The 55584-nt window shown below is 72.4% G+C and carries 53 protein-coding genes and 2 pseudogenes (2 of these 55 only partly in view); 21 read left to right on the top strand and 34 right to left on the bottom strand.

Annotated features, from left to right (window positions below; genetic code table 11):
* A protein-coding gene (locus BIV25_RS33595) for a VOC family protein (RefSeq protein ID WP_071376270.1) crosses the window boundary here: on the top strand, positions 1-150 show its end. The gene continues 270 nt to the left of window position 1, outside the view; the window shows 150 of its 420 coding nt (coding positions 271-420); its start codon lies off the left edge, out of view; the stop codon is at positions 148-150.
* Positions 151-167: 17 nt separating this feature from the next.
* Here BIV25_RS33595 and BIV25_RS33590 read toward each other — a convergent pair whose 3' ends face one another.
* Both BIV25_RS33590 and BIV25_RS33585 read right to left on the bottom strand, forming a co-directional pair.
* A complete protein-coding gene (locus tag BIV25_RS33590) occupies positions 168-722 on the bottom strand; it encodes a DUF6328 family protein (protein WP_079177041.1) in 555 nt (184 codons plus the stop codon).
* Positions 723-777: 55 nt separating this feature from the next.
* Complete coding sequence (locus tag BIV25_RS33585) at positions 778-1761, bottom strand: aldo/keto reductase (RefSeq protein ID WP_071376269.1); 984 nt, start codon at positions 1759-1761, stop codon at positions 778-780.
* A gap of 148 nt (positions 1762-1909) precedes the next feature.
* Here BIV25_RS33585 and BIV25_RS33580 point away from each other — a divergent pair, with 148 nt between their 5' ends.
* A complete protein-coding gene (locus BIV25_RS33580) occupies positions 1910-3661 on the top strand; it encodes a cholesterol oxidase substrate-binding domain-containing protein (protein WP_371273094.1) in 1752 nt (583 codons plus the stop codon).
* Positions 3662-3763: 102 nt separating this feature from the next.
* Here the strand turns inward: BIV25_RS33580 and BIV25_RS33575 are convergent, their stop codons facing one another.
* From BIV25_RS33575 to BIV25_RS33560, 4 genes are all read right to left on the bottom strand, one after another.
* Entirely contained in the window at positions 3764-4360 is a 597-nt protein-coding gene (locus tag BIV25_RS33575; protein WP_071376268.1) for a TetR family transcriptional regulator, read from the bottom strand.
* Positions 4357-5853 carry an MFS transporter gene (locus BIV25_RS33570; protein ID WP_071376267.1) on the bottom strand — a complete coding sequence of 499 codons (1497 nt, stop codon included), beginning with the start codon at positions 5851-5853 and terminating at the stop codon, positions 4357-4359. The genes BIV25_RS33575 and BIV25_RS33570 overlap by 4 nt, the downstream gene beginning before the upstream one ends.
* 115 nt (positions 5854-5968) lie before the next feature.
* Entirely contained in the window at positions 5969-6790 is an 822-nt protein-coding gene (locus BIV25_RS33565) for a lipase family protein (RefSeq protein WP_177235502.1), read from the bottom strand.
* 77 nt (positions 6791-6867) lie between these two features.
* On the bottom strand, positions 6868-8064 hold the full coding sequence (locus BIV25_RS33560; RefSeq protein ID WP_071376266.1) for an FAD-dependent monooxygenase: 1197 nt from the start codon (positions 8062-8064) through the stop codon (positions 6868-6870).
* Between the two features lie 334 nt (positions 8065-8398).
* Between BIV25_RS33560 and BIV25_RS33555 the strand changes: the two genes are divergently transcribed.
* Both BIV25_RS33555 and BIV25_RS33550 read left to right on the top strand, forming a co-directional pair.
* Positions 8399-8788 (top strand): tyrosinase cofactor, encoded by a 390-nt coding sequence (locus BIV25_RS33555; protein ID WP_071376265.1) that lies wholly within the window; start codon positions 8399-8401, stop codon positions 8786-8788.
* Between the two features lie 36 nt (positions 8789-8824).
* Positions 8825-9646 (top strand): tyrosinase family protein, encoded by an 822-nt coding sequence (locus BIV25_RS33550; RefSeq protein WP_071376264.1) that lies wholly within the window; start codon positions 8825-8827, stop codon positions 9644-9646.
* 27 nt (positions 9647-9673) lie between these two features.
* On the opposite strand, the gene BIV25_RS33545 is transcribed toward BIV25_RS33550, so the two are convergent.
* Together BIV25_RS33545 and BIV25_RS33540 are read right to left on the bottom strand one after the other, a co-directional pair.
* A complete protein-coding gene (locus tag BIV25_RS33545; RefSeq protein WP_071376263.1) occupies positions 9674-10378 on the bottom strand; it encodes a ribonuclease H in 705 nt (234 codons plus the stop codon).
* A 39-nt stretch (positions 10379-10417) separates the two neighbouring features.
* A complete protein-coding gene (locus tag BIV25_RS33540; protein WP_071376262.1) occupies positions 10418-11212 on the bottom strand; it encodes a VOC family protein in 795 nt (264 codons plus the stop codon).
* Positions 11213-11604: 392 nt separating this feature from the next.
* On the opposite strand from BIV25_RS33540, the gene BIV25_RS33535 reads away from it, so the two are divergent.
* The 3 genes from BIV25_RS33535 to BIV25_RS33525 all read left to right on the top strand — a co-directional run bounded on the left by BIV25_RS33535 (position 11605) and on the right by BIV25_RS33525 (position 15054).
* The gene (locus BIV25_RS33535; RefSeq protein ID WP_071376261.1) at positions 11605-13041 is read left to right on the top strand and encodes a family 2B encapsulin nanocompartment shell protein; all 1437 of its coding nucleotides are present in this window, start codon (positions 11605-11607) and stop codon (positions 13039-13041) included.
* Positions 13042-13057: 16 nt separating this feature from the next.
* Entirely contained in the window at positions 13058-14110 is a 1053-nt protein-coding gene (locus tag BIV25_RS33530; protein ID WP_071376260.1) for a family 2 encapsulin nanocompartment cargo protein terpene cyclase, read from the top strand.
* Positions 14111-14178: 68 nt separating this feature from the next.
* A complete protein-coding gene (locus tag BIV25_RS33525) occupies positions 14179-15054 on the top strand; it encodes a geranyl diphosphate 2-C-methyltransferase (RefSeq protein WP_071376259.1) in 876 nt (291 codons plus the stop codon).
* A 71-nt stretch (positions 15055-15125) separates the two neighbouring features.
* Here the strand turns inward: BIV25_RS33525 and BIV25_RS33520 are convergent, their stop codons facing one another.
* The 4 genes from BIV25_RS33520 to BIV25_RS33505 form a co-directional block, all read right to left on the bottom strand.
* Positions 15126-15608, bottom strand: a complete 483-nt coding sequence (locus tag BIV25_RS33520; protein ID WP_071376276.1) for a VOC family protein — start codon at positions 15606-15608, stop codon at positions 15126-15128.
* A gap of 80 nt (positions 15609-15688) precedes the next feature.
* Positions 15689-16090 (bottom strand): helix-turn-helix domain-containing protein, encoded by a 402-nt coding sequence (locus tag BIV25_RS33515; RefSeq protein ID WP_071376258.1) that lies wholly within the window; start codon positions 16088-16090, stop codon positions 15689-15691.
* Between the two features lie 67 nt (positions 16091-16157).
* Positions 16158-16610, bottom strand: a complete 453-nt coding sequence (locus BIV25_RS33510) for an ATP-binding protein (RefSeq protein WP_071376257.1) — start codon at positions 16608-16610, stop codon at positions 16158-16160.
* Between the two features lie 115 nt (positions 16611-16725).
* Positions 16726-18009 (bottom strand): DUF6777 domain-containing protein, encoded by a 1284-nt coding sequence (locus BIV25_RS33505; protein WP_071376275.1) that lies wholly within the window; start codon positions 18007-18009, stop codon positions 16726-16728.
* A 138-nt stretch (positions 18010-18147) separates the two neighbouring features.
* Between BIV25_RS33505 and BIV25_RS33500 the strand changes: the two genes are divergently transcribed.
* Positions 18148-19425: a streptophobe family protein gene (locus BIV25_RS33500; RefSeq protein ID WP_071376274.1), complete on the top strand. Its 1278-nt coding sequence runs from the start codon at positions 18148-18150 to the stop codon at positions 19423-19425.
* 40 nt (positions 19426-19465) lie between these two features.
* Here the strand turns inward: BIV25_RS33500 and BIV25_RS33495 are convergent, their stop codons facing one another.
* From BIV25_RS33495 to BIV25_RS33480, 4 genes are all read right to left on the bottom strand, one after another.
* Positions 19466-20473, bottom strand: coding sequence for a serine/threonine-protein kinase (locus BIV25_RS33495; RefSeq protein WP_071376256.1), 1008 nt, complete (start codon positions 20471-20473; stop codon positions 19466-19468).
* Positions 20473-21024 carry a hypothetical protein gene (locus BIV25_RS33490; protein WP_071376255.1) on the bottom strand — a complete coding sequence of 184 codons (552 nt, stop codon included), beginning with the start codon at positions 21022-21024 and terminating at the stop codon, positions 20473-20475. Before BIV25_RS33490 ends, BIV25_RS33495 begins: the two co-directional genes overlap by 1 nt.
* Before the next feature lie 78 nt (positions 21025-21102).
* On the bottom strand, positions 21103-23442 hold the full coding sequence (locus BIV25_RS33485; RefSeq protein WP_071376254.1) for an FHA domain-containing protein: 2340 nt from the start codon (positions 23440-23442) through the stop codon (positions 21103-21105).
* Positions 23443-23522: 80 nt separating this feature from the next.
* The gene (locus BIV25_RS33480; protein WP_071376253.1) at positions 23523-23933 is read right to left on the bottom strand and encodes a hypothetical protein; all 411 of its coding nucleotides are present in this window, start codon (positions 23931-23933) and stop codon (positions 23523-23525) included.
* Between the two features lie 317 nt (positions 23934-24250).
* Here BIV25_RS33480 and BIV25_RS33475 point away from each other — a divergent pair, with 317 nt between their 5' ends.
* Complete coding sequence (locus BIV25_RS33475) at positions 24251-24631, top strand: nuclear transport factor 2 family protein (protein WP_071376252.1); 381 nt, start codon at positions 24251-24253, stop codon at positions 24629-24631.
* Between the two features lie 104 nt (positions 24632-24735).
* Entirely contained in the window at positions 24736-25197 is a 462-nt protein-coding gene (locus tag BIV25_RS33470) for a DUF5990 family protein (RefSeq protein ID WP_071376251.1), read from the top strand.
* A gap of 28 nt (positions 25198-25225) precedes the next feature.
* On the opposite strand, the gene mgrA is transcribed toward BIV25_RS33470, so the two are convergent.
* Positions 25226-26218: an L-glyceraldehyde 3-phosphate reductase gene (gene mgrA / locus BIV25_RS33465; protein ID WP_071376250.1), complete on the bottom strand. Its 993-nt coding sequence runs from the start codon at positions 26216-26218 to the stop codon at positions 25226-25228.
* 111 nt (positions 26219-26329) lie between these two features.
* On the opposite strand from mgrA, the gene BIV25_RS33460 reads away from it, so the two are divergent.
* The 3 genes from BIV25_RS33460 to BIV25_RS33450 all read left to right on the top strand — a co-directional run bounded on the left by BIV25_RS33460 (position 26330) and on the right by BIV25_RS33450 (position 29386).
* Positions 26330-27256 carry a LysR family transcriptional regulator gene (locus BIV25_RS33460; RefSeq protein WP_071376249.1) on the top strand — a complete coding sequence of 309 codons (927 nt, stop codon included), beginning with the start codon at positions 26330-26332 and terminating at the stop codon, positions 27254-27256.
* Between the two features lie 77 nt (positions 27257-27333).
* Positions 27334-28842 carry a carotenoid oxygenase family protein gene (locus BIV25_RS33455; RefSeq protein WP_071376248.1) on the top strand — a complete coding sequence of 503 codons (1509 nt, stop codon included), beginning with the start codon at positions 27334-27336 and terminating at the stop codon, positions 28840-28842.
* 28 nt (positions 28843-28870) lie between these two features.
* Positions 28871-29386 carry a DUF664 domain-containing protein gene (locus BIV25_RS33450; RefSeq protein WP_071376247.1) on the top strand — a complete coding sequence of 172 codons (516 nt, stop codon included), beginning with the start codon at positions 28871-28873 and terminating at the stop codon, positions 29384-29386.
* On the opposite strand, the gene BIV25_RS33445 is transcribed toward BIV25_RS33450, so the two are convergent.
* The 9 genes from BIV25_RS33445 to BIV25_RS54660 form a co-directional block, all read right to left on the bottom strand.
* Positions 29368-30447 carry an adenosine deaminase gene (locus BIV25_RS33445; RefSeq protein ID WP_071376246.1) on the bottom strand — a complete coding sequence of 360 codons (1080 nt, stop codon included), beginning with the start codon at positions 30445-30447 and terminating at the stop codon, positions 29368-29370. The genes BIV25_RS33450 and BIV25_RS33445 overlap by 19 nt on opposite strands.
* Before the next feature lie 35 nt (positions 30448-30482).
* Positions 30483-30875, bottom strand: coding sequence for a VOC family protein (locus BIV25_RS33440; protein ID WP_071376245.1), 393 nt, complete (start codon positions 30873-30875; stop codon positions 30483-30485).
* 145 nt (positions 30876-31020) lie between these two features.
* Positions 31021-31947 (bottom strand): M48 family metalloprotease, encoded by a 927-nt coding sequence (locus BIV25_RS33435; protein ID WP_071376244.1) that lies wholly within the window; start codon positions 31945-31947, stop codon positions 31021-31023.
* Positions 31944-32324, bottom strand: a complete 381-nt coding sequence (locus BIV25_RS33430) for a BlaI/MecI/CopY family transcriptional regulator (RefSeq protein ID WP_071376243.1) — start codon at positions 32322-32324, stop codon at positions 31944-31946. The genes BIV25_RS33435 and BIV25_RS33430 overlap by 4 nt, the downstream gene beginning before the upstream one ends.
* 180 nt (positions 32325-32504) lie before the next feature.
* A complete protein-coding gene (locus tag BIV25_RS33425) occupies positions 32505-33422 on the bottom strand; it encodes an aldo/keto reductase (protein ID WP_071376242.1) in 918 nt (305 codons plus the stop codon).
* A gap of 433 nt (positions 33423-33855) precedes the next feature.
* The gene (locus tag BIV25_RS33420) at positions 33856-35178 is read right to left on the bottom strand and encodes an aldehyde dehydrogenase family protein (RefSeq protein WP_071376241.1); all 1323 of its coding nucleotides are present in this window, start codon (positions 35176-35178) and stop codon (positions 33856-33858) included.
* A 392-nt stretch (positions 35179-35570) separates the two neighbouring features.
* Positions 35571-36713 (bottom strand): LLM class flavin-dependent oxidoreductase, encoded by a 1143-nt coding sequence (locus tag BIV25_RS33415; protein WP_071376240.1) that lies wholly within the window; start codon positions 36711-36713, stop codon positions 35571-35573.
* Positions 36714-36977: 264 nt separating this feature from the next.
* Positions 36978-37532 (bottom strand): NADPH-dependent FMN reductase, encoded by a 555-nt coding sequence (gene ssuE, locus BIV25_RS33410; RefSeq protein ID WP_071376239.1) that lies wholly within the window; start codon positions 37530-37532, stop codon positions 36978-36980.
* A 304-nt stretch (positions 37533-37836) separates the two neighbouring features.
* A complete protein-coding gene (locus BIV25_RS54660) occupies positions 37837-37914 on the bottom strand; it encodes a putative leader peptide (protein WP_351405193.1) in 78 nt (25 codons plus the stop codon).
* 425 nt (positions 37915-38339) lie between these two features.
* On the opposite strand from BIV25_RS54660, the pseudogene BIV25_RS33405 reads away from it, so the two are divergent.
* The 3 genes and pseudogenes from BIV25_RS33405 (at position 38340) to BIV25_RS33395 (ending at position 41190) form a co-directional block, all read left to right on the top strand.
* Positions 38340-39749 (top strand): annotated as a pseudogene (locus tag BIV25_RS33405) (FAD-binding domain-containing protein).
* A gap of 62 nt (positions 39750-39811) precedes the next feature.
* Complete coding sequence (locus tag BIV25_RS33400) at positions 39812-40246, top strand: SPW repeat protein (protein WP_071376238.1); 435 nt, start codon at positions 39812-39814, stop codon at positions 40244-40246.
* 305 nt (positions 40247-40551) lie between these two features.
* Positions 40552-41190, top strand: a complete 639-nt coding sequence (locus BIV25_RS33395) for a hypothetical protein (protein WP_071376237.1) — start codon at positions 40552-40554, stop codon at positions 41188-41190.
* Positions 41191-41201: 11 nt separating this feature from the next.
* Here BIV25_RS33395 and BIV25_RS33390 read toward each other — a convergent pair whose 3' ends face one another.
* Positions 41202-41714, bottom strand: a complete 513-nt coding sequence (locus BIV25_RS33390; protein ID WP_071376236.1) for a GNAT family N-acetyltransferase — start codon at positions 41712-41714, stop codon at positions 41202-41204.
* Positions 41715-41808: 94 nt separating this feature from the next.
* Entirely contained in the window at positions 41809-43257 is a 1449-nt protein-coding gene (locus BIV25_RS33385) for an APC family permease (protein ID WP_079177038.1), read from the bottom strand.
* Between the two features lie 138 nt (positions 43258-43395).
* On the opposite strand from BIV25_RS33385, the gene BIV25_RS33380 reads away from it, so the two are divergent.
* Together BIV25_RS33380 and BIV25_RS33375 are read left to right on the top strand one after the other, a co-directional pair.
* Positions 43396-44583 (top strand): ROK family transcriptional regulator, encoded by a 1188-nt coding sequence (locus BIV25_RS33380; RefSeq protein WP_071376235.1) that lies wholly within the window; start codon positions 43396-43398, stop codon positions 44581-44583.
* A 254-nt stretch (positions 44584-44837) separates the two neighbouring features.
* Entirely contained in the window at positions 44838-47558 is a 2721-nt protein-coding gene (locus tag BIV25_RS33375; protein ID WP_071376234.1) for an exo-beta-D-glucosaminidase, read from the top strand.
* 56 nt (positions 47559-47614) lie between these two features.
* Here the strand turns inward: BIV25_RS33375 and BIV25_RS33370 are convergent, their stop codons facing one another.
* Together BIV25_RS33370 and BIV25_RS33365 are read right to left on the bottom strand one after the other, a co-directional pair.
* Positions 47615-49081 (bottom strand): hydrolase, encoded by a 1467-nt coding sequence (locus BIV25_RS33370; RefSeq protein ID WP_071376233.1) that lies wholly within the window; start codon positions 49079-49081, stop codon positions 47615-47617.
* 187 nt (positions 49082-49268) lie between these two features.
* Positions 49269-50045, bottom strand: coding sequence for a GNAT family N-acetyltransferase (locus BIV25_RS33365; RefSeq protein WP_071376232.1), 777 nt, complete (start codon positions 50043-50045; stop codon positions 49269-49271).
* Between the two features lie 168 nt (positions 50046-50213).
* Here BIV25_RS33365 and BIV25_RS48025 point away from each other — a divergent pair.
* A pseudogene (locus BIV25_RS48025) lies at positions 50214-50692 on the top strand (nucleoside deaminase).
* Between the two features lie 12 nt (positions 50693-50704).
* On the opposite strand, the gene BIV25_RS33355 reads toward BIV25_RS48025, so the two are convergent.
* The 3 genes from BIV25_RS33355 to BIV25_RS33345 form a co-directional block, all read right to left on the bottom strand.
* Positions 50705-51559 carry a GNAT family N-acetyltransferase gene (locus BIV25_RS33355; RefSeq protein WP_071376230.1) on the bottom strand — a complete coding sequence of 285 codons (855 nt, stop codon included), beginning with the start codon at positions 51557-51559 and terminating at the stop codon, positions 50705-50707.
* Entirely contained in the window at positions 51556-52065 is a 510-nt protein-coding gene (locus tag BIV25_RS33350) for a hypothetical protein (RefSeq protein WP_256256515.1), read from the bottom strand. Before BIV25_RS33350 ends, BIV25_RS33355 begins: the two co-directional genes overlap by 4 nt.
* Before the next feature lie 75 nt (positions 52066-52140).
* A complete protein-coding gene (locus BIV25_RS33345; RefSeq protein ID WP_071376228.1) occupies positions 52141-52779 on the bottom strand; it encodes a chaplin in 639 nt (212 codons plus the stop codon).
* A gap of 308 nt (positions 52780-53087) precedes the next feature.
* Between BIV25_RS33345 and BIV25_RS33340 the strand changes: the two genes are divergently transcribed.
* Both BIV25_RS33340 and BIV25_RS33335 read left to right on the top strand, forming a co-directional pair.
* A complete protein-coding gene (locus tag BIV25_RS33340) occupies positions 53088-54722 on the top strand; it encodes an alpha/beta hydrolase (protein WP_071376227.1) in 1635 nt (544 codons plus the stop codon).
* Positions 54723-54746: 24 nt separating this feature from the next.
* Positions 54747-55175: a DUF4232 domain-containing protein gene (locus tag BIV25_RS33335; protein ID WP_256256512.1), complete on the top strand. Its 429-nt coding sequence runs from the start codon at positions 54747-54749 to the stop codon at positions 55173-55175.
* Here the strand turns inward: BIV25_RS33335 and asnB are convergent.
* A protein-coding gene (gene asnB / locus BIV25_RS33330) for an asparagine synthase (glutamine-hydrolyzing) (RefSeq protein WP_071376225.1) crosses the window boundary here: on the bottom strand, positions 55168-55584 show its final stretch. Its footprint extends 1425 nt past the window's final position; 417 of the gene's 1842 nt are visible here — the last part of the coding sequence; its start codon lies off the right edge, out of view; its stop codon occupies positions 55168-55170. The genes BIV25_RS33335 and asnB overlap by 8 nt on opposite strands.

Raw genomic sequence — 55584 nt, 5'->3', positions numbered from 1 at the left:
CTGGACGCGCTCGGCGTCCCGTACTACGCCGATCCGCACCACGGCGAGCCGGGCCGGATCAACCGGCTCTTCGGCGGTCGCGGAGCGTACTTCGCCGACCCGTCGGGCCACAACATGGAGATCATGACCCGGCCCTACGTCCGCCCGTAGCCCCTGCCCGGCCGCCGTCAGCCCCCTGTCCGGTCACCGTCGCCGCCGCGGCCTGCTTCCCGGCGCGGCGGCGCGGCCACGGCGTCCGGGTGGATCGTGTGGCGACGCCGGATCCACAGGGGCAGGGCGTACCAGCACACCAGGTACCAGGCGACGACGCCCGCGACCAGCCAGGTCACCTCGCTGCCGTGCGTGGCCACCCGCAGGATCAGCAGGAGCGCGGACGTCATCGTCGTGAGCAGCAGGAGCAGGCCGACGAAGGTCAGCCAGGAGGCGATCCGTACCGCCCGCGGCTTGACCCGGCGGCCGGAGACGAGGCGGTGCAGCGACACCGGTCCGATGAGGGCGCCGGTCGCGGAGGCGCCCAGGACGACGGTGACGACGTAGATGACCCGGTCGGCGTGGGCGAGGGTGGCGTAGCGCTGCTGGAAGACGACCGTCAGCAGGAAGCCGAAGAGGATCTGCACGCCCGTCTGGGCGACGCGGACCTCCTGGATGAGTTCACCCCACATCCGGTCGGCCCGCTCCTCCTCGGACTCGTCGCGCCCCGTGCGCCGCCCTTCCTCCGCCATGCGGTCCGTGTAACCGTCTCGCCGTTCGTTCAAACGACCGCCGTCCGGGCGGCTGCTACCAGCGTTGCTCGACCTGGTCCTTGATCCGGCGGTCGTACAGCTCGCGGATCGCGGTGCGGGTGTCCTCGGGCAGCGGCGGCAGCTTGGCCGCGGCCGCGTTGTCGCGGGCCTGCTCCGGACTGCGGGCGCCAGGGATGACCGTCGTCACGCCGTCCTGCTCGGCGATCCAGCGCAGGGCCAGCTGGGCCGGGGTGTATCCCTCGGGGGCGAGGGCGGCGAACTCGGCGGCGGCCTCGACACCGGTGGCGTAGTCGACGCCGGAGAAGGTCTCGCCCTGGTCGAAGGCCTCACCGTGCCGGTTGTAGGTGCGGTGGTCGTCGGCCGCGAACACCGTGTCCTTCGTGTACTTGCCGGACAGCAGGCCGGAGGCGAGCGGCACACGCGCGATGATGCCGGCACCGGCCGCGCGGGCGGCGGGGAGCACCTCGGACAGGGGCTTCATGCGGAACGGGTTGAGGATGATCTGCACGCTCGCCACGTGCGGCCGGGCGATCGCGGTCAGCGCCTCGGCGCAGGTCTCCACACTCACCCCGTACGCCGCGATGCGCTCCTCCTCGACGAGCGTGTCCAGGGCGTCGTAGACCGCGTCGGAGGAGTAGACGGGGGTCGGCGGGCAGTGCAGCTGGACCAGGTCGATGCGGTCGACGCCGAGGTTGCGGCGTGAACGGTCGTTCCAGGCACGGAAGTTGTCCAGGACGTAGTTCCCGGGGAGTTGCTCGGCCCGGCGGCCCATCTTGGTGGCGACCAGCACGTGCAGATCGGGACGGCTGCGCAGGAAGGAGGCGATGGTCTCCTCGCTGCGCCCGTCGCCGTACACGTCGGCGGTGTCGAAGAAGGTGACCCCTGCCTCGGCCGCCGCCTCCAGGACGGACAGGGCCTCCTTCTCGTCCACATGGCCCCAGTCGGCGCCCAGCTGCCAGGTGCCGAGACCGATCACCGAGGCCCACTGGCCCGACCTGCCGAATTCGCGTTCGTCCATGGCGTCAGTGTGTCATCCGGCACCGGTCCGCCCGGTACAAGCCGCTCCGGCAGACCTCCCGGGCGCGGGCTGCGCGCTCTTCACCCGCTCGGGTGATGTCGGCGGACGAAAGCGCGGTGGGGGTACAGCGCGCCCCTACCGTGAGCCCGTGATCGAACCCTCCACGAACACTCCGGACAACTCGCCTCCTGCGTACGGGAGTTCATGGCCCGTCAGCCGTCGCGGCCTGCTGCGCGGTGCGGCCGGTGCCGCCGCGTGGGCGGCCGCGCCGGTGCTGCTCGCGGCCGACCCGGCGGCGGCCGCGGCCGAACTTCCCGGGTTTCCGGCCGAGGTGAGGCTCTACCGCTCGGCGTACCGCAACTGGGTGGGCGAGATCACCGCCGACGGACTGTGGGCCTGCGCCCCGGCCGGTCCGGAGCAGGTACTCGCCGTGGCCGACTGGGCCTGGCGCCGCGGCCGGCGGGTCCGGGCACGGGGTTGCTCGCACGGCTGGTCGCCGTTGACGATCACCGAGGAGACGACGGCCCGCACCCCGACCCTGCTGGTCGACACCGCCTCGCGGCTGACCGGCCTGGCCCTGGAGTCCGGTTCGGCGGTCCGGGCCGGCGCGGGTGTGACCATGGAAGCCCTGCTCACCTTCCTGGAGGGCCACGGGCTGGGCCTCACCGCGACGCCCGCGCCCGGTGACCTGACCCTCGGCGGCGCCCTGGCGATCGGCGCGCACGGCACCGCCGTACCGGCCGACGGCGAGCACCCCGCGCCCGGCACGACGTACGGCTCGCTGAGCAATCGTGTGCTGGAGCTGACGGCGGTGGTGTGGGACGCGGACCGCGGGGCGTACGTGCTGCGCACGTTCCGCCGCGACGAGGCGGACTGCGCCGCGCTGCTCGCCCACCTCGGCCGGGCCTTCGTCACCGAGGTGGTGCTGCGGGCCGCACCGGATGCCAACCTGCGCTGTGTCAGCCGTACGGACGTCCCGGCCCGCGAGCTGTTCGCGGCGCCCGGTTCCGGCGGGCGCACCCTGGAGCGTTTCGTGCACCGCTCGGGCCGCGTCGAGGCGATCTGGTTCGCCTTCACCGAGTTCCCGTGGCTGAAGGAGTGGAGCGTCGCACCGGTGCGGCCGCCGGGCTCACGGCATGTCACCTCGCCGTACAACTACCCCTTCTCGGACAGCGTGCCCACGCCCGTGGCCGACCTGGTGGGGCGGCTGGTCGCGGGCGCGGGCTGGTCGCTGGCGCCGGAGGTGGGCAACGCGCAGCTCACGGTGGCCAGGCTCGGACTGGCGGCCACGGACTCGGCCGACCTGTGGGGGCCGTCGAAGAACACCCTGCTGTATGTGCGGCCGACCACGCTGCGGGTCACGGCGAGCGGGTACGCGGTGCTCACCTCGCGGGCGGGCGTGCAGCGGGTGGTGCACGAATTCACCGGCCGCTACCGGGCGTTGCTCGCCGCATACGCCGCACGGGGCCGCTTCCCGGTCAACGGCTCGGTGGAGATCCGGGTGACCGGCCTGGACCAGCCTGCCGAGTCGGGCGTGCCGGGTGCGCGGACCCCGCTGCTGTCGGCGCTGCGGCCGTGCGCGGAGCGTCCCGAGTGGGACACGGCGGTGTGGATGGACGTGCTGACGCTGCCCGGCACGCCGTACGCGGAGGCGTTCCTGCGGGAGGTGGAGCGGTTCCTGTTCGCCACGTACGACGGCGGGTACGCCCTCGCCCGCGCGGAGTGGTCCAAGGGCTGGGCGTACACCGCCGACTCCGCCTGGAGCGACCCGGAAATGCTCGGCACGGCCGTGCCCGGCACCTTCGGCCGGCAGGCGTGGCGACAGGCGGTCGCGACCCTCGACCGCCTGGACCCGCACCGGGTGTTCGGCAACGCCTTCCTGGACCGCCTCCTGCGCTGACCCCGACCCGAGCCGATGACGGCCTGCCCGGTGACGTGGTGGACGCGTTCGTGGCCCGGCCGGCTTTTCCGGCCACGGCCGCGCCGGACGAGGGCTGCCGGCTCAGCCCCGCGGGGTCAACTGGGCCTGGACGAGCGCCCCGTAGCGCTCCGCCACCGCGTCGGCGTCGGTGCCGCGCAGGTGCGGTCCGCGGGCGATGCCGTACATCACGCCCAGCCCGACGAGCGCGGCGACGGCCAGCTCGGCGCGCAGTCCGGTGTCGGGACCGGTGAGCCGGGCGGCGAGGCGTTCGGTGACCTGGGCGCGGAAGTTGGCGCGCAGGATCTCGCCGCGGTCGCCGTGCAGCGGGGCGAAGGCGATGCGCAGCAGCGGGTCGGCGCCGCGGTCACGCTGGCCGGCGAGGACATGCCGGACCATGTGCCGGCCGAGGCCGGGCAGCGGCGCGTCGAGCAGGGCGTCCGCGTCGGTGTCGAAGGACATGACGCGGGCGAACAGGGCGTCCTTGTTGCCGAAGTACTTCAGGACCAACGGCGGGCTGACTCCGGCCCGTTCGGCCACCGCCTTCAGGGTGATGTCGGCGTGGGCCTGCCGGGCCAGGAGATGGCGGGCGGCCTTGAGGATGGCGGCCTTGGTGACCTCGGCGTCACGGCGGCCGGGGGCAGGGGTGTCCGGCCCGGGTGGAGTGCTCACGGTGCTCATGTTCCCGCCGGCACCCCGTCGCGCACGCCACGGGTGGCGCGCCGGGCGCGGCGGCTGCCGTCGGCGGGGCCGCCGTCGCCCGGAATGGTCAGGGCGGCCGCGCAGGCGGCGAGGGCGACGGCGCCCGCCATGGCGAACGCCAGCAGATAGCCGTGCAGGGTGGGGACGAGGACGCCGCCGACAGGGCTGCTGTGGTGGACGAGGACGGCGGCGACGGCGGCGCTGGAGACGGCCTGGCCGATGGTGCGCATGAGGACGTTGACGCCATTGGCGGAGGCGGTCTGGCTCGCCGGGACCGCACGCAGGATCAGGGTGGGCAGCGCCGAGTAGGCGAGGGTGGTACCGGTCGCCACCACCGTGGCGCCCACGATGATCATCCACAGGTCGCGGCTGTCGGCGATGCGCACGGCGTAGCCGCAGGCGATGACGGCGGCGCCCAGGGCGAGGGTGATGCGCGGGCCGCGCGCGGCGGAGATCCGGGCCGACAGCGGCGAGAACAGCAGCATGGTCACTCCGCCGGGCAGCAGGCACAGGCCGGTGGCGACGATGGACAGGCCGAGTCCGTAGTCGGTGGTCTTCGGCGTCTGCACCAGCTGGGCGGTGACGAGGGAGTTGGCGTAGAAGGCGAACCCGGTCAGCAGGGCCGCCACGTGCGACAGCCCCACCCGCGGCCGGCTGACCAGTTCGAGGTCCACCAGCGGTCGTTCGGTGCGCAGTTGCCGCCACCACCACAGGGCGACGATCACGAGGGCGGCGAGGAACAGCCCGAGGATCCGCGCGCTGCCCCAGCCCCAGGTGCCGCCCTGGGAGACGCCCAGCAGCAGGCACACCAGCCCGGCGGCGAGTCCCAGCGCGCCGAGCACGTCGAACCGGCCGGGCTCGCGCACCGGCGACTCCCTGACCGCCCACCAGGTCGCCGCGACACCCAGCGCGCCGAGGGCGCCGGTGAGCCAGAACATCGTGTGCCAGTCGGCGTACTGGACGACCAGCGCGGCGAGCGGCAGGCCGAGCGCGGCGCCGATACCGACCGTGGAGCTCATCAGGGCCACTGCCGAACCCCGGCGCTCCGGCGGGAGTTCGTCGCGCAGGATGCTGATGGACAGCGGGACGACGGAGGCGGCGCCGCCCTGGAGTGCGCGGGCGGCGATGAGCACGCCGATGTCCGAGGTCAGGGCGCACATCACCGAACCGAGGGTCATCAGCACGAGCGCGGCCGTGAGGACCCGCTTCTTTCCGTACATGTCGCCGGCCCGGCCGAGCACCGGGGTGAGGACGGCGCCGGAGAGCAGGGTCGCGGTGACCGTCCAGGACACGGCCGCGGCGGACGCGCCGGTGAGCCGGGGCAGGTCCGGCAGCAGGGGGACGACGACGGTCTGCATGACCGCCATGAGGATGCCGCCCGACGCCAGCACCGGGATGGTGCACCGGTCCCGCGGTGTGCGGGCCGCGGCCGGGTTGCCGGGCGGCTGGAGTATCGGGGCAGGCTGGTCCATCGGCGCTCCCGGGGACGGTGCGGGTACACGGCGAAAGAGAGTGAATTCCTGTTCACCCTAGCGAGTGAATGGTGTTTCACCAACGCCTTTCGCCCCGGCCCGAGTCGTACTCCGGTCAGCCCAGGTTCTGCTCCAGGGCCTTCAGGTAGTTGCGCATGAAGTGGTCGCGGATTCCGTCGGACGCGGGCGCGAAGACGTCCGCACTCGCTCCCGCGATCCGGTCGGTGAGCGCCGAGAACATCGGCATGCTGTCGTGCAGCTTGCCCTTGGAGTCGATGTAGCGCAGCGCCCGGACATGGGTGAAGACGGGCTCTGGCGGCAGCTGGGGCACGATGTCGTTGTTGTTCACGAAGCGGTACGTGCGCCCGCCGAGCCCCTGATGGAACGCCTCGGCGAGGACCGCGTCGCAGGTGCGCGGCTGGCCGAAGGTGTAGATGCCGTCCGCCGCGAGGTTCGGCTCCTCCAGGTACATCCGGGCGCCGGCGAGCATGGCGAGGGCGCCGCCGAGGCTGTGCCCGGTGAAGTACAGGCTCTGCCCGTCGGTGCGCAGGCCCTTGAGGGTGGTCTCGACGTCCGGGTACACCGAGCGGAGGGCCTCGGCGAAGCCGTGGTGGACGTGCCCGCTGCCGCCGGGGCCGGTGACGGGCGGGGTCGAGACGTCGGTGAGCCAGTCCTTGATCTGGGTGGGTTCGGTGCCGCGGAAGGCGATGACGATCATCCGGTCACCGGCCATCGTGTACGCCTGGGTGTCCTGCAGCGGGAACGGCGGGGTGAACCGGGTCCGATGGTGCCGCACCTGACCGAAGCCCCACTTCGCGGCCTGCGCCTCGATGGTGGCCTCGTCCTTGTACGCGAGATCGGACGCACGGGCGAGCCAGTAGGCGTGTTGCACGCTGTAGCCGGTCGAGGTCTGGTCGAAGGTGTCGGACATGGCCATGGGCGGGGCTCCTTGCAGGTGGGGGATACGGGGGGTGCGGTAGGAGGGCCGGCCGGGGCCGGCCGGCGTGCCGAGCCTCAGCGGCCCCTCGCACGGACGTGCAACGCGCGAGCCGCACGTGGGCCGAGCCAGCGCTTGAACCGGCGCAGCACCTCCAGTTGCCCGGCCGCCTTGTCGAGGCCGTAGTAGAGCTGCGGGGGGACGTACGGCAAGAGAGGTGAGTGGCGCTGGCCGAGCAGGGCGAACATCCGGTGCGGGGGCAGGTCGATGTAGCGCGGGAGGTTCTCGTACCAGCGGGCGCTGTAGCGGGCCGCGCTCTGGACGGAGAGCAGCTCGGACAGGCGCCGGCGCTCGTAGGCGGCGAGCGCCTCGGGCAGACCGGGGTGCGTGCGCAGGGCGTCGGCGAGGCACATGGCGTCCTCCAGGGCGAGGGTGGTGCCGGCGCCGATGGAGTAGTGGGTGGTGTGGGCGGCGTCGCCGAGCAGCACCAGGTTGCCGTGGTGCCAGGTGCGGTTGGTGAGGGTGCGGAAGTTCAGCCAGTCGGCGCCGGGGCGGCCGATGAGCCCGTGGCCGTCGAGGACGTCGGCGAAGAGCTTTTCGAGCAGCGTGCGTCCCTCGGCCTCGTCCATCCGGTCCAGGCCGAGGCCGGTGAAGGTCTCCGGGGAGCATTCGACGACGCAGGTGCTGTGCGCGTCGCTGTAGCCGTAGCCGTAGGCCCAGATCCAGCCGTGCGGGGTCTCGGCGAAGGTGAAGGTGAAGGCGTCGAAGACCTTGGTGGTGCCCAGCCAGATGTAGTGGTTGCGGCCCGCGGTGATCTCGGTGCCGAAGGCGTCGGCGTGCCGGGTGCGCAGCGTGCTGTGCACGCCGTCGGCCGCGACGACGAGGTCGGCGTCCGCGGGCGGTTCGGTCAGTTCGCTCTCGTATTCCAGCCGTACGCCGAGCGTGCGGGCCCGCTCGGCGAGCAGGTCGAGCAGCCGGTGGCGGCCGATGCCGAAGCCCTCGTCACTTTGGTGACGGGTCGTCAGATCTCGTACGTGGGCGACGCCGTCGCTCCAGCGGACCGAGGCGTCCTCGACCGCCCGCGCCACGTCGGGGTCGTGGACCTGGAGCCGGTCCAGGAGCCCGCGCCAGTACGTCACGCCCCAGCCGTACGTCGACCCCTCGGGGTTGCGCTCATGGACGGTGATGTCGTGGGACGGGTCCTGCCGCTTCAGCAGGATGGCGAGACACAGGCCCGCGGGCCCGCCTCCGGCACAGGCGACCTTCACAGCCATACCCCTGTCTGTCACTGAACGTGGTCGGACGGGACCGCAGGGTAGCAGTGGGGCCAGGCCTTTCGATCACGTCAGTTTGGCGTGGTGAGCAGCACCACTCGGACAGACGGAACCCGCGAAAGATCACCGGAAAGGCGGTCGGCGCGGCAAGGAATTCCCCGTTCCGGACAAAATCGTCCCCCTGGCACGCCAAGATCAACTTCGTTCAACCCTGTACCACATGTGGCTAATTGTCCGGATCGCAGCCAACCGGTTCCGGGAGATTTCTCCCCGTACCCGCCCCCTCGATAGGCATGCGTCGTCACCACCGGAAACGCCCTCCAGGAGGACCCGCATGCCCGACATCAGCCGTCGCCGCGCGCTCACCGCCGCGGCAGCCCTGGCCGCGACGGCCACCGCCGCGACCCTCGCCGCACCCGCCGCCTCGGCCGCCGGTCACGAGCGCCCCATGCCGATGCCGCAGCACCCCGAGAACTTCGACGAGGTCTACAAGGGCCGCCGAATACAGGGCCGGCCGATGAGCGGCGGTGGTCACCACGCCGAACACGGCGGCGGATTCGAGGTGTTGATCGACGGCGTCGAGCTGCACGTGATGCGGAACGCCGACGGCACCTGGATCAGCGTCGTCAGCCACTACGACCCGATGGCCACCCCGCACGCCGCCGCCCGCGCCGCGGTGGACGAGCTCCAGGGCGCACCGCTACTGCCCTTCCCCGCCAACTGACCCGCCCCCACAAGGACTTCCGGAGCATCGCGCACCATGACCGTACGCAAGAACCAGGCCACCCTGACCGCCGACGAGAAGAAGCGGTTCGTCGACGCCGTCCTCGCGCTCAAGCGCAGCGGGCGTTACGACGCATTCGTGCGCACGCACAACGAGTTCATCATGTCGGACACCGACACCGGCGAGCGGACCGGCCATCGCTCCCCGTCCTTCCTGCCCTGGCACCGCAGATTCCTGCTCGACTTCGAGCGGGCGCTCCAGTCGGTGGACTCCTCGGTCGCCCTGCCGTACTGGGACTGGAGCGCCGACCGCACCCCGCGCGCCTCGCTGTGGGCGCCGGACTTCCTCGGCGGCACCGGGCGCAGCTCGGACGGCCGGGTGATGGACGGCCCGTTCGCCGCGGCGGCCGGCAACTGGCCGCTGACCGTACGGGTCGACGGCCGTACGTTCCTGCGCCGCTCACTCGGCACGGGCGTGCGCGAGCTGCCGACCCGCGCGGAGGTGGAGTCGGTACTGTCCATATCGACCTACGACATGGCGCCGTACAACAGCGCCTCGGACGGCTTCCGGAACAACCTGGAGGGGTGGCGCGGGGTCAATCTGCACAACCGGGTCCACGTCTGGGTCGGCGGGCAGATGGCCACCGGCGTCTCCCCCAACGACCCGGTGTTCTGGCTGCACCACGCCTACGTCGACAAGCTGTGGGCGCAGTGGCAGAGCCGGCACCCGGGCGCGGGCTACGCGCCGACCGGCGGGACACCGGACGTCGTCGACCTGAACGAGACGATGAAGCCGTGGAACGACGTGCGCCCGGCGGACCTGCTGGACCACACGAAGTTCTACACCTTCGACAGCTGACGGCCGGGTCCGGCCGACGGCGGCCGGTCAGGCCTCGGCGGTGCGGCACTCCGGGTGTCCCCAGCCCTGCGCGTTCTTGGCGATGGACTCGCCGGCGGCGTAGGAGCGGCCGCACAGGCAGCGGCCGGGGAACTTCGCCTTGATCGTGCGCGAGGACGCGCCGGTGGCCGTCCCGCCGCCGGTGCGGCGGGGCGCCTTCCTGCGCGGGGCCGCGGCCTTCGGGGTGTCCGGCGAGGCCGGCGGCGCCGGGGAGCCGAGCGCACTCCCCGCCTCCTCCTGCACGGAGGCCGCCTGGCTGGCGGCGCGGTCGGCGAAGTCGTTCAGCGGGTCGCCGTCGACCTGGTGGGCGGGGACGTAGCGGAACTCCACGGAGCGTCCGTCGAGCAGCTCGTCGATGCGCACGACCAGGTCCTGGTTGGCGACGGGCTTGCCGGCGGCGGTCTTCCAGCCGTTGCGCTTCCAGCCGGGCAGCCAGGTCGTGACGGCCTTCATCGCGTACTGGGAGTCCATGCGGATCTCCAGCGGCACGTCCGGCGCGACCGCCGCGAGCAGCCGCTCCAGAGCGGTGAGTTCGGCGACGTTGTTGGTGGCCCGGCCGAGCGGGCCGGCCTCCCAGCGGGCGGGGGTCCGCTCGTCGTCGGAGACCACCCACGCCCATCCGGCCGGTCCGGGGTTTCCCTTCGAAGCCCCGTCGCACGCGGCCACCACACGTTCACGCATACGCACGATCATGCCACGGGCGCGCGGGCCACCGCTCCGGCACCCTCGGCCTCACACCTCCTTCACCGACGGCATCTGCCCCTCGGTGGTCGTCACGTCGATCACCGAGAAGTTCGCGCCCTGCGGATCGCTCAGCGCCGCGAACCGGCCGAAGGGGCTGCTCATCGGCCCGAAGCGGAGGACGGCGCCGAGCTTGACGGCACGCTCGACCGCCCGGTCGCAGTCGTCCACGGTGAAGTAGACGTTGATGTACGACGGCACCTCGGGCGGGAAGTCGTCGGTCATCTTCATCCGCCCGAGGACGGGGTCGCCGCCCACGTCGAACATGCGGTAGTCGACGGCGTGGTCCTCCATCTGCTTCATCCGGTAGGGAAAGACGGCGGAGAGGAAGGTGTCGGCCTTCTCCGGTTCCCGTGTGAAGACCTCGGCCCAGCAGTACGCGCCCGGGGTGCCGGTCGTCTCGAAGCCCTCGTGGCTGCCGGCCTGCCAGACGCCGAACACGGCCCCGCTGGGCTCCCGGGCCAGGCACATCGTGCCGAAGTCACCGACCTGCATCGGCTCCATCAGCACCTCCCCGCCGTGGTCCCGGACCTTCTGCGCGGTGGCGGCGGCGTCCGGCACGGCGAAGTACAGGCACCACTGCGACTGCCCCTCCTGTCCGGGCATGGGCGGGACGACGGCGGCCACCGCCTTGCCGTCCACAGCGGCCTGTGTGTAGTTGCCGTACTCCGACGACGACTCGCCGAAGGTCCAGCCGAGGACGTCACCGTAGAAGCGCTTGGCTCCCTCGACGTCACTGAACATCGCGTCGGCCCAACAGGGCGTTCCCTCGGGTTGCACGGCCATACTGAGACCCTCCTGGTGCGGTATGTCTGGATAGTCACGCTTGCCACCCCGCTGCTCACGCTAGCCATGCCACCCTCGGCGCGCTCGCCGAGGGACCGGGTCCGAATCGGGACGTCGAGCGATTACAGACAGTGATGACTTGAGCACTTCAGATCATCCTTGAGGGTGAACAGCGCGCGGGAAACCCGGCCGCGGAGATGAGCGGAAGCGTGCATTCAGCCGCGCGCCGCAGGTTTGACACAAGCGGCAGGTTTGCACAACCCGCGCGCGCAGCCGCCCCCTTTCACGCCTTACCCGGTGATCATCCGGCCTGTTTGGCTGGGCGTGCGCAGCGCCACTGGCACACCACTGCCCCATCTCGTCACCCCCGTTCCGCCCTGCCTGGAGGGAAAGTGTCCACACCGGACAGCGCCACCGGTTCCGTCGTCGAAGAACCCGCCCCCGCACCGGACGGGCAGCTCAGCAGTCTGAGCACCCGGGCGGCGCGCCAGCTCACCACGACCACCAAGTCCGAACCGCAGATGCAGGCCATCACCTCCCGATGGCTGCTGAAGACGCTGCCGTGGGTGGACGTGAAGGGTGGCGCCTACCGGGTCAACCGCCGTCTCCAGCTGCGCACCGGGCGCGGCCGGGTGCACTTCGAGCACAACGGCGCCGACGACATCCGGGTCGTCCCGGAGACCCTGACCGAACTGCCGGTCCTGCGCGGCTATCCCGACGGCGAGGTGCTGCGGGAGCTCGCGGGCCGCTTCCGGCCCCGCGAGGTGCGCGCCGGACAGGTGCTGTTCGAGGCCGGCCAGCCGGTGACCGAGGCGTACCTGGTCGTGCACGGCCGGTTCACCCGCTACACCAACGGCAAGTACGGCGCCGAGGAGATCACCGGGGTCGTCTCCGCCGGCGACCAGATGGGCGACGAGGCGGTCGGCCAGTCCGACCCGCTGTGGCTGTCCTCGGTGCGCGCCGACACCGCGGGCGTGGTGCTCTCGCTGCCCTGGACCGCCGTCGAGGAGGTCACCCAGCGGGTACCGTCCCTCGCCGCGCATCTGCAGGCGTACGTCGAGCAGCAGCGCCTGCCCATGAACCGCAAGGGCGAGGCCGAGGTGCCGGTGCAGGCCGGCCACACCGGCGAGCCGACCCTGCGGGGCGGCTTCGTGGACTACGAACTCGCCCCGCGCGAATACGAGTTGTCGCTCACCCAGACCGTGCTGCGGGTGCACACCCGCATCGCCGACCTCTACAACGACCCGATGGACCAGACCCAGCAGCAGCTGCGCCTGACGGTCGAGGAGATCCGCGAGCGCCAGGAGTGGGAGCTGGTCAACAACCGGGAGTTCGGGCTCCTGCACAACGTCGACTACGGCCAGCGGATCAGCACCTTCACCGGCCCGCCGACGCCGGACGACATGGACGAGCTGCTGTCCATGCGGCGCAAGACCAAGGTGTTCCTCGCGCACCCGAAGGCGATCGCGGCGTTCTTCCGGCAGTGCAACCGGCGCGGTCTGGTGCCCGGCACCGCGAGCGTCGACGGGCACGAGGTGCCGGCCTGGCGCGGGGTGCCGATCTACCCGTGCAGCAAGATCCCGATCCGTGACGACCACACGACCAGCATCCTCGCGCTGCGCACCGGCGAGGCCGACCAGGGCGTCGTCGGCCTCTACCAGACCGGTATCCCGGACGAGTTCCAGCCCGGCCTGAACGTCCGCTTCATGGGCATCAACGAACAGGCCGTCATCAACTACCTGGTCACCGCCTACTACTCGATGGCCATCCTCGTCCCCGACGCGGCAGGGATCCTGGAGAACGTCCAGCTCGGCCGGACCGCCGACTGACGGCCTGGAGCGCGCCATGAGCACACCCACCACCGCCTACACACTGCCCGGGCCGCCGAACCTCGCCCAGGCACTGCGCCCGGTGCGGCGCACCGGCGTGATCCCCGGCCTGCGCTGCCGGCCGGCCGTGCCCGCCGACCCCGAGAAGGCCGCCGAGATCGACCGCCGGCTGGAGGAATGGGCCCGGGAGCTGGACCTGTTCCCGGAGTCCTGGACGGGTGACTTCTCCGGCTTCCAGTTCGGCCGGGCCGTCGTCCTGCAGCACCCGGGCGGCCTCGACCTGGACCGGCTCACCGCGGCCGGCAAGCTGCTGCTCGCCGAGAACATCGTGGACTCCTGCTACTGCGAGGAGGACGAGGGGCGGGGCGGATCACGCAGCGGCCTCGGCGGCCCGCTGATCATCGCCCAGTCGGCGCTCGATCCGTACCACGGCATCCCGGAGCTGGAGACCGAGTGGCGCGAGGGCATCGAGGCCGACGGCCCGCTGCGCTCGTACCACCACGCCCTCGCGGACTACGCCACCTTCGCCACACCCAGCCAGACCGACCGGTTCGTCCACGACATCGCCCGGCTGCACCTGGGCTATCTCGGCGAGGCCGCCTGGATGGAGTCCCGGTACATGCCGCGGATCTGGGAGTACCTGGTGATGCGGCAGTTCAACAACTTCCGCCCCTGTCTGTCACTGGTCGACGCGGTGGACGGCTACGAACTGCCCGAGCAGGTCTACGCCCGCCCGGAGATCCAGCGGATCACCGCCCTCGCGTGCAACGCCACGACGATCGTGAACGACCTGTACTCCTTCACCAAGGAGCTGGCGAGCGATCCGGACCACCTCAATCTGCCGCAGGTGGTCGCGGCCAACGACCGGCGCGGGCTGAAGGCGGCCTATCTGAAGTCCGTCGAGATCCACAACCAGGTCATGGAGGCCTTCGAGGAGGAGTCGGCCGCGCTGTCGGCCACCTCGCCCGTGATCGCGCGCTACGCCGAGGGCCTGGCCGCCTGGGTCTCCGGCAACCACGAGTGGCACGCCACCAACACCCACCGCTACCACCTGCCCGACTACTGGTGATCCACGCGTTCACCGGCCGTAGTCCGGCTGCACCACAACGCTGTCATACGTGTCCAGAGGAGTTTTCGTTGACCACCGCCCCCGCCCGCACCACCACCGTTCCGGTCCCGACCCAGTCCATCTACCAGACCCGGGTCGCGGACTACTGGAACGCCGAGGAGAATCCGGTCAACCTCGAACTCGGCAGGATCGACGACCTGTACCACCATCACTACGGCATCGGTGAGGCCGACCGGTCGGTGCTGGAGGAGCCCGACCCCGAGCTGCGCAAGGAGCGCATCACCAGCGAGCTGCACCGGCTGGAGCACGCCCAGGCGGAGCTGCTCGCCTCCCACCTCGGCCCGCTCACGCCCACCGACCGGGTCTTCGACGCCGGCTGCGGCCGGGGCGGCGGCAGCATCGTCGCGAACCTGCGCCACGGCTGCCACGCCGACGGCGTCACCATCTCGGCCAAGCAGTGCGACTTCGCCAACGAGATGGCCCGCAAGCGGGGCGTCGACGACAAGGTGCGCTACCACCACCGCAACATGCTGGACACGGGCTTCGAGACGGGTGCGTACGCGGCCTCGTGGAACAACGAGTCCACGATGTACGTCGAGCTGGAGCTGCTGTTCGCCGAGCACGCCCGGCTGCTGCGCCGCGGCGGACGGTATGTGACGGTCACCGGCTGCTACAACGACACCTACGGCCGGGCCTCGCGCGAGGTGTCGCTGATCAACGCGCACTACATCTGCGACATCCACCCGAGGTCGGAGTACTTCCGGTCGATGGCGAAGAACCGGCTGGTGCCGGTCCATGTGGAGGACCTGACCGCGGCGACGATCCCGTACTGGGAACTGCGCAAGCAGGCCGACCATCTGGTGACGGGTATCGAGGACGCCTTCCTGGACGCCTACCGCAACGGCAGCTTCCAGTACCTGCTGATCGTGGCCGACCGGGTCTGATCCCGAGCCGGCGAGGCGGGGCGCCGAGGTTGACCCCGGCGCCCCGCCGAGCTGGTCGTACGGCTGCCGCCCTACTCCCCCGCGTACGCCTTCTCCAGGGCGGCGACGTCCAGCTTTCCCATGCTCATCATGGCGGTGGCGACGCGGGCCGCCCGCTGCGGGTCCGAGTCGTTCAGGAGGCCGGTCATCCGGTCGTAGACGACCTGCCAGGAGACGCCGTACCGGTCCTTGAGCCAGCCGCAGGGGCCGGGCTCGCCGCCGCCCTCGGTGAGCCTGGTCCAGTAGGAGTCGATCTCTTCCTGGTCGGCACAGAAGATCTGGAAGGAGATCGACTCGTTGAACGTGAACTGGGGGCCGCCGTTGAGGGCGATGAACTTCTGGCCGTTGGCCGTGAACTCGACCACCAGCACCGATCCGGCCGGGCCGGGCCCTGCTTCGGTGTGGCGGGTGACGTGGCCGATGGACGAGTTCTTGAAGACCGACACGTAGAACTCGGCGGCTTCCTCGGCCTTGCCGTCGAACCAGAGACAGGTGGTGAAACCGTCGGTGGTCATGAGTACCTCCTGGGCGGGGAACGCGGTCATCAGTACCGACCGTTCCGCACGGCGAAACTCATCGGCCGGGACGGTGCCGGTCAGGCCGCCAGGCAGAGCACGTTGGACGGGCGGTGCGGTACGGCGGCCGGACGGCGCTGCGGGTGCGTGCGCCGCGTGAGCTCGCCGTGTGCCAACGACAGCAGGTCACCCAGGCCCAGTCCGAGGGCGTGCGCGGCGGCCGCGAGGACCTCCGAGGAGGCCTCCTTGCGGCCCCGCTCGATCTCGGAGAGGTAGGGCAGCGAGATCCGGGCCGTGTCGGCCACGTCCTTCAGCGTGCGGTCCTGCGCCCGCCGCTCGCGCCGCAGCACCTCTCCGACCAGATCACGCCAGAGGGGCTCTTTGCCCTCCCCCTCCGTCGGTTCCGTCCCGGGCGCCTGCGGGCGGACGGGTGCGGGCCGCAGCGGGATCACTCGGGCTTCGTCGCTCACCTGGTTCGTCACCCACGTCAGCCTAGGAGCCGCAGGCCGCGGGGCAAGGGCTCGGCGTTGCGCCCTGAGGGAAACCGGCTCAGCGCCTGAGCACGAACCGGGCACGCACCCGCTTGCCGACGGGGACGCGCTCGGCCGTGACCTCCACGGCCAGGGCGTCCACGATCTCCAGGCCGTGCCGTCCGACTCGTGCCGGGTCCCTGGGGTAGCGGTGGGGCAGCGCCGAGCTGCTGTCGTAGACGCACACCGTGATCGCGCTGTCCGTGCCCTCCAGCTCCAGGATGTAGGGGCCGTTGCTGTGCCGCTCGGCGTTGGTGACCAGTTCGCTCACGAGCAGGAGCAGTTCACCGTCGGCGCCGCGGTCGGGCGCGGCGCACCACTCGGTCTTCAGCTGCTCCAGGAACCGGGCCGCGAAGGCGCGCGCCTCCGCTATGGAGCCGGGTTCACCGGTGTAGTGCTCGGCGCGCCGCAGCGGTTCCACGGGTACATCGAAACCAGTCGGTATCACGTCCCCGCCCACGTACTCGGTCATGCTGTCTCTCTCGAATGCCGGGTCCGGCCTTTCGTCCGTTGCACCGGTCCTGCTACCCCGAGCCGGGCGCGGCAGTCCCCCGAAGCGTTCGCCGAGCGCGTGGCGATGCTCACCCTCAGGACGGGCTCGGGGAGAGTGATCCCGGCCCGGCGGAGGGGGACGAGGAGGGCGACCCGGCCGGCGACGACTCCGGCGACGCACCGGAGGCGGGCGGAGACGACGACGGAGAGGGTGACGGAGAGGTCGTCGGGGAGGTCGTCGAGGACGTACCCGGCGACGTAGGAGGCGAAGCGGGGGACGCGGAAGACGTGGGGGAGGCGGACGGCGAGGACGACGTCGGCGACGGGGGCGCGCTCGACACGGACACGGACGGGGACGGGGACGGGGTCGACGGGCTCGGCCTGCCGGATGGGGACGGGCAGTGCTGCGCGCCGGGCGGGCACGACGGCGACGGTGACGGCGGCGGGTTCCAGGGGTGCGGGTCCTTCGGCGGCGCGGTGTGCCGGTCGTGGTGCCAGCCCTGGTCGCCGTGCGGGCGGTGGATCCAGTCGTCGTGGTGGGGGTCGTACAGCACGAAGACGTCGACGACCGTCGGCGCGGGCGTCACGACGACCACGTTCGAGGACCGGTACGCCGGCCAGCGCGAGCCCACCAGCCGGGGCGTGTTCTTCTCGGCGACCGGCGAGGTCAGCGGATTGCCGCAGGCACAGCGCACCCGGGGCACACCATGGCTGTCCACCAGCACGGCGGTGCCCGCCTGGAGCACGGACTGGTAGCTGGTGGCGGCGCCGTCGCGGTAGCCGTGGTTGGTGACGCGGGTGTCGACGCGCAGCTGGACCGGGGTGAGCGAGCGCAGATAGGCGGGTACGCCGGCCGGCCGGACGCCGGCCACGGAGGCGAACGCCCTGGTCTTGGCCGCGTCCGTCTGGAGGGCCCTGACCTGCTGCTCGACGTCGCAGGCGGCGACGTTCCGGGTGCCGCCGTACAGTCCGGGCGCCCCGCCCTGCACCCCCCGGACCGCGCCCGCCGGAGCGGAGGGCACGGCGGATGCGGAGGCGGGGGGCGGGACAGAACTCCGCTCGGCCGTCGAAGCCGTGAAGGGATCCTGCCCGGCGCTGGCGGCCGGCTGGAGGAAGACCTCGCCGCCCTTCGCGGACGAGCCGCCACCCGAACGGGTGAACACGACGGCGAGCACCACGGCGGCGACCACGACGGCGCTGAGGGCGCTGAGAGCGCCGATGCGCGGTATCGACTTCCACCACGGCCCGTGCGGCTCCTTGGGTCCGCCGACGCCCCCCGAGGGCCCGGCGGGCGGGCCGGAGGGCGGCTGGGAGGAGCCCGACAAGGGGCCGGGGGGCGGGCCGGAGGGGCGGTCCGAGGACGGAGGTTCGACGCTCACGAGCACCTCTTCCCGGCGCAGTTCCGTCTGGTGCCTTCAGTTCGTTTCGGCTGCGCATTGAGCCCATTGTGTGTCGCAGAGTCACGGCGGTCGCAAGCCGACGGGCGGGACGCGCGGCCGCTGCTTAGCGTGAACGGTGTGAGCCCTCCGACCACCCCCGCGCGGCCCGTCGCCCGCCACGGCTGGGCGCAGGCCCTCGGCGCGATGCTGACCGGACTGGCCGTCATGGCACTCGTGGCGGCACTGGGGCTGTGGGCGGCCGGTGCGGCGGATCTGCCGGACGGCGCGTTCCCGAGGGTGGTGGTCGCGACCCTGGCGACGGCCGTCGGCGGCAGCGTCGAACTGTCCGGCAACGCGGGGGTGCTGGCGGAGAGCCACGCCGGGCTGACCGTGATCCCGCTGTCGGTGACGCTCGTCGGTGCCCTGGTGATCGGGGCGGGCTTTCTGCGCCCGCTGCGGCACCGGGCGGTGGCCTCGGCCGCGGAACTGGCCGGCTGGGCGGCGCGGCTCGCGGTGCTGTGGCTGCTGGCGCTGATCGGGCTGGCCCTCGGTGCCCGGCAGACCTTCGCGGTCGACGTGGGCAGCGGCACCCTCAGCGATCTGGCCGGGCTGTTCAACGCCGCGCCGAAGGTCGGGTTCACCACGGACGTCCCGCTGACGGTGCTGTTCGGGCTGCTGTGGCTGGCCGGCGTGCTGCTGCTGGCGGTGCTGGTCGCGCGGGGGGCTCCGCTGCCGGGGCGGCTGCTGCGCTTCCAGGAGTCGGTACGCCCGGCGGCGCACGCGATGGTCGTGCTGCTGCTCGGCTACGTCGTCCTCGGCCTCGTCATCGCGCTGATCACCGCGGCCACCCGCGGGCACGTCGCCGCGACCCTGGCGCTGATCCTGCTCGGCCTGCCCAACCTGGTCTGGATGGCCCTCACCGTCGGTCTGGGCGCCACCTGGGACGGCCGGGTGGACGGACCGTTCGGGCTGCCGGCGCCGCATGTCCTGGACGTGCTGCTGCGCACCCCGGGCGGCTCGGAACTGAATCTGCGCACGCTCACCGCCCACGACGGCCGCTGGTGGTGGCTGGCGGTCGTGGACGCGGTCCTGCTGCTGGCTGTCGCGTTCCGGATGGCGGCGCGCTCACCGGCCCGGATCCGGCTGTGGCAGCACGCCCTGCACCTGGCCGTCGCACTGGCGCTGGCCGTGCTGATGATCTGCCTGACGGGCCGTGTCTCGGCGCACTACGGGCTGTCCCTGCTCGGCATCGGCAACCTCGGCGGCGGGCTGTCCGGCGAGCTGTTTCTTGAGCCGCGGCTCTGGCAAGCGGTGGGCCTGGGCGCCCTGTGGGGCCTGGTCGCCGGGCTGCTGGGCGGGCTGCTGGCGCTGCCGGTGCGCCGGCGGGGCGAGGTCGGTGAGCCGCCTGCGCCGTGAGTTGCTCCTAGCGCCCCCCGTCACGCACGTCCCCCTTCGCTCACGCCGGGAACACCGGCTCGGCCCAGTGCGGGGGCCGCGGAGCATCGGTGACCGTGCGGTCGGGGGCCGGGCGCGGCTCCGTCGCGGGCGCCCGGGGGCCGTCGGCCGGCGGCCGCGCGGCGGTGACCGTGGTGGCCGCCGCGGCCCGCAGCGCGGCGACGAAGTCGAGGCAGGTGTCGTACCGCTCGTCCGGGCTCTTGGCGAGGGCCCGGGCGAGGACGGCGTCGACCGCCGGGGCGAGGCCGGGGCGGGCCGCGCTCGGTGGAGGCGGTTCGTCGTACTGGTGGGCCCACAGCAGCGCCATGTCGTCCTCGCGCCGGAAGGGCGGGCGGCCGGCGAGGGTCTCGTAGACGACGCAGGCCAGCCCGTAGACGTCGCAGCGGCCGTCGACGGGGCGGCCGGAGATCTGTTCGGGCGCGACGTAGTCGAGGGTGCCGACGAACTGGCCGACGCTGGTGAAACCGGTCAGGGACAGCGACTTCTTGGTGAGCCCGAAGTCGGTGAGGTACACGTGCTCGGGGTGGTCGCGGTCGGTGCCCTCGGCGATCAGGATGTTGCCGGGCTTGACGTCCCGGTGGACCAGGCCGTGTTCGTGGGCGGCGTCGAGGGCGGAGGCCGCCTGTCCGGCGATGCGGACGGCGTCCGGCACCGGCAGCGCGCCGTGGGCGTCCAGCAGATGGCGCAGGTCGCTGCCGGAGACGTACCGCATGGCGATGTAGAGCACCCCGTCCGTCTCGCCGGCGTCGAAGACGGGCACGATGTGCGGGTGGTCGATCGCGGCGGCCACCTGGGACTCGTGGGTGAACCGTTTGCGGAAGGTGTCGTTGCGGGCGAGTTCGGGCGCGAGCAGTTTCAGGGCGACCGTGCGGTCCAGTCGCAGGTCGTGGGCGCGGAAGACGACGGCCATGCCGCCGCGCCCGACCTCGCTCTCGACCCGGTAGTTCGCCACCGTCCGGCCGATCAGTTCCGCGGGCCGGCCGGAGAACAGGCTGGTCTCGCGGTCCATCAGGGCTCACCGTCGGGCGTCACCAGCCGGGTCGGGGCGTGTCCGGGCCCGTTGTCGCCGGTGACCGCGCGGTCGGTGGCGTAGGTGGTCAGCCGCCGGCCGTCGCCGTACATCCAGCGGCTCTCCTCGGGGTCGTAGAGCCAGACGGCCTCGCCGTCGACGACGATCCCGATCCGCAGGCCGCGGGTGCGGTCCGTGAACTCCTCGCCGGCGAGGGAGCCGGCTGCCAGCTCGTCCACGGCGCAGCGGTAGGCGGCGAGGGCCTCGGTGACGCGGGCCAGCAGGGGCCGGGGGTCGGCGGCGCCGGGCGGGCCGTCGGCGACGGGCGGGTCCTCGGGTACGGCGACGAGCCCGCGCCCGTCGACCCAGGCGGCCCAGCCGTTGGCGCAGCCGATGTGCGCCCAGTCGCCGCGCCGCTCCAGGAGCTGGACCGGCAGCAGGGGGTCGAGGGGCACGGTGGGCCGGGCCGGGTCGGGGGCCTCCCAGGCGGGCATGCCGCGCGGCGGGACGACGTGCGTGGGCCGGAATCCGGGACCGGGCGCTCCGCTCATCGGGCGCCTCCTTCCGCGTGGGGGTCGTGCTGCTTGCGGGTGCGGGTCGTCGTGCCGTACGTCCGCCTGCGCGTGCCGCTACTTCCGCATCACGGCCGGCTCCTGCCGGCGCAGCAGCCGGGCGACGGCGAGGCCGCACAGGGTGGACAGCACCAGCAGCATGGCCAGGTCGAGCAGCCAGGTGCCCGGCGTGTGCCGGAAGAGCGGGTCGGCGGTCAGGTCGCCGGGGACGAGCCGGGACAGCCCGACCGTCCCGGCCATGGCGCCGAGCGCCCAGCGCGAGGGCACGAGCCAGGACAGCTGCTCCAGACCGGGCACGCCGTGGAGCGTGAGCAGGGCCCCGCAGAAGACGACCTGGACGATGGCGAGGAGCACCAGCAGCGGCATCGTCACCTCCTCCTTGCGCACCAGCGCGGAGACGAGCAGGCCGAGCATCATGGCGGTGAACGCGAGCAGGGCGACGGCCAGGGTGATCTCGGCGAGCGGCGGCAGCAGTACGCCCTTGCCGCCGGGGGCGTCGAGGTCGACGCCGAGCAGGGCGACCAGGGTAAGGACGACGGCCTGCGCGACGGTGACCGTGCCGAGCACCACGATCTTGGACAGCAGGTACGCCGATCTGGGCAGGCCGACGGCGCGTTCGCGCCGGTAGACGGGGCGTTCCTTGACGAGTTCGCGCACCGCGTTCGCGGCGCCGGTCAGCACGGCGCCGACACACAGGATGAGCAGCGTGTTCATCGCCGTGTCCGGGGTGAGGCGCCCGCCTGCCAGGGCGCGCGCCATGGCGCCCATGACGAACGGCAGGGCGGTCATGACGACCAGGAAGGTGCGGTCGGCGCTCAGCACGGCCGTGTAGCGGCGGACCAGGGTGCCGAGCTGGGCGCCCCAGCCGCGTGGCCGGGGCGGCGGTGCCGGGGGGACGGGGGCCGGTCCGGGGTGGTGGGGCTGGGTCGTGGCGTCGGTGACGTAGTGCCGGTGGAACGGCGATGCGCGGTACTGCCCGGCCCAGTCGCGGTCCGGCTCGCGGTCGAAGGCCTCGAAGGCCTCCGGCCACTGCTCGTGGCCGAGGAAGGCGAGGGCGTCGTCGGGCAGGCCGTAGTACGCCACTCTGCCGCCGGGGGCGAGGACCAGCAGGCGGTCGCAGAGGCCGAGGCTGAGCACGCTGTGGGTGACCACGACGACCGTGCGGCCGTCGTCGGCGAGGCCGCGCAGCATGGTCATCACCGAGCGGTCCATGCCGGGGTCGAGCCCGGAGGTCGGCTCGTCGAGGAAGAGCAGCGAGGGTTTGGTGAGCAGTTCCAGGGCGACGCTGACCCGCTTGCGCTGTCCGCCGGAGAGGCGGTGCACGGGCTGGTCGGCGCGGTGTTCGAGGCCGAGCTCCCGGATGACCTCGGTCACCCGGGCCTGTCGCTCGGCGGGGGCGGTGTCCTCGGGGAAGCGCAGTTCGGCGGCGTAGGTGAGGGCGGCGCGCACGGTGAGCTGGGGGTGCAGGATGTCGTCCTGCGGGACCAGGCCGATGCGCCCGCGCAGTTCGGCGTAGTCGCGGTAGAGGTCGCGGCCGTCGTAGAGGACGGTGCCGCGGTCGGCGGGCCGCTGTCCGGTCAGGGCGTTCAGCAGGGTGGACTTGCCGGCGCCGCTCGGTCCGACCACGGCGAGCAGGCACTTCTCGCCCACCGGGAAGGACACGTGGTCCAGGAGCACCGTGCGCCCGCCGTCGACGGTGACGGTGAGTTCCTGCACGTCGAGGGAGACCTCGCCGGTGTCGACGTACTCCTGGAGTTCCGTGCCGACGAGGCAGAACGCGGAGTGTCCGATGCCAATGATGTCGCCGGGGCCGACGCGGGCGCGGGTGACCGGCCGGCCGTTGAGGTACGTGCCGTTGTGGCTGTCCAGGTCGGCGATCTCGTACGTGCCGTCCGGGCGGGCGCGCAGTTCGGCGTGCCGGCGGGAGACGGTCAGGTCGTCCACCACCAGGTCGTTGTCGGGGGCCCGGCCGATGCGGACCGTGCGCGGGGGCAGCGGGCGGACGCTGGTGGGGCGGCGGAAGGTGCCGGTGAGCCGGGGCTGCGATACGGCGCAGGGGCGGTCGGGGGCGGGTTCCGGGGTGTCGGCGGGCACCGCGCGGGGGCCGTCGGCGGGGCTGCCGAAGCGGATCTCGCTGCCGGGGCGGACGGCCCAGCGGTCGATCCTGCGGCCGTCGGCGTAGGTGCCGTTGGTGCTGTGCTGGTCGGCCAGGGTCCAGTGATCGTGGTCGCAGCGCAGCACGGCGTGGTGCCACGAGACCCGGGCATCGTCGAAGACGATGTCGCTCAACGGGTCGCGTCCGACGTGGTAGTCGCGTCCCGGGCTCATCACCGTGGAGCCCGTGTCGGTCTCCAGGACGAGTTCGGACGCCGTCGGGGCGACCGGCCGCTCCGCCATGGTCAGAATTCTACCGATTGGCCCCGCTATGGGCCTCCCCGCCCACTCCGCTTCTTCGCCCAGGACCCCATGGACACGTGTCAGGCGACGGGCACGACGAGGGCGGGCAGGGTGCGCTGCATCCGGAGCGCGTCGACGGACTCGGCGAGCAGCTCGTACTCGGTGGTGTCGTCGCTGGCGGCGATCCGCACCAGCCGGCCGCCCGCCAGCTCGTCGGCCACCTGCTCCTGCCGGACGTCGTCGGCGCACCAGGCACGCAGCAGCGCGGGCACGTCGGCGACCGTCTCGGCGACGGGCACCAGCGCGCCCACGGGGAAGGAGGCGTCCTCGGGGCTCGGGTCGAGCCGCTCGGCGATCCAGGACGCCCGGTCCCGTAACCACCACAGGGCGAGGGCCAGTGTCGGCGCGCGATAGGTGCCGAGCGGTACGCCGATGCGCCGGCCGTCGCACATGCCGTACGCCGTGACATGGCACAGGAATTCGTCGTGCACGTCTCACTCCCCCGTCGCCTCGCTGGTGTGCCGGCCGAAGCCCCGCCTTCCCGTCCGGCTCCTGTGCGGTGAAGTGCCCCTGACGTTCGAGTATCGCCTCTCCCGAAACACTGTCACCATGCCTTTCCGGCCAGCCTGTTGGCATATTCGGTGCCCGTTCTGGCCGGAATGCGCCGAGGTGCGCGCGGCCCCCGGGCATTACCGGAGAGGTAATCGACCCGCCCCGCAGGCCTCAGGCAAGGTGGTCACACCGGATCGGCGGAACCCAGGATCCGGGCCCGACCAGCACTGACGACCTCGATGGAGGCTGATTCACCATGTCCGCGAACACCGACCGTTACGAGACCGCGGCCGCCCGTTACTTCGAGGCCTGGAACGCCACCGAGCCGGAGGCGCTGAAGAAGGCGGTCGCCGCCGCGTGGACCGCGGACGGCGGTTACACCGACCCGCTCGCCGACGTCCGCGGCCACGAGGGCGTCGCGGCCGTGATCGCCGCCGCCCACGAGCAGTTCCCGGGGTTCGTCTTCCGCCCGCTCGGCACGGTGGACGGCCACCACGACACCGCGCGCTTCGGCTGGGAGCTGGTGAGCGAGGACGGTGCGGCACCGGTCGCCGGGTTCGACGTGGTCACCCTGGACGAGGAGGGCCGCATCCGGCAGGTGCTGGGCTTCCTGGACCGGGTGCCGCAGGGCGCCTGACGCCCCGGCCGACGACCGGACCGCCGGCGTCGCGGCGGCCTCGGCCGGCCCACGGCCCGAGCGAGGGGCTGTCCTTCCGTCCCGCTTCCCCCACACTGAGTGGCATGCACCTGCGCATCGAAGGCCACACCCTGCCCGGCCGCGCCTGCGGGAGCGGGCCGGACTTCCCGGGGGCCGGCGGGATCGAGGTGGCGGTCCAGCGCAAGGACCGGCCGGCCGAGCTGCTCGATCCGCAGCCCGGCGACGCCCCGACGGCGACATGGACGCTTCCGTGCACGTTCACCGCCGACGGCGAGCTGCGCGGCCCGTACGTGCAGAACCGGCTCGGCGGACGCTTCGTCTATCTCTCCTGGGTCGGCAGGCAGCCGCAGGAGGAGGCGTCCCGGATGTTCCGGCGCGCCAAGCTGATGCTCGCGGACGTGCCGCCCGAGGTGCTCGCCGAGGCGCGGCGGCGCGGCACGCTCGTGGGCCGGCTCGCCCTCACCGATGCCAGGGGCCGTCCGGTGTGCGGGCGGGTGGTGCCCCCGGCGGTGGTGTGGAGCGCGGGCGAGCCGGCGGGCACGTGAGCTTCCGTCCCGCTGCCCTACGGCGTGGCTACGGACGGACGATCGCGTCGATCCGGGCCAGTTCCTCCGTGTCGAAGTCCAGGTTCCGGATCGCGCCGACGCTGTCCTCGACCTGCTGCGCGCTGCTCGCGCCGACCAGCGCGGAGGTGACCCGGCCGCCGCGCAGCACCCAGGCCAGGGCGAGCTGGGCCAGGGTCTGGCCGCGGGACTTCGCGATCTCGTCCAGGGCGCGCAGCCGCGCGACGAGGTCCTCGGTCACGGCGTCGGAGTTCAGGAAGGGGCTGTCGCTCGCGGCGCGGGAGCCCTCGGGGATGCCGTCGAGGTAGCGGCCGGTGAGCAGGCCCTGCTCCAGCGGGGAGTAGGCGATGGAGCCGACCCGGAGCTCGTCCAGGGCGTCGAGCAGGCCCTCGTCCTCGGGGCGCCGGTCGAGCATCGAGTAGCGCGGCTGGTGGATGAGGAGCGGGGTGCCGAGGCCGGCCAGGATGCGGGCGGCCTCGCGGGTCTGCTCGGCGGAGTAGTTGGAGACGCCGACGTAGAGTGCCTTGCCCTGCTGCACCGCCGAGTGCAGCGCGCCCATCGTCTCCTCCAGCGGAGTCTCCGGGTCGGGGCGGTGCGAGTAGAAGACGTCGACGTACTCCAGGCCCATCCGCTTCAGGCTCTGGTCGAGCGAGGAGAGCAGGTACTTGCGCGAACCCCATTCGCCGTACGGGCCGGGCCACATGAGATAGCCGGCCTTGGTGGAGATCACCAGCTCGTCGCGGTACGGCGCGAAGTCGGCCGTCAGGGCCTCGCCTAGCGCGGACTCGGCGGCGCCGGGCGGCGGGCCGTAGTTGTTGGCGAGGTCGAAGTGGGTGATGCCGAGGTCGAAGGCGCGGCGCAGGATGGCGCGCTGGGCCTCGACGGGCCGGTCCGGGCCGAAGTTGTGCCACAGGCCGAGGGACAGCGCGGGGAGCTTGAGCCCGCTGCGTCCGGTGCGCCGGTAGGGCATGTCGTCGTAGCGGTCGGGGTGTGCGGTGTGCAACGCGACTCCAGAGGGGTGGGCACAGGGTCTGCCAGGGCCACTCTCGCGCGCACCACACGCAGCGGTCCAACGGGAGAATCCGATGGAATTGTGCGACTAGGCTTCTCAATCATGGAACTGCGCCAACTCCAGCACTTCGTCGCGGTCGCCGAGGACCAGCACTTCACCCGGGCCGCCGAGCGCCTGATGGTGTCCCAGTCGGGGCTGTCGGCCTCGATCCGGGCGCTGGAGCGGGAGCTGCGGGCGCCGCTGTTCGTGCGGACCACGCGCCGGGTGACGCTCACCGAGGCGGGACGGGCGCTGCTCGCGGAGGCCGAGCGGATCCTGGCGCAGGTGCGCTCGGCGCACGAGGCGGTGGCGGCGGTGCAGGGCGTGCTGCGCGGCACGCTGGCGCTCGGCACCGAGCAGTGCATCGCCGGGGTGCACGTGGCGCGGCTTCTGGCGGGCTTCCGGGGGCGGCATCCGGACGTGGAGATCCGGCTACGGCAGGCGGGCTCGGGCGCCCTGGCCGAGGAGGTCACGGCCGGGCGGCTGGACCTGGCCTTCGCCTACCGCACGCAGGCGGACTCCGATCAGCTGCGTTCGGTGGCGCTGACGAGCGAGCCGATGACCGTGCTGTGCCATCCCGGCCACCGGCTGGCGTCGGCGGGCGCGGCACTCACGCCGGAGGACCTGGCCGGGGAGGTCTTCGTCGACTTCCATCCGGACTGGGGCCCGCGCCGTGCGACCGACGCCGCGTTCGCCGCCGCGGGCGTACGGCGCACGGTCGCGCTGGAGGTCAACGACGTGCACAGCCTGCTGGACCTGGTGGACGAGAACCTGGGGATCGCGGTCGTACCCCGGCACTTCCGGCACAAGCGGCCCGCGCTCACGGCGCTCCCGCTGAAGGGCACGGACGAGGCGGCGTACGAGACGGTCGCCCTGCTGCCGCCGGACCGCGCCACCAGCCCCGCCGCCCGCGCGCTGGTCACCCTCCTCGAAACCGGAGGCGGGACAGGGGGGTTTGCACCACCCCAGGAGGGGCCCCAGGCCTCCTGATCCGGGCCGCCCGCCGCAGCAGACTCAAGACCGTCGGCATACCGATGACGACTGACGGCGGTCCAGGGAGACATGTCATGGCGGAACACACACGGCGGACCGTGCTGCGCGGCACCGCGGGGCTCGCGGCGGCGGGCGCGCTCGTGGGCACGGGAACGGAGGCGAGCGCCGTATCGGCAAGCCCTGCAAGAGAGTTGACGAAACGTCACTACCCCTTCCTGGAAGGGGTGTTCGCGCCCGTCACCGAGGAGCTGACGGCCTTCGACCTGCCGGTCACCGGCCGCGTCCCACGCGAGCTGAACGGCCGCTTCCTGCGCAACGGCCCCAACGTGCTCGGCCTGGAGGATCCCCGGGCCCACCACTGGATGCTCGGCGACGGCATGGTGCACGGGGTACGGCTGCGCGGCGGCAGGGCCGAGTGGTACCGGAACCGCTGGGTGCGTTCCTCGCAGGTCGCGCGGAAGCTCGGCGAGTCGTACCCCGGCCCGGTGCCCCCGGAGGACTTCGCCTGCAACACGCACGTCGTCCCGTACCGCGGGCGGATCCTCGCGCTGCAGGAGAGCGGCCCGCTGCCCTACGAACTCGACGGCGAGCTGGGCACGGTGGGCACGTACGACTTCGGGGGCACGCTGCGGGGCGCCTTCGCGGCGCACACCAAGTACGACGCGGTCGCGGACGAGTTGCACGCGATCGCCTACCACCCCGACTGGGACCACGTCCGGCACCTGGTCGTGGACGGCACCGGCCGGGTCGCCCGGACACACCGGATCCCGGTGGCGGGCGCGCCGATGATGCACGACTTCGCACTGACCGAGCGGTACGTCGTCGTCTTCGACCTGCCGGTCACCTTCGACGCGGCGACGGCCGGACGCGGCGCCCCGGTGCCGTACGTCTGGAACCGGAAGCACCCGACCCAGGTGGGCGTCATGCCGCGTACGGGCGGCCCGGTGCGCTGGTTCGGCATCGATCCGGTCTTCTACTCGCACACCCTCAACGCCTATGACGAGGGTGAGTCCGTGGTGATCGACATGATGGCCTATCCGGCGCCCTTCCACGTCGCCGGGCGCGGCTCGGACGGGCCGTACGACGCGCGCACGGCCAGGCTGGAGCGCTGGACCGTGGACCTGCGCCGCGGGCGGGTGCGGCAGCGGGTGCTGGACGACCGGCCACAGGAGTTCCCGCGGGTCAACGAGGCGCTCGTGGCCCGGCGGCACCGCTACGGCTACACGGCGGCGGCCGCGGGGATGACCGCCGCGTATCTGACGCCGGACGGTGGCACCCCGCCCGACGACGCCTTCTCCGACGCCCTGGTCAAGCACGACCTGCTGCGCGGCACGACCGAGGTGCACCGGCTGCCGAGGGGCGCGGCGGCGGGCGAGGCCGTGTTCGTCCCGCGCGATCCGGACGACCCACGGGCGGCCGAGGACGACGGGTACGCCCTCGCCTACGTCCACGACCCGGACCGGGGCCTGGCCGACCTGGTGATCCTCGCGGCACAGGACTTCACCGGCGAGCCGGTGGCGCGGATCCAGCTGCCGGGGCGGGTGCCGCTGGGCTTCCACGGAAGCTGGATTCCGGACGCGTGAGGGCGCCGGATGCGCGATCGTGGACCGTATGCATGCCAAGGACATCCTCATCGACGGCTACGGCCGCATCCAGGAAGAAGTCCACGCCGCCCTCGACGGCCTCGGACCGGACGAGCTGAACCACCGTCCGGCGCCCGCCGTCAACTCCATCGCCTGGCTGGTCTGGCACCTGACCCGGGTCCAGGACGACCACGTCGCCGACGCCTTCGACCTGGAGCAGGTCTGGCTCGCCGACGGCTGGCAGAAACGCTTCGGCCTCGATCTGCCGCCCCGCGACCACGGCTACGGGCACACCCCGGCCAAGGTCGCCGAGGTGCGGGTCGACTCCGCGGACCTGCTGACCGGGTACTACGACGCCGTCCACGAGCAGACCCTCGGGGCGCTCAAGGGGCTCGCCGCCAAGGATCTGGAACGGGTCGTGGACGAGGGCTGGGATCCCCCGGTGACGCTGGGGGTCCGCCTGGTGAGCGTCCTGTCCGACGATCTCCAGCACGTCGGACAGGCCGCCTACCTCAGGGGGCTGCTTCAGAGCGCGGCCGCGTAACCCGGCAGGACCACGTCCTCGATGAGGGCCGTGCGCTCGTCGAACGGGATGAACGCGCTCTTGAGGGCGTTCACCGTGACCGTGCGCAGGTCCTCGACGGTCCAGCCGGCCTCCTCGACCAGCAGGGACATCTCCCGGGTCATCGTCGTCCCCGACACCAGGCGGTTGTCGGTGTTGAGGGTGACCCGGAAGCCGAGGTCCTTCAGGGCCGTGATCGGGTGCTCGGCTATCGAGGTGGCGCAGCCGGTCTGGAGGTTGGAGGTGGGGCACATCTCCAGCGCGATCCGGCGGTCGCGCACCCAGGAGGCGAGCCGGCCGAGCTTGCCGGCCGCGAGGTCGGGGATGTCCTCGGTGAGGCGGACGCCGTGGCCGATGCGCTGGGCGCCGCACACCTGGACGGCCTGGTGGATGCTGGGCAGGCCGTGCGCCTCGCCGGCGTGGATGGTGAACGGCACGTTCTCGCGGCGCAGGTGCTCGAAGGCGGCCAGGTGGTCGGCGGGCGGGAAGCCGTCCTCGGCGCCCGCGATGTCGAAGCCGACGACCCCGGCGTCCCGGTAGGCGACGGCCAGGTCGGCGGCCTCGCGGACCCGGTCGAACATCCGCATGCCGCAGAGCAGGGTGCCGACGCGGACGGGGGTACCGGCGGCGGCCGCCTTGGCCATGCCGGCGGCGAGGCCCTCCTGGACGGTCTCCACGACCTCGGCGAGCGACAGCCCGCCCTTGGTGTTCAGCTCGGGGGCGTAGCGCACCTCGGCGTAGACGACACCGTCGGCGGCGAGGTCCAGCACGTACTCCTCGGCGGTGCGCAGCAGGCCCTCGCGGGACTGCATGACGGCGAGGGTGTGCTCGAAGGTGGCGATGTAGCGGACCAGGTCACCGGAGTTGGCGGCGTCGAAGTACCAGGCGGCCAGTTCGTCGGGGTCGGTGGTGGGCAGGGTGTGACCGATCTCCGCCGCGAGTTCGACGACGGTGGCGGGGCGCAGGCCGCCGTCGAGGTGGTCGTGCAGCACGGCCTTGGGGAGCCGGCGGAGGGTCTCGGTGTCGATGCGGGGCACGGTCATGGCAGGGCGTTCCTCGGCGAGTGGTTCGGCGGTGATCAGGTGGCGGGCTGGAGCAGGTCCCAGCGGTTGCCGTACAGGTCCTGGAAGACGGCGACGGTGCCGTACGGCTCGCGCCGCGGGTCCTCCAGGAAGGTCACTCCGGCCGCGGTCATGCGGGCGTGGTCGCGGGCGAAGTCGTCGGTGTGCAGGAAGAAGCCGACCCGGCCGCCGGTCTGGTCGCCGACGCGGGCGCGCTGGTCCTCGCCCTTGGCGCGGGCGAGCAGCAGACCGGTGCCGGCTCCGGCAGCGCCGGGCTGCACCACGACCCAGCGGGAGCCGTCGGGGCGCGGGGCGTCCTCGGCGAGACGGAAGCCGAGGGCCTCGGTGTAGAAGCGGATGGCCTCGTCGTAGTCGTCGACAACGAGGGTGACCAGGGCGACGCGGCGCATCGGGACCTTCCGGCGGGGGGTGGTTAGCGGGTGAGGTTATACGTAAAACTTCGCGGGCGCCAGTCCCGTTCTACGCGCGTTGCAGTGAGGGTGTTCCCCGTGCGTTGCCGCAGGGCTGCCCCGGAGTGTCGGCCGCTGGTCCGGGTCAGGGCGTCTCGTCGCCCTGGGCGATCTCCACACGGTGGTGGAAGTCGGCCGTTCCGGCCACCGAGGCCGCGCAGGAGACCGCGGTGCAGGCGAGGAGGAGGGCCACGATCGTACGGCCCGTGCGCGGAGCACGCGGGGCGGCCAGCAGGGCCTGGACGCGCTGCGGTACGGGACCGGAGGTCGCGGCGGCCACGAAGTCGGGGCGCTCGGTGCGCGTGGAGTTCCCGGCGAGGGCCGCGCGGGCGATGGCGCGGGCGATCAGCTTCCGGTCGCCGACCCGGGCCGCGGCGGCCTCGTCGGCGGCGCGCTCGGCGGCGAGGCGGATCGACTCGCGGACGGGGCGCAGGGCCGGGTGGCAGTGCGCGGCGAGTTCGGCGGCGGCGAGGAAGTAGTGGTGGCCGCCGTCGTTGTGCGCCCGCTCGTGCGCGAACAGCGCCTCGCGCTCGGCGCCGTCCAGGCTGCGCAGCATCGCGGTGGTGACGACGATGCGGTGCGGGCGGCCCGGCAGCGCGTAGGCGTCCGGGCGGGACGAGTCCACCACGCACAGGTCGCCCGCGGCGGGGCCGCGCCGGGCCTGCGAGCGCGCGACACGGAAGGCGCGGGTCTGCCGGAGCACGGAGCGGACCAGGGTCCAGGCACACACGGCGAGCACGCCGACGGAGGTCGCGGCGGCCGGCAGGACGACGAGGTCCGAGGCGGTGCGCAGCGGGCGGACCAGTTCGCCGAGCGCGGCGAAGAGCGGCACCTTGAACAGCCCGATCAGGACGAACGAGCCGAGCGCGGCGAGCGAGCAGCCGGCGAGGACGACGGCACAGGCGGTGAGGGCCCACAGCGCGACGACCGGGGTCAGCCGGCCCAGGGCCCGGCGGGCCAGGGCCGGCAGGGCGAAGGGCAGCAGCAGGGGCAGCAGGAGCAGTGCGGTCATCGTTCGTCGGGTTCGAGCAGGTCCCGCAGGACACGTTCGTCGTCGGGGCTGAGCTGGGCGACGAACCGGGCGAGCACGGTCTCGCGGTCGGTGTCGCGGTCCAGCTCGCTGTGCATACGGCGGGCGGTGAGCCCCTGGGCGTCCTGCACGTCCCGGACCGGGACGTAGGCGAAACCGCGCCCCTGGCGGTACCGCTCCACGACCCCCTTGTCGTGCAGCCGGGTGAGGATCGTCGTCACGGTCGTCCGCGCCAGGTCCGCGCCGAGGCGCGACTGGACCTGGCCGGGCGTCTGCGGCCCTCCGGCGGCCCACAGCGTGGCCATGACACTCGCCTCGAGTTCACCGGCCGGCCGGCGTTCGTCCTTCGCCTCGGTCATGGAACGTTCCTCACCCCGTCTACGTCTGCGGCCAGGGAATCCGTCTACACGATGGTAGTCAACCCCGCCTTCGTACGGCCCGAGCGCCCGTCTTGTCCCGTATTTGCACGTTATGGGTGGACCCGGGGCGGCCGGGGCGGACCCCCGCCCAAGGCGCCCCGCCTCGGTGTTGCGCTCATGTCAGCTCGCGCCGGTGCGCACCCCGGCGTGCAGAACGTCCAGCCGCGCCATCTCGTCCGCCTTCAGGCGCAGCGCCCCCGCGGCCACGTTCTCCGTGAGGTGGCCGGGGTTGCCCGTGCCGGGGATGGCGAGGACGTGCGGGCCCTGGTGGAGGGTCCAGGCGATGCGGATCTGGGCGGGAGTCGCGCCGTGGGCGCGGGCGATGGCGCGCACCTCCTCGTCGTGGGTGTCGGCCGCCGCGTGGGCGCCCGCTGCTCCGGCGACGGCGTAGAAGGGGACGAACGCGATGCCGAGCTCGCCGCACAGGCGGAGCATCTCGTCGTCGACGGGTTCGGGCCGGTCCAGCGCGTAGCGGTTCTGGACGCTGACCACCGGGGCGATCTCCAGGGCCTCGGTGAGGTGGCGCGGCTCGACGCCGGAGATGCCGAGGTGGCGGACGAGTCCGGCCGTGCGCAGTTCGGCGAGTGCGCCGAAGTGCTCGGCGACGGAGTCCTGGCGCATCCGGCGCAGGTAGACGAGGTCGAGGTGGTCGCGGCCGAGCTGGCGCAGGTTCTCCTCGACGTGGCCGCGCAGTTGGTCGGGCCGGGCCGAGGTGCCCCACTCTCCGTGGTAGTCGCGGAAGGGACCGACCTTGGTGGCGATGACCAGGTCGTCGGCGTACGGCGCGAGGGCGGTGTTGATGAGTTCGTTGGCGGAGCGGGTGGCCGAGAAGTAGAAGGCGGCGGTGTCGATGTGGTTCACGCCCAGCTCCACGGCCCGGCGCAGTACGGACAGCGAGCACTCCCGGCTGCGGGGAGTGCCCAGGTGGAAGGCGGCGCTGCCCGTCAGCCGCATGGCTCCGAAGCCGATGCGGTGGACGGGCAGATCGCCGAGCCGGACGGTACCGGAGGCTTCCGCGGTGATCGTTTCAGCGGTCATCCGGCGGAGTGTCGCACATCCGGCCGTCCACGCAAGCGAATTAGCCGTGTCCCTCGTCGTGGTGCAGCCGATCACGGTCTGCCGGCTCCGCATCGGAGCCGTCCGGTGCCTGCCACCGCGGGCTTCCTGGCGATCGCCGCTAAGCGCTCCGCTGGAAGTGCCGCGATGTGCCGTCGGTCATCCGCGGGTCCGTCGTGGCCGGTCGCGCCCGCGCGGCGGAGCCGCATATCGATGGAGCCCCGCGCCCCTTCGGGGCGCCGCCGAACCGCACCGGACTTCACCGGACCCGCTTCGCCACGGCTCGGTGAGCCCCAACAGCGCCTCCAGGGAGGGCGATTCGATCCGTGACCCGGGCATTCCGCCACCTTGATCGGCTACACCACAAGAAGGGACACCATCGCGAACTCGGGCAGGGCGGACGCCCGGGACCGGCTCAGCCGAGCGGCTTGTCCAGGACCGCCTTGCGGTGACTGAACGTCTCGATGGAGTAGCGGCCGTGGTAGTTGCCCATGCCGCTCTCCCCCACGCCGCCGAACGGCAGGTCGGAGACGGTGAGATGGGCGAGGGGAAGGCCGTAGCCGAGGCCGCCGGAGGAGGTCTCGGCGGCGATGCGCCCACGCGTGCGCTCGGACTCGCTGAAGACGTACAGCGCGAGCGGCTTGTCGCGGTCGTTGATGAAGGCGATCGCCTCGTCCGGGCCGGACACGGTGACGATCGGCAGGATCGGGCCGAAGATCTCCTCCTGCATGACCGCCGACGCCGGGTCGACGTCCGCGAGGACGGTCGGGGCGATGTACTTGGCCGTACGGTCGCTCGCGCCGCCCACCACCACCCGGCCCGAGCCGAGCAGCCCCGACAGCCGGTCGAAGTGGCGCTCGTTGACGATACGGCCGTACTCCGGGGACTTCGCGGGGTCGGTGCCGAACAGCGCCTCGACCGCCCGCACCAGCCTGGCCTCCAGGGCGGCGGCGGTCTCCGGGTCTGTCAGCACGTAGTCGGGGGCGACGCAGGTCTGCCCGGCGTTGAGGAACTTGCCGCGGGCGAGCCGGTCCGCGACCACGTCCAGGTCGGTGTCGCGGTCCACGAACACCGGGGACTTGCCGCCGAGTTCGAGGGTGACCGGGGTGAGGTGCTCGGCGGCCGCGCGCATCACGATGCGGCCGACGGTGCCGTTGCCGGTGTAGAAGATGTGGTCGAAGCGCTCGGCGAGCAGGGCCGTGGTCTCCGGGACGCCGCCCTCGACCACGGCGACGGCATCGGTGTCGAGGTAGGCCGGGATCAGCTCGGCGAGGGCGGCCGAGGTGGCCGGTGCCAGCTCGCTCGGCTTGACGACCACCGCGTTGCCGGAGGCCAGCGCGCCGACCATGGGGGCGAGCAGCAGCTGCGCCGGGTAGTTCCAGGGGGCGATGACGAGGACGATGCCCAGCGGGTCGTACTGCGTCCAGGCCGTCGCGTCGGCGCCGAGGTGGGCCGGGACGGGCGCGGGCTCGGGGCGCAGCCAGTCGGCGAGGTGGTCCAGGGTGTGGTCGATCTCGCGGATCGTGAAGTCGATCTCGGTGCGATAGGCCTCGGTGCCGCTCTTGCCGAGGTCGGCGTGGAGGGCGGCGGCGAGGTCGGCGCCGCGTTCCGTGAGCAACGCGCGCAGGCGGCGCAGCTGCTCGGTGCGCCAGTCGACGGGCTTGGTGCGGCCGGTGGCGAAGGTGGCGCGCAGCCGGGCCACGATGTCGGCGGGCTGCTCGATGGCGGAGTGGTTCACGGATGCCTCGCTGGTGGTGCCGGGCGGTTACGGCCCGAGCCTAGGACTCGTTGGATGTAGTTGCCAACCTTTCAGGTCCTCAAGTTAATTCCTCCCGGCAGAAGTGATCACGCTCACACGCCGAGGTCACCCCCCGCGCTCGCTGGCTCGCCGTCGAGCTGCTCGTCCGCGAGGCCGGGCGGGTGGACCAGCAGGGGTGCCCGCGAGCCGCATCGCGACGGTGAAGCGGTGGGGACTGCTCGCCGTGGCGGCACCCGTCGCGTACGGCGGCTCCGGCGCGCCGCCCGCGGTGCGCCCGGGCGGCGAGCAGGCCCCAAGTGACCGCGGTGGAGACCTCGTTCTGTTCCGTCGTCATGAACCAACAGTCCGGCAGGACCCGTTGGTCCAGTTGATCAGCTCGTGAACGGCACCTGCGCCGGTGGCACGGACGTGCGGTCGTCGGGGTGCGTCCATAGTCCCTGGGCGGCGAGCCGGGGCAGCACGCCCTCGCCGAACCAGTACGCCTCCTCCAGATGCGGATAGCCGGAGAGGACGAACTCGTCGATGCCGAGCGCGTGGTACTCCTTGATCCGCTCCGCGACCTCGTCGTGGCTGCCGACCAGGGCCGTGCCCGCGCCGCCGCGCACCAGGCCGATGCCGGCCCACAGGTTCGGATGGATCTCCAGGCTCTCCCGGCTGCCGCCGTGCAGCGCGAGCATGCGCTGCTGGCCCTCGGACTCGCTGCGCGCGAGCCCCGCCTGCACGGCCCGGACGGTCTCCGGGTCGAAGCCGTCGAGCAGCCGGTCCGCCTCGGCCCAGGCCTTGGCGGCGGTGTCCCGGGTGATGACGTGCAGGCGGATGCCGAAGCGCGGGGTACGGCCGTGCTCGGCGGCCAGCGCGCGGATCCAGGCGACCTTCGCGGCGACCTGGGCGGGCGGCTCGCCCCAGGTCAGGTACACGTCGGCGTACCTGGCCGCGACCTCCCCGGCGGCGGGCGAGGACCCGCCGAAGTACACCTCGGGCACGGGGTCGGGCAGCCGGCTGAGCCTCGCGTCCTCGACGCGCAGGAACTCGCCGTCCAGGTCGACGCTCTTGCCGTCCCACAACTGCCGCACGATGTGCAGGAATTCGCCGGTACGACGGTAACGGGCGTCCTTGTCGAGGAAGTCGCCGTAGGCCCGCTGTTCGTGGCTCTCGCCGCCGGTGACGACGTTGAGCAGCAGCCGGCCGCCGCTCTGCCGCTGGAAGGTGGACGCCATCTGCGCGGCGAGCGTCGGCGAGACGGAGCCGGGCCGGAAGGCGACCAGGAACTTCAGCCGCTCGGAGTTCTGGCTGACCATGGCGGTGGTCAGCCACGCGTCCTCGCACCAGGCGCCGGTCGGGGTGAGCGCGGCGGCGAAGCCGAGCTGCTCGGCGGCCCGGGTGATCTGGCTCAGGTAGGCGACGGTGGGCGGCCGGTCCTGACCCGACACGGTCGCCGGGCTGCCGTGGCCGCCGCCGACGACATGGCGGCTGTCGCCGTTGGTGGGCAGGAACCAGTGGAAGGTGAGGGACACGTGGGTCTCCGTTCTCGAGTGTCCGTCGCAGCGGGCCGTGGCCCGTCAGTCGGGTGCGGGTGTCGCCTCAATCCCCCTGCGGATTGGGAAGGTTGAGGTGGTCGGGCAGTCCGTCGGGCCGGGGTTCCAGGCGGGCACGGATGTCCTGCACGCGCCGGGTGCCCGTTGCCGTTGCCGTTGCCGTTGCCGGAGGATCTCCGCGAGGGTGCCCATGGCGCCGTTCGGCGTCGTCGGGGACGACGTGTGCGGCGGTCATGGGACGGCTCAGCTCGCGGCCGCCAGCAGCGGGGTCCGGCCGAGGGCGGCGGAGAACTGGTCCACCACCTGCCCGAGCGCCTCGGCGGTGGCCGGAGCGACGGTCAGCGAGCCGTCCTCGCGCACGGTGATGTCCTTGTCGAGGGTGAACCATCCCTGGACTATGTGGGCGGCACCCATGGAGTTCAGCACCGGGCGCAGCGCGTAGTCGATGGCGAGGACATGAGCGGTGGAGCCTCCGGTGGCCAGCGGCAGCACGGTCTTACCGGTGAGCGCGTACTGCGGGAGCAGGTCGAGGAGCGCTTTGAGCACACCGGAGTACGACGCCTTGTAGATGGGCGTGCCGATCAGGACGCCGTCGGCGCGGGCGAACTGTTCGGCGGCCCGGACGATGGCCGGGTGGCACACGTCGGCGCCGAGCAGGGCCTCGGCCGGCAGGGTGCGGACGTCGAGCGCGATCACCTCGTGCCCGTAGGCGGTCAGCCGCTGGTCCAGGTGGCGCAGCAGGCGGCCGGTGCGGGAGGTGGCGGAAGGGCTGCCGGAGACGGACAGAACGGTGGCCATGCGTGCCTCGTTTCTGGGTGCGCCGGGCGCCCGTGCGGGGACGGGCGCCCGAGAGAAGGCGGTCAGAAGTACCAGGTGGGTTGGGGCAGTTCGCCCTCCAGGGCCCAGCGGCCGACCTCGCGTCGCTTGTGGGCGACAGGGGCGCGCCATCGAATTGCAGGGGTGCCGCGGGCACGCCGAATTCAGGCGCGCACGCGATCCCCGCACATGGCGCGGGCGCACTTCAACGAATATGCGGGCACGGTGAATTCAGACGAGAAAGAGGAGAGGAAAAGAAGAAACCGCGGCGGATCGCAGAGGGAGATCAGGCCGCGGCGCGACAGGAGGCGCTGGAGACACGCGCGAGGTCGACATGGCGTCGCCGCGTGAGGTCCAGTCGCATCGTCATGTCATCGATCGTGGCAGCCGTCGGCGACAGCCGTCAAGGAGAACCCGACCGGTCTCGTATCGCGGACCATTGAATTTCGCGAAGGTGCGACAGGAAAACCCTTGAACCGGCTCCAGCCGACCCCGCGCTCTTCGGCGGGCACGGGAACTGGCCGCGGGCTGACCGGCGAACCGGCTTTCAGAGCAGCGCCCCCGCCCCGGCCTCCCGGCGAGGGGAGCGGCGTCGAACAGCAGCTCCCCCGCCGCCCGTCTCCGGCGCGCCGCGCCGCCCTCGCGCCGCCCCGCAGGCCACGATCCTCGCGAACCCGAACCCGAACCCGGACCCGGACCCGGACGCGGCCCTCGTCCGCCCCGCCGTCCTCGCCACCTCCCCAGCCCCGCCCTCGGCATCGTCCTCACACTCGTCCTCGAAGCCGCGTCATGACCGTCTCGATCGTCCTGTTCGCCTCCGATCTGCGACTGCACGACCACCCACCGCCGCGGGCCGCGACCGCCGGGGGCCGCCAGGTCGTTCCGTTGTTCGTGCGCGATCGGGACGTGACGGACGCCGGGTTCGCGGTGCCCAACCGGCTGGCGTTCCTCGCCGACTGTCCGCGGGACCTGGACGCCGGGCTGCGCGAGCGCGGCGGGCGACTGGTGGTGCGCTGACGTCGTCGAGGAGGTCTGCGCGCTGGCCGCGGCGGCCGGTGCCGACGAGGTGCACACGGCGGCCGACGTGAGCGGGTGCGCCCAGTCCCGCCAGCGCCGGCTGCGGCGCGCACTGGAGGCGGACGGGCGGCCGCTGCACGTGCACGGCACGGTGAACCATGCGGTCACGCCCGGCCGGTGACGCCGTCCGCCTCGGACCATTTCGCGGTCTTCACGCCGTACTTCCGCCACTGGCCGGCGCAGCGGCTGCGCGACCCGCCCGGTGCTCCGCGCGCGGTGTCCGTCCCGGACGGCATCGCCTCCGGGGAGTTCCCCTCCCGCGCCGGGCTGCCGGGCGTGTCCCCGGGGACGGCGTCAGGCGGCGAGAGGGCGGCCCGGAAGCAGCTCACCGCGTGGCTCCGTTCGGGCATCGCCGCGTACGCGGACCGGCACGACGACCTGGCCGGCGACGCGACCTCACGGCTGTCGCCCCATCTGCACTTCGGCACGCTCTCCCCCGTCGAACTCGCCCACCGCGCGCGGAAGGCGGGCGGCTCCGGCGCGGAGGCGTTCGTCCGGCAGTTCGCCTGGCGGGACTTCCACCGCCAGGTGCCGGCCGCGCGGCCCGCCGCGGCGGACGCCGACCACCGCACGCGGCACGACGACTGGCGGAGCGCACCGCCCGCGCGGACGTCGAGGCCTGACGGGAGGGCCGTACCGGCTCCGTTGATCGCCGCGGCGATGCGCCAACTGCGCCACGAGGGCTGGATGCACAACCGCGGGCACCTGCTGACGGCGAGCCTCCTGACGAAGACGCTGTACGTCGACTGGCGTGTGGGGGCACTGCACTTCCTGGACCTGCCGGTCGACGGGGACCTGGCGAACAACCAGCTGAACTGGCAGTGGGTGGCGGGCACCGGCACCCGCCCCAACCGCGTGCTCAGTCCCGTCGCCCAGGGCAGGCGGCACGATCCCGACGGCGCGTACGTCCGACGCCTGGTGCCCGAACTGGCCGGTGCCGCGGTGCACGAGCCGTGGCGGCTGCGCGTCCCGGACCGGGCGGAACTCGGGGGCTGCCCGGACCCGGTCGCCGACCTCGCCGACGGTCTGGCCCGCTTCCGGCGGGCCAGAGCGCTGCCCCGGGACGGAGACAGGGCGCAGAACCCTACACATAAAGCCGAAATAAGGGCAAAATGGAAGTAAGCGGTGCTCACCTCACACCGCGCCAGACACGGCCTGGCCTGCGAAGTCAAAGGAGACGAGTCATGGCCAACCTGCACAGGGGTGATATGACGACCCACCCCGATGTCTCCGAAATGCGGGAACGCTACGCCCGTATGCTCGGCGGTCGCGATGTGGCGCTCGTGGACGGGCCGGTCTTCCTGCTCGGCCTCTACTGCGCGGCATCCCCGTGGATCGTGCACTACACGACGAGCCAGCCCGCACTCGTGGCCCACAACCTGATCATGGGCATAGCGATAGGCCTGCTGGCTCTCGGCTTCACCCGGGCCCCCGAGCGGATGTACGGCCTCAGCTACGCCATGTGCGCCCTGGGCATCTGGATGATCATCGCCCCGTGGATCGTGGGCACGAGCCCCGACCGGGGCGTGGTCATCAACAACATCGTCATCGGCGCCCTGGCCCTCGTGCTCGGACTGGTCTGCGCCGGTACGGCGGCGAGGAGCACACCCAGGCCGTAGCAGGAGGCACGAGCGACACGGGAGAGCGAGCGGACACCGAGGGACGAGGAGGAACAGCCGACCGGATGAGGCCGGCCCGCCGAGCGGGCCGGCCTCACCGCACCCCGCACGACCGGCCAGCGCCTTGAATCCGCAGGCTCACCCTTGGAATCTCCTGCGAATTCACCCGTTCAATGATGGATTATGAGGCGATTCGAGGGGAACGCTACGAACATCTGTTACATGACGTATGGGTGACCTTGATGGACGGTCCGTAGCGTCGAAGACACACCGACGAACGAAACCGACCGAAGGACAGTTCACCGATGCGTGCACGTCGCACCCTGCGCACCACCCTCGTCGCCGCCGGCGCCACCGCCGTCCTGGCCGCCTCGGCCTCCGGCGCGTTCGCCGCCGCGGCCCCGCACTCGGCGCCCGTCGCCCACGGCGCGGCCCACCACCACTGCAAGGACAAGCGGGTCCTCGTCAAGACGGTTCGGCTCGCGGACAAGGTCTCCGTCGCCAAGGTCTACAAGACCGGCAGGCACCACCACCACTTCGAGGCGGAGATCTGGGCGAAGGGCACCAAGTACGGGACCCTCGTGGCCAAGGGCAAGCCCGCCCACGGCGAGAACAACGGCCTCCACGTCACGCTGCAGCCGAACGGCACGGTGACGTCCTGGGTCGAGCGGGCCAAGCCGCAGCCCAAGCCGCAGCCCGTCGCCCAGCGCATCCTCGTCTCCATCACCACGCTGGCCGACGACACGTCGACCGGCAAGGTCTACAAGCTCGGCCCCAACCACTACGAGGCCGACATCTACGCCCACGGCCACAAGGTCGACACCCTCGCCGCCAAGGGCCGCGCCGCCCACGGCGAGGACAACGGCCTGCACGTGGTCCTCAAGCCGGACGGCCGGCTGATCTCCTGGGTCGAGGACGCTTCGGACTACTCGCAGGGTCGCTGACCAGGCCCGGCTCAGCCGGTCACGGCGAACGAGATCCACATGTCCGGGGGAAGTCCCGGCCGGTCCGGCACCGGCCGGGGCTCACGTGTCCAGTCCTCCCCTGCCATGTCCCGGGCGACATGCGCCCAGAACCGTGCCGCGGCCGGGTTCCCGTCCTGGAAGGGGATCTCCCAGTTCCCGGGGTGCCGGCGCAGCACGTCCCGTACGGCCCGCGTCCCGAGCCCGAGCCGCCGCGCGCCGCGCACGACGAAGAAGGCGTTCAGCACCCGCACCGGCGTGTCCAGCGCGCGCACGAACGCGAAGCCCAGCGGACGCTCGTCCCTGAGGAACAGGTACGGCGCCCAGCCCGGCCGGGTGAAGGCGTGCTCGACCCGCTCGTTGCGGAAGGTGCCGTCGACGCCGGGCAGCGTGCCCCGGAACTCGGACAGGTCGTGATGGAACATCAGCCACAGCCGCTCGACGGTGGGCCGGTCTTCGGGGATCGCGGGGCGGACGGTCATGTCCGCCGAGAAGGTGTCGGTCATAGAACGAAAGCCTCCCCGGCGGACAAGACATCCGCTCCGGGGAGGCTCACAAAGGCTGATACAACTCTAGCTCATCCCGAGGCCGTTGCGCCGCTCAGCTCGGCTCGGCCGAGCTCGGTTCGAGGACCTGGTACTCCTCGGTGATCTCCTTCACGCCGAACGGCCACACCTTCTCCAGCCGGGCCCATACGACGAAGGCGACGCAGCCGAGGGCCAGCCAGGCCAGTGACCACTCGATGGGGTGGCGGCCCGGGGAGTTCTTGTCGGCATAGCCGTAGATCACGCACCAGCCGGCGAACGCGACGATGCTCGGCAGCGGGTAGAGCCACATCCGGTACGGGCGGCGCAGGTCCGGCTGCCGTCTGCGCACAACGGTCAGCGCGATGATCTGGGCGAGCGCCTGGACGATCACCATGACCGTGGTGAGCAACTGGATCAGGGTCGCGAGGTCGGTGTGCCGGCCGATCAGAAAGCCGACCGCGGTGATCACGCCCATGGTGGCCAGGCCCAGCATCGGGAAGCGGTGCCTGGGGTGCAGCCGCTCGTAGGGGCGGAAGAAGACGCGGTCGCGGGCGGCGTCGTAGGGGACGCGGGAGCCGCCGAGCAGTCCGGTGAAGACCGAGGCGAAGGCGGTGACGAGGATCAGCACGGTCACCACGTCGGCGGCGCCCTTGCCCCAGGTCTCCTCCAGCACCGCCGAGGCCACCGACGTCGAGGCGATGTCGTGCGGGTCGGTCATCCGGTGCCAGTCGATGACCCCGAGTGTGCCGATCTGGAGCAGCAGATAGATCGCCATGATGCCGAGGATGGAGAAGAGGATCGAGCGCGGGAGGTTCCGGCCCGGGTCCTTGATCTCGGCGCCCATGTAGGCGGTGGTGTTGTAGCCCAGGTAGTCGTAGATGCCGATGGTCAGGCCCGCGGCGAAGCCGAGCCAGAAGTGGTTGCTCGTCAGGTCGAAGGCGCCGGACGGGTAGGTGAAGGCCCGGTGCGGGCTGAAGTCGCCGGCGGCGGCGACGATCACCAGGACGACCGAGGCGATCATCACGGTCCACATGACCGCGGTGATCCGGGCGATTTGTTCGATACCGCGCCACAGGAGCAGCACGACCAGGACGATCACGCCGAGACCGATCAGATCGCCCGCCGTCTGGCCGAGGCCGGGGGCCAGATAGCCCAGGTACTGCACGAAACCGACCACACCGGTCGACATGATCAGCGGGATGAAGAGCATCGCCGTCCACACGAACAGGAACGGCATCAGCCGTCCGGTGCGGTACTGGAAGGCCTGGCGCAGATAGACGTAACTCCCGCCGGAGCCGGGCATCGAGGCGCCCAGCTCCGCCCAGACCAGTCCGTCGCACAGCGCGAGGACCGCGCCCGCGACGAAGCCGATGACCGCCTGGGGTCCGCCGAACGCGGCGACCATCAGCGGGATCGTCACGAACGGCCCGATGCCGCACATCTGGCTCATGTTGATGGCCGCGGCCTGGAACAGGCCGACACGGCGGACGAAACCGCCCGAGGGCGGCGGGCTACCGGACATGGGGACTCCTGACGCGACGGGCGCGCGGCCCGCGTATCTGCGCGACGACTCCGCCCGGGCCGGGCTGACTGGGCGATAAAGTTAAGGAGCCTTACTAGCCGCGTCAAGTAGGCGTGAAGAATGCACGAGAATGGTGCGATGGCCGGGAGCGATGTCGTGGAGCAGCAGGAACAGCCCTGGAACCGCCGGCGGCTGCGCAGCACCAACGAGCGGCTGCTGCTGGACCGGTTGCGCGCCCAGGGCGCGGCCTCGCGCGCCCAACTGGCCCGCGAGACCGGCCTGTCGAAGCCGACGGTCTCCAGCGCGCTGGCCTCGCTCGCCGGTGCCGGCCTGGTGCACGAGGTCGGCACCCACGCCCCGGAGCGCGGCCGCACCGCCGTGCTCTACGCCCCCGACCCCGCCGCCGGGCACGCGCTCGGCATCGACATCGGCCGGGGCTGGCTGCGTGTGGCGGTCGCCGATCTGGACGGCACGGTCGTCGCCCGCTGCGACGTACGCAACCGGGCCCGCACCTCCGGCGCGCTGGCCGACCTGGTCGTGGGCACCGCCCGCCAGGCGATCGCGGGCTCCGGGGTGAATGCGGCCGAGGTGGTGCACGGAGTGGTCGGCACGCCGGGTGTCTACGACGAGAGGCAGCGGCGCGTGCGGTACGCGATGCATCTGCCGGGCTGGGGCCGCGCGGGGCTCGTGGACCGGATGCGCGAGGAACTCGGCGTGCCGCTGGAGGTGCACAACGACGCCAACCTCGCCGCGCTCGGCGAGTACACGTACGGCGTCGGCACCGGCAGCCGGCTGTTCGCGTACATCCTCATCGGCACCGGTCTCGGCATGGGCGTGGTCAGCGAGGGGCGGCTGTTCACGGGGGCGCGCGGACTGGCCGGCGAGATCGGGTTCCTGCCCTGGCCGGGGCGGCACAAGCCGGAGCGGCTGGAGGACGCGGTGTCCGGGGTGGCCGTGGTGGAGGCCGCCCGGCAGTTCGGGATGAGCGGGCAGCTCACGGCGAAGGCCGTCTTCGACGCGGCCCGGCAGGGCAATCCGGCGGCCGGGCAGGCGGTGGAGCTGGAGGCCGAGCGGATCGCGCACACCGTGGCGGCGGCCGCCGCCGTGCTCGACCCGGACCTGGTGGTGCTCGGTGGCGGGGTCGGTCACAGCGTCGACCTGCTGCTGCGGCCGGTCCAGGAGCAGGTGCGCGGCCTCACCCCGCTGCGCCCGCGCATCGCCCCGAGCCGGCTCGGCGAGGACGCGGTGCTGCTGGGCGCGGTGGCTACGGCGCTGGACACGGCCCGGGACCTGGTGTTCGAGCGCAGGGCGGCCGGCGCGCACTGAGCGCTCCGCTGGAAGTGCCGCAATGTGCCGTCGGCCATACGGGTCCGTCGTGGCTGGTCGCGCAGTTCCCCGTACCCCTTTGCCCCTTCGGGGCGCCGCCGAACCGCACCGGAATTCGCCGGACCCGCTGAGTCATCCGACCGGCCGACCGCTCGAAGTCCCGCTGCGGCCACGGTCATTGACACACCCGGTGCGGCGTCCTAGCGTGACCCAAGTTAGTAAAGTTTCCTAACTTTACGAGCCTGGAGACCGCCGTGTTCCCTCGCCCCGCCCCCTCGGCACGCCGGTACGCCGTCACCGCGCTGGTCCTCGGCCTGCTCGGCGGCTCGCTGACGAGCGGCGCCCGGGCCGGCGCCCGGCAGCAGCAGCCACCGGGCCCGGTCACGCACGTCGCCTCGGCGGCCGGCACCGGCACCGCGCTCACCGGCTACGCCATCCAGTCCTCGGCGAAGGTGACCGACTCGGCCGCCGCGGTCTCGTCGCCCGGCTATCCGGCGACGGGCTGGTATCCGGCGGGCGCCCGCTCCACGGTACTGGCCGCGCTGCTCGCCGACGGCGTCTACGCCGACCCGTTCTTCTCCACCAACCAGCAGAAGATCCCGACGGCCGACTTCCAGGTCCCCTGGTGGTACCGTGCCGACTTCGCCGTCCAGGACACCTCCCGGCGCACCTACCTCGACTTCAGCGGCGTCGTCTCGGCGGCCGACGTGTACGTCGACGGCCACCGGGTCGCGACCGCCGAGGACGTCACCGGCGCCTACACGCACCACGAACTGGACGTCACCTCGCTGGTGAGGTCCGGTACCAACACGGTCGCCCTCCACATCCGGCCCAACGACCCGGCCAAGGACCTCACGACGGGCTGGATCGACTGGCTCCAGCCGCCGCCCGACCGGAACATGGGCATCGTCCGGGACGTCCTGGTGCGCAGGGGCGGCCCGGTCGCGCTGCGCGACGTACACGTGGACACCAGGCTGGCCGTGCCGTCGCTGGCCACCGCGGACCTGACGGTGACCGCACAGGCCCGCAACGACACCGCCGCCCCGGTCACGGCCGACCTCACCGGCACCCTCGGCACGACCACCTTCACCCGCCGGGTCCCGCTCGCCGCGCACGAGACGAAGACCGTCACCTTCTCCCCCGCCGACACCCCGGGCCTGCACCTGACCGCGCCGAAGGTGTGGTGGCCGGCCGGGATGGGCGGACAGCCGCTGTACGACCTCCGCCTCACCGCGTCCGTCACCGGTACGACGTCGGACACCGCGCACCGGAGCTTCGGCATCCGCGACGTCCAGGCACCGCTGGACTCCGACGGTGCCCGCCGGTACCGGATCAACGGCCGCCCGCTGCTGATCAAGGGCGGCGGCTGGTCGCCCGACGAGTTCCTGCGCTGGGACAGCCGCTACGTCGAGGACCGGCTGAAGTACGCCGTCGACCTGGGCCTGAACGCCATCCGCCTCGAAGGACACCTGGAACCGGACGAGTTCTTCGACCTGGCCGACCGCTACGGCGTGCTCACCCTCCCGGGCTGGGAGTGCTGCGACAAGTGGGAGGGCAACGTCAACGGCTCCGGCGAGCCCGGGGAGCCGTGGACCGACGCCGACTACCCGGTGGCGAAGGCGTCCATGGCCGCCGAGGCCGCCCGGCTGCGCGACCACCCCAGCGTGATCTCCTTCCTGATCGGCAGCGACTTCGCGCCCGACGCGAAGATCGAGAAGACCTATCTGGACGCCCTGAAGGCGGCCGACTGGCCCGACCCGGTCGTCTCCGCCGCATCCGACAACTCCTCGCCGCAGCTGGGCCGTTCGGGCCTGAAGATGACCGGGCCGTACGACTGGGTGCCGCCCGGCTACTGGTACGCCAAGCGCGAGGGCGGGGCCACCGGCTTCAACTCCGAGACCAGCGCGGGCCCGAGCATCCCCACCCTCGACACCCTGCGCCGTATGCTCACCCCGGCCGAGCTCGACACCCTCTGGCGGGATCCGGGCGCCCGGCAGTACCACCGCTCGCCGTCCCCCGTCTTCGGCACGCTGAAGATCTATGACAACGCCCTCACCGGCCGCTACGGCGCACCGAAGAGCCTCGTCGACTACGTCCGCAAGGCCCAGCTGGCCCAGTACGAGGACGTCCGCGCCCAGTTCGAGGCGTACGAGCGGAACGCGACGGACTCCTCGAAGCCCGCGACCGGCATGATCCACTGGATGTTCAACAGCGGCTGGACGTCCCTGCACTGGCAGTTGACGGACCGCTACCTCGACCAGGGCGGCGCCTACTTCGGCGCGAAGAAGGCGAACGAGCCGCTGCACATCCAGTACGGCTACGACAACCGCCAGGTCGCCGTCGTGAACGACCGGCACGACGCCGCGCACGGACTCACCGCACGGGCCACCCTCTTCGATCCCGACGGCACCCGGAGGTACGCCGCGTCGGTGCGCGATGTCTCGGTGAACGGCGACGGCGCCCACACGACCGCGCTGACGCTGCCGGCCTCGGTGAACGGACTGGCGCGGACGTATCTGCTCCGGCTGGACCTGACGGACGCCGCGGGCAGGGAGGTGAGCCGGAACGTGTACTGGCTCTCGACCCGGCCCGACACCCTCGACTGGTCCGGCACCACCTGGTACTACACGCCGACGACGAGCTACGCCGATCTCACGGGACTCGCCTCGATGGCCCAGGTGCCGGTGTCGGCGACGGCGGCGACGACCGCCTCGGACGGGACCTCGACCACGACGGTCGCCCTGCACGGCACCGGGAGCGGGAGGACGCCGGCCCTGCTGACGGACGTCCACCTCGTGGACGCGCGGGGCAGACCGGTGCTTCCGGTGCGCTGGTCGGACAACGAGGTGAGCCTGTGGCCCGGCGAGTCGGTGACGCTGACGGCCACCTACCGGACGGCCGATCTGCACGGCTCGGCCCCGGGTGTGCGGGTCTCCGGCTGGAACACGCCCGAGCGGACGATTCCGGCGGGATGAGGGAGGAAGCGGAACGGGGACGGGCTCCAACGGCCCGCCCCCGTACGGCTGTTGCCTCAGGAGACGTCGAGCGCGGTGTCGTCGACGACGAACGAGGTCTGGTACTTGGAGCCCTCGGTCCCGGTGAACTTCAGGGTGACGGTCTGCCCGGCGTAGCTGCTCAGGTCGAAGCTGCGCTGGGTGTAGCCGGAGGCCGCGTTCAGGTTCGAGTACGTGGCCAGGGTGCCGAGGACCGTGCCGGAGCTGTTCAGCACCTGCACCTTGAGGGTGTCGTAGGCGGTGCTGGTGGTGGTCTCGGCCGTGTCGATGTGCAGGTAGAAGCTGAGCTTGGCCGAGGTGCAGCCGGACGGGACGCTCACCGACTGGGAGAGGGTGTCGGTGGTGGCGGTGCCGTTGCCGTCGAGCCAGGCGTAGTACGAGCCCGAACGGGCGGCCTCTCCACTGGAGTTGGTGATGACGCCGCTGGAGGCGCTCCAGGTGGAGTTGCCCGACTCGAAGCCGTTGTTGCCGAGGAGCTGGCCGGCGGTGCAGGTGCCGGTGCCGCCGCCCCCGGTGCCGCCGCCTCCGCCGCCGCTGGTGCCCGAACCGGCCAGCCAGGCGGTGGCGTTGAGCGCGAGGGCCGCGTTGGTGGCGCTGGAGTCGTTCCAGCCGTCGTACAGGGTGTTGCCCGCCTGGCCGGTGCCGTCGTCGATCGGGGAGCTGTCGCCCCAGTAGGCGACGCGGCCACTGCCGAAGGTGCTGGTGAGGAAGAAGGCGCCGGTGTTTCCGGAGTAACCGGTGCGGTAGAGCAGGCCCTTGACGGCGGAGTTGTCGCCGGGCTTGAGGGTGGCGGTGGTGCCGTTGGCGATCAGGCTCTTGGTAACGGTCCCGAAGGAGCCGTGCAGGACCGGGTCGGTGCTGTCACTGATCGCGGCCGGGTGGTCGGAGCTGATGTTGAGCGAGTCGATCGAGAAGCCGAACGGGTCGCTGGAGTCGACGCTGTTGTTGGTCATCAGATCGTTGAGGATCTGGACCGAGTCGTAGCCGTCGTTGTTGCGGTCCGAGCCGGTGTGGTCGGAGATCATGAACAGGCCGCCGCCGTTCTTCACGAAGTTCATGATCGCCGTCTTCTCGGCGCTCGTGAACAGCGTGTTGGGCTCCGGCAGGACCAGCGTGTCGAAGTTCGACAGGTCGAGCGAGGACGAGCCGCCGTAGCTGAGGCTGGAGCCGGTCGGCAGCGTCTTCAGGCTGTAGTCGCCGGTCTTCTGGAGGGCCACGCCCCAGGAGGACAGGGCGCCGGTCCAGTCGGTCTCGGCGGACGGGGAGGCGTTCTGGCCGAGCGGGTCGGGCTGGCTGGTGGAGATGATCCAGTCGGCGTTGCCGGCCGTCTCGGCGTGGGCGTTGTCGAACAGGACGCGGTGCGTGGTGGCCGCGTGGGCGGGGGTGCTGCCGCTGCCGACCTGGACGGCGGCTCCGGTGAGGAGCAGTCCGAAACCGGCCAGGGCGGTGGTGACTCTGCGGCGGGATCTCCTGGATCCAAGCATCCGGCGAACCTCCATGAAGGGTGGGGAGAGGCGGTTGGGGGGCCGCCAAATCTGCGCGCGTAGAACCGGATTGAGGGTTCTACACGCGTGGACTGCTTGAAAGGTACATGGCATGACAGCCCGGTGAACAGAAAGTCCCGGCAATGAGCGCGGGGCCTCTCCCCGCCCCTTCTCCGCAGGAGCGCGCTCAATTCCCGTACAGATACGGGGTGGTGGTGCTCAGTGCGTGGAAGCCGAGGCGCTGGAGGATCGGGCGGCTCATGGCGGAGGCGTCGACCTGCAGAAAGCGGTAGCCGTGGGCGGCGGCGACGCGGGCGCGATGGGCGACCAGGGCACGGTAGAGCCCCCGGCCGCGCCAGCTCTCGACGGTGCCGCCACCCCACAGTCCGGCGAACGCGGTGCCGGGCACCAGCTCCATGCGGGCCGCGCTGACCGGTTCGTCCCCGGCGAGCGCGACCACGGCGACGACCGTGCCGTGGTCGGCGGCCAGCCGCGCGAGCAACTGGTGGCGCAGCCGTGTGCCGTCGGTGCCGAAGGCCTTCTCGTGCACGTCCACGACGAGGTCGATGCCGGCCTCGTCGGCGGCCTCCACGAGCCGGACACCGGCCGGCGGTTCGGCGTCCGGGGCGAGCCGGGCGGTCTCGGCGACGAGCAGCGTCTCCTCGGGCTCGGCCCGGAATCCGGCGGCGGCGAGCCGGGCACCCAGGTCGGCCGGCCGGTCGTGGCCGTAGAGCTTCCACTCGAAGTCGCGGCCCAGGGAGGTGAAATGGGCGATCTGGTCGCGGATCGCCCGGTCGGCGCCGGTCTCGTCCAGGTTGCTCCAGAGCACGCCGTTCCAGCCGTGGGCGTCCGCGACCTGCCGCACGACCGCGCCGGCCCGTTCGACCCGGACGCCGGGGCCGTCGGGGCGGGCTCGCTCGCGCACGTCCCGGTCGTAGAGCGCGAGCACCGCTGTGTGATCCATGCACCCAGCTGACCAGGCCGGCTCCGGCCGGGCAACGGAATTTGCCGTACGACGGCCCGGTCCGGCCGCGCGCACAGTTGTCCCAGAGGCAAAAGCCGCCAGCCGGGCGGGTCCCGGTGGCCGTGACGTGCGACGCCGGAGATCATGCCGTCAGGAGGTCCGTGGACGATGGCGAAGGACAGTGAGCTGCGGCATCTGCGCCGCTGTGTGGAGCTGGCCGGCGAGGCGCTGGAGAACGGCGACGAGCCGTTCGGCTCGGTGCTCGTGGCGGCGGACGGCACAGTGCCGGCCGAGGACCGCAACCGGGTGGCCGGCGGGGACGACACCCGGCATCCCGAGTTCGAGCCGGCCCGCTGGTCAGCCACGCATCTGACCGCCGAGGAGCGGGCGGGCGCCACCGTCTACACCTCCGGCGAGCACTGCCCGATGTGCGCGGCCGCCGCGCATACGTGCGTGGGGCTCGGCCGCATCGTGTACGTCGCCTCGTCCGCCCAACTCACGGCAGGCTCGCTGAGTTGGGCGTACCGCAGGCGCCGGTGCGGCCGCTGCCCGTCCGGGAGGTCGCGCCCGGCGTGGCCGTGGCGGGGCCGGTACCGGAGCTGGTGGACGGGGTGCGTGAGCTGCACCGGCGCCGCCACCGGCCGTAACTCCCCTGTGACTCAGCCGAGTTCGAGGGTGGTGACGCCGAAGACGCGGTGCCGGGCGTGGTCGCGGACCGGCCCGGTGTACATCCGGGCGGTCTCGAAGGAGGCGCGGAGTCCGGCCTCTTCGGCGAGCGCGACACCGGCCGCGTTCGTCTCGGGCACGTCGATGGCCACCTCGCGTCCGGCGGCCTCGGTGGTGAGGGCGGTGAACAGGGCCCGGGCGTCCTCCGTCGTGTCGGCGAACAACGGGCCGATGCGCAGGCTGTCGTGGCCGGGGCGGAGCACTCCGTACCCGGTCGGACGCCCGCCGTCGTGGCGGACGAAGGCCCGATGGCCGGGGCCGGTGAGCCACTGGGTGAGGAAGCGGGGCCGGTCGGCCGGGTAGCAGACGCTGTCGTAGGCGAGGAGCGCGGCGAGATCGCCGGGGCCGGCCGGGCGGACCTCCCGGGGTGTCGCGCCCTGGGGCGCGATGCCGGTGAACCGGATGGTGCGGTGGGCGAGTTCGAACCCGGACTGGCGGTAGTTGTCCTGCTGGGCGACGACTCCGTCCAGGCCGACGGTGCGGCTCCCGGCGTGCGCCAGGGCGGTCTTCCAGGTGGTGAGGCCGTGGCCGTGGCCGCGCAGGTCGGGGCGGACCAGGTAGCAGCCCAGGAAGGCGTATTCCTGGCCGTAGTTGACGACGGAGATGGCCGACACCGGCTCCCCGTCGATCCGGCCGAGGAAGAACCCTTCGGGATCCTGCGCGAAGAACGCGGGTCCGTCGGACACGCCGGGGTTCCAGCCCTCCGCCGCCGCCCATGCGGCGATCATCGGCCAGTCGTCGAGTGTGGCCTGTGTGACGACGAGGTCGTGGGGGGCCGCAGGGGTCATCGGTGCGCTCCATTTCCGTCGGGACCGGACTGCCGTGCCGCATCCTTCCGGATCGACGGAGGCCGCGCCATGTCAAGATCAGCCGTTGCGGAACCGCGCACCGCGCGCAGCAGCGCGGGTGCCGTCGCGACGACGAACAGCCCGAAGAGGGTGATCGGCGGCAGCCCCACCGGCCGCAGCAGCGCGGTGGGATGCGCCACCACCCAGGACCGGTTGGCATACCAGTTGGCGAGGACGTCCAGTGTCATCACCGCCGTCGCGAGCCGGATGCCCGCGGGCCGTACCCGCAGGATCAGGACGGCGGCGAGCGGGTCGAGGACGATCAGGGCCACGAAGAACACCTGCAACGGCAACGGGCCGAAGCCGGCGTAGGCGTGCAGTCCGCCGCGCGCCAGGTCGGCGGCGTGGGCGCCGGTCCCTTCCAGGAATCCGGCGGCGTAGAGCACGAGTGCCGCCCGCGCCCTGCGGGGCAGCGCCCGCCATCGCCCGCGTATGCCGTCCGTCACCGGAACAACGTACTGCACGACGATCAAGCCCCACCGGGCCGGCGTCCGGTGGGGCCTTCGCCGGGTGCCGGGACGTCAGCGGGCGCGGCCCGGACGGAAGCGGCGGTAGAGGACGGCACCGCCGAGCAGGAGCGCGGCGCTGCCCACGGCGGCGGGGAGGGTCGCGTCGGCGCCGGTGTGGGCCAGCGCGGACACCGACGGCTCCGGCGCGGGCGCGAGCGGGACGGTGCGGTGCCGCACGGGCGCCGGGGGCGGGGTGTGCGGATGCCGCGGGGTGCGGGGGTGGCCGACGGAGCCGTTGACGGAGGTGTTGCCGACGGCCGGGTTGCCGATGCCGACCACGTTGACGCTGTTGCCGCTGATGTTCACCGGCAGATCGACGGGGAGCTGGACGCCGTTGCCGGAGAGCACCCCGGGCGAGTCATGGGCGGTACCGTGAGCGGCGGCTCCGCCGGACGTGGCCGCGCGGCCCTTCGTGTGGCCACCGGTGTTGGCGCAGCGGTTGCCCATCGCGGGGTTGAGCAGTCCCACCACGTCGACGGTGTTGCCGCAGGCGTTCACCGGCAGGTCCAGCGGGAGCTGGATGCCGTTGCCGGAGACCAGCCCGGGCGAGCCGGCCGCGGTGCCGTCGGCGGCGCTGCCGTCGGCCGCGAAGGCGGCGGACACCGGAAGCGCCACGGCCATCGCTCCGGAGGCGGTGACAAGGGCGATCACACCGTTTCGGGTAGCCCGTCTCATAGGTTCCCTGCCTTCCAGACATCGTCGCGGGCAGTCGCCCGCACCCCGTAAAACGCGGGTGAACCATCCGAGTTATGGCTTATCGGTCTTTCACCCCGTCGAGCGACACCGATATCGAACCGCATGTAAAGCGTCTCAATGATCAACATCAGGGAGCATAAGGAGCGAATGGTACGGCGCCGAATGGCTCCCCGCACGCCCGGAGGCGGGCGCTCCACGGCCCGCTTATGGTGATCCGAGGGCGCCGTCCCCCGGTCCGCGACAGGCGTCCCGGGAGGCGATCGATGCAGGCCAAGCCGACCACACGGTCCGCCGTGCGGCGCTGCGCGGGAGCCGGAGCCCTCGCTCTGGCGCTGCTCGGCGCCGGACTGCCCGCGGCCGCCGCCGCCCGGCCGCAGCCGGACCTGTCCCGGTTCTACCGGCAGAAGCCGACATGGTCGCCCTGCACGAGCCCGGACATGCCGAAGGACCTCCAGTGCACCGCGGTCACCGTCCCGCTCGACTACGCCCGTCCGCGCTCGGGAACCCTCGACATAGCCCTGGCCCGCTACCGCGCGACCGGCGCCTCGCACGGCTCGGTGCTGCTGAACTTCGGCGGCCCCGGCGGCGCCGGGATCAGTGAACTCGCCTCGGACGGGCGGGAGTTCATGGACCTGACCAACGGCTACGACGTGGTCACCTTCGACCCGCGCGGCGTCGGCCGCTCCTCCCCCGTCAGCTGCGGCGCGGGCGCCGACGAGGTTTCCGACCTGCCGGACGACAGCGCCGGCCTCGACCATCCCCGCGAACTGCTGCGGCAGTTGAAGCTGGCCGCCGCCGAGTGCGCCCGGCACTCCGGCCCGGTGCTCGCCCACATAGGCACCGTGGACGCCGCCCGCGACCTCGACGTGATCCGCCAGGCTCTCGGCGACAAGAAGCTCAACTACCTGGGCTTCTCCTACGGGACCCGGCTCGGCGCGGTCTACGCGGCCGAGTTCCCGCACAAGGTCGGCCGGTTCGCCCTCGACGGCGTGGACACCCTGACGGAGCCACTGTCCGAGCAGGGGGTGGCCGGAGCCGAGGGACAGCAGACCGCGCTGGACGATTTCCTGGACTGGTGTACGACGGACGTCGCCTGCCCGTTCGGCCAGGACCGGCGCTCCGCCGGGGAGCAGATCGTGCGGCTGGTGCACTCGCTCGACGCGCACCCGGTCGCGACGGACCTCGGCGGCAGCCTGTCCGGGCAGGACCTGGTGGGCGCCATCGGGCAGGGCCTTTACAGCAAGGAGCTGTGGCCCTCGCTGGAGCGGGCGCTGGCCTCGCTGACGCAGGAGGGCGACACCCGCGGCGTGCTGGCCTTCGCCACCGGCGGCTCCAGCCTGCCCGTTCGGTCGGGCACGGCGACGGCGGACGCCTCCGGCGGGCACCACAAGAAGGGCGGCGTCGTCGGTCCGCAGGACGTCCCGACGGACAACCTGATGGCCGCGCTGATGGCGATCAACTGCGCGGACGACCCCGACCGGCCCGACGCCAACCGGATCGTCGCGGACCTCAAGGACCTGCGGGCCCGGTACGAGCAGGCCTCCCCGGTCTTCGGCCGCTACCGGCTGACCCAGCTGCTCATGTGCTACGGCCGCCCCAGGGGCACCGACTTCGTCCGCGACCGGGTCAAGAACGTCGACACCGGCGACATGCTGCTCGTGGGCACGCGCGGGGACCCGGCGACGCCGTACCAGTGGACCGTGGAGACGGCCGCGCGGCTGGGGTCGTCGGCGGTGGTGCTGGACAACAAGGGCGACGGCCACACCGGGTACACCTCCTCCACGTGCGTGCACGAGAAGGTCGACGACTTCCTGCTGTACGGCTCCCTGCCGCCGAGCGGCAGTTCCTGCCCGGCCGACGGGAAGGACTGGAGCGACACCACGGACTCGGACGACTGACGACTGTCGGCTGACGTCAGGCGCGTGACCGCGACAGGGAGAGACCGTGATGCGCATCCGGGCCGCCCTCGCCGTACCCACCGCCTCGGCCCCGCCGCTCATGCCCGGACCGCCCGCTGCGCCGAGTCGTCACTGACGGTCCGGGCGCGGGCCGTGCCCGGCCGGACGACCACGGTGCGCATCAGCGTCACCAACCGCGGCACGCGTGCGTGCGCCGTCGACCGGGTGCCCACGGTGACCTTCGGGGACCTGGACGGGGCGGCTGTGCCGGTACCGGCGGGCGGCACCGGCGACCACCGGCTCGCGGCGGGCGCGAGCGCCTACGCGGACGTGCGCACCGTCCGTGACCCGGCGGACCCCGGGGCCCGCCGGACGGACGGCCGCACCGTGGCCGCCTCGGCCGCGCACGCGGGCCGCACCTTCACCGCGGACCGGGCCATCGGCCTCAGCTGAGCACCAGCTCCGGCGCGTAGGTGTCCAGCCACAGCGCGAAGTCCAGCGTGCGCTCCAGACCGCGCCGCTCCGTCTGGCTGCTGACCGGGGTGTCCCGCTCGGCGGCCGCCCGGACCCGCTCCCGGTCGAGCAGGTCGAAGACGGGGTGCGAGGGCCGGGACAGCAGGTCCTTGACCTGCTCGCGCAGCGCGACGGCGTACAGCGGGTCCTGGGTGGAGGGGTACGGGCTCTTCACCCGGTCGTACACCGAGCGCGGCAGGACGTCCGCGGCCGCCTCCCGCAGCAGGCTCTTCTCCCGGCCGTCGAAGGACTTCACGGCCCAGGGGGCGTTGTAGACGTACTCGACCAGGCGGTGGTCGCAGAACGGCACGCGGACCTCCAGGCCCACGGCCATGCTCATCCGGTCCTT

The organism is Streptomyces sp. MUSC 14, from assembly GCF_001866675.1.
In the GTDB taxonomy this organism is placed as follows: Bacteria; Actinomycetota; Actinomycetes; order Streptomycetales; family Streptomycetaceae; genus Streptomyces.
The sequence above is the reverse complement of the archived record's forward strand: the minus strand, read 5'-3'. Positions and strand labels throughout refer to the sequence as shown.

What these genes read in the sequence shown, in the direction of transcription:
- BIV25_RS33590 (WP_079177041.1), bottom strand. Translation starts at nt 722, where the DNA reads ATGGCGGAGGAAGGGCGGCGCACGGGGCGCGACGAGTCCGAGGAGGAG.
- BIV25_RS33585 (WP_071376269.1), bottom strand. Translation starts at nt 1,761, where the DNA reads ATGGACGAACGCGAATTCGGCAGGTCGGGCCAGTGGGCCTCGGTGATC.
- BIV25_RS33575 (WP_071376268.1), bottom strand. Translation starts at nt 4,360, where the DNA reads ATGAGCACCGTGAGCACTCCACCCGGGCCGGACACCCCTGCCCCCGGC.
- BIV25_RS33570 (WP_071376267.1), bottom strand. Translation starts at nt 5,853, where the DNA reads ATGGACCAGCCTGCCCCGATACTCCAGCCGCCCGGCAACCCGGCCGCG.
- BIV25_RS33565 (WP_177235502.1), bottom strand. Translation starts at nt 6,790, where the DNA reads ATGGCCATGTCCGACACCTTCGACCAGACCTCGACCGGCTACAGCGTG.
- BIV25_RS33560 (WP_071376266.1), bottom strand. Translation starts at nt 8,064, where the DNA reads ATGGCTGTGAAGGTCGCCTGTGCCGGAGGCGGGCCCGCGGGCCTGTGT.
- BIV25_RS33555 (WP_071376265.1), top strand. Translation starts at nt 8,399, where the DNA reads ATGCCCGACATCAGCCGTCGCCGCGCGCTCACCGCCGCGGCAGCCCTG.
- BIV25_RS33550 (WP_071376264.1), top strand. Translation starts at nt 8,825, where the DNA reads ATGACCGTACGCAAGAACCAGGCCACCCTGACCGCCGACGAGAAGAAG.
- BIV25_RS33545 (WP_071376263.1), bottom strand. Translation starts at nt 10,378, where the DNA reads ATGATCGTGCGTATGCGTGAACGTGTGGTGGCCGCGTGCGACGGGGCT.
- BIV25_RS33540 (WP_071376262.1), bottom strand. Translation starts at nt 11,212, where the DNA reads ATGGCCGTGCAACCCGAGGGAACGCCCTGTTGGGCCGACGCGATGTTC.
- BIV25_RS33530 (WP_071376260.1), top strand. Translation starts at nt 13,058, where the DNA reads ATGAGCACACCCACCACCGCCTACACACTGCCCGGGCCGCCGAACCTC.
- BIV25_RS33520 (WP_071376276.1), bottom strand. Translation starts at nt 15,608, where the DNA reads ATGACCACCGACGGTTTCACCACCTGTCTCTGGTTCGACGGCAAGGCC.
- BIV25_RS33510 (WP_071376257.1), bottom strand. Translation starts at nt 16,610, where the DNA reads ATGACCGAGTACGTGGGCGGGGACGTGATACCGACTGGTTTCGATGTA.
- BIV25_RS33495 (WP_071376256.1), bottom strand. Translation starts at nt 20,473, where the DNA reads ATGGACCGCGAGACCAGCCTGTTCTCCGGCCGGCCCGCGGAACTGATC.
- BIV25_RS33490 (WP_071376255.1), bottom strand. Translation starts at nt 21,024, where the DNA reads ATGAGCGGAGCGCCCGGTCCCGGATTCCGGCCCACGCACGTCGTCCCG.
- BIV25_RS33485 (WP_071376254.1), bottom strand. Translation starts at nt 23,442, where the DNA reads ATGGCGGAGCGGCCGGTCGCCCCGACGGCGTCCGAACTCGTCCTGGAG.
- BIV25_RS33475 (WP_071376252.1), top strand. Translation starts at nt 24,251, where the DNA reads ATGTCCGCGAACACCGACCGTTACGAGACCGCGGCCGCCCGTTACTTC.
- BIV25_RS33470 (WP_071376251.1), top strand. Translation starts at nt 24,736, where the DNA reads ATGCACCTGCGCATCGAAGGCCACACCCTGCCCGGCCGCGCCTGCGGG.
- BIV25_RS33460 (WP_071376249.1), top strand. Translation starts at nt 26,330, where the DNA reads ATGGAACTGCGCCAACTCCAGCACTTCGTCGCGGTCGCCGAGGACCAG.
- BIV25_RS33455 (WP_071376248.1), top strand. Translation starts at nt 27,334, where the DNA reads ATGGCGGAACACACACGGCGGACCGTGCTGCGCGGCACCGCGGGGCTC.
- BIV25_RS33450 (WP_071376247.1), top strand. Translation starts at nt 28,871, where the DNA reads ATGCATGCCAAGGACATCCTCATCGACGGCTACGGCCGCATCCAGGAA.
- BIV25_RS33445 (WP_071376246.1), bottom strand. Translation starts at nt 30,447, where the DNA reads ATGACCGTGCCCCGCATCGACACCGAGACCCTCCGCCGGCTCCCCAAG.
- BIV25_RS33440 (WP_071376245.1), bottom strand. Translation starts at nt 30,875, where the DNA reads ATGCGCCGCGTCGCCCTGGTCACCCTCGTTGTCGACGACTACGACGAG.
- BIV25_RS33435 (WP_071376244.1), bottom strand. Translation starts at nt 31,947, where the DNA reads ATGACCGCACTGCTCCTGCTGCCCCTGCTGCTGCCCTTCGCCCTGCCG.
- BIV25_RS33430 (WP_071376243.1), bottom strand. Translation starts at nt 32,324, where the DNA reads ATGACCGAGGCGAAGGACGAACGCCGGCCGGCCGGTGAACTCGAGGCG.
- BIV25_RS33425 (WP_071376242.1), bottom strand. Translation starts at nt 33,422, where the DNA reads ATGACCGCTGAAACGATCACCGCGGAAGCCTCCGGTACCGTCCGGCTC.
- ssuE (WP_071376239.1), bottom strand. Translation starts at nt 37,532, where the DNA reads ATGGCCACCGTTCTGTCCGTCTCCGGCAGCCCTTCCGCCACCTCCCGC.
- BIV25_RS54660 (WP_351405193.1), bottom strand. Translation starts at nt 37,914, where the DNA reads ATGCGACTGGACCTCACGCGGCGACGCCATGTCGACCTCGCGCGTGTC.
- BIV25_RS33400 (WP_071376238.1), top strand. Translation starts at nt 39,812, where the DNA reads ATGGCCAACCTGCACAGGGGTGATATGACGACCCACCCCGATGTCTCC.
- BIV25_RS33395 (WP_071376237.1), top strand. Translation starts at nt 40,552, where the DNA reads ATGCGTGCACGTCGCACCCTGCGCACCACCCTCGTCGCCGCCGGCGCC.
- BIV25_RS33390 (WP_071376236.1), bottom strand. Translation starts at nt 41,714, where the DNA reads ATGACCGACACCTTCTCGGCGGACATGACCGTCCGCCCCGCGATCCCC.
- BIV25_RS33385 (WP_079177038.1), bottom strand. Translation starts at nt 43,257, where the DNA reads ATGTCCGGTAGCCCGCCGCCCTCGGGCGGTTTCGTCCGCCGTGTCGGC.
- BIV25_RS33380 (WP_071376235.1), top strand. Translation starts at nt 43,396, where the DNA reads ATGGCCGGGAGCGATGTCGTGGAGCAGCAGGAACAGCCCTGGAACCGC.
- BIV25_RS33370 (WP_071376233.1), bottom strand. Translation starts at nt 49,081, where the DNA reads ATGCTTGGATCCAGGAGATCCCGCCGCAGAGTCACCACCGCCCTGGCC.
- BIV25_RS33365 (WP_071376232.1), bottom strand. Translation starts at nt 50,045, where the DNA reads ATGGATCACACAGCGGTGCTCGCGCTCTACGACCGGGACGTGCGCGAG.
- BIV25_RS33355 (WP_071376230.1), bottom strand. Translation starts at nt 51,559, where the DNA reads ATGACCCCTGCGGCCCCCCACGACCTCGTCGTCACACAGGCCACACTC.
- BIV25_RS33340 (WP_071376227.1), top strand. Translation starts at nt 53,088, where the DNA reads ATGCAGGCCAAGCCGACCACACGGTCCGCCGTGCGGCGCTGCGCGGGA.